The organism is Goodfellowiella coeruleoviolacea (assembly GCF_024171785.1).
Taxonomy (GTDB): Bacteria; Actinomycetota; Actinomycetes; order Mycobacteriales; family Pseudonocardiaceae; genus Goodfellowiella; species Goodfellowiella coeruleoviolacea.
On the sequence record NZ_JAMTCK010000007.1, the window covers coordinates 230,687 to 288,105 of the forward strand.

52 protein-coding genes (2 of these 52 running past the window's edge) are annotated in these 57,419 nt (G+C 72.4%); 23 read left to right on the forward strand and 29 right to left on the reverse strand.

Annotated elements, in window-relative coordinates; genetic code table 11:
• Nucleotides 1–208 carry the start of an EF-hand domain-containing protein gene (locus LX83_RS17005; RefSeq protein ID WP_253772429.1) on the reverse strand. 284 nt of this gene lie to the left of the window's left edge, so 208 of the gene's 492 nt are visible here — the first part of the coding sequence; it begins with the start codon at nt 206–208; the stop codon falls past the left edge of the window.
• 500 nt (nt 209–708) lie between these two features.
• On the opposite strand from LX83_RS17005, the gene LX83_RS17010 reads away from it, so the two are divergent.
• A complete protein-coding gene (locus LX83_RS17010; protein ID WP_308203992.1) occupies nt 709–2,622 on the forward strand; it encodes a rhamnogalacturonan lyase in 1,914 nt (637 codons plus the stop codon).
• A 69-nt stretch (nt 2,623–2,691) separates the two neighbouring features.
• Nucleotides 2,692–3,198, forward strand: coding sequence for a metallophosphoesterase family protein (locus LX83_RS17015; protein ID WP_253772431.1), 507 nt, complete (start codon nt 2,692–2,694; stop codon nt 3,196–3,198).
• A 109-nt stretch (nt 3,199–3,307) separates the two neighbouring features.
• On the opposite strand, the gene LX83_RS38425 is transcribed toward LX83_RS17015, so the two are convergent.
• Complete coding sequence (locus LX83_RS38425) at nt 3,308–5,887, reverse strand: alpha-L-rhamnosidase C-terminal domain-containing protein (RefSeq protein ID WP_253772433.1); 2,580 nt, start codon at nt 5,885–5,887, stop codon at nt 3,308–3,310.
• A gap of 162 nt (nt 5,888–6,049) precedes the next feature.
• On the opposite strand from LX83_RS38425, the gene LX83_RS17025 reads away from it, so the two are divergent.
• Nucleotides 6,050–7,456 (forward strand): 6-phospho-beta-glucosidase, encoded by a 1,407-nt coding sequence (locus LX83_RS17025; protein WP_253772435.1) that lies wholly within the window; start codon nt 6,050–6,052, stop codon nt 7,454–7,456.
• A 201-nt stretch (nt 7,457–7,657) separates the two neighbouring features.
• Nucleotides 7,658–8,092: a DUF4440 domain-containing protein gene (locus LX83_RS17030; protein WP_253772437.1), complete on the forward strand. Its 435-nt coding sequence runs from the start codon at nt 7,658–7,660 to the stop codon at nt 8,090–8,092.
• 48 nt (nt 8,093–8,140) lie between these two features.
• Here LX83_RS17030 and LX83_RS17035 read toward each other — a convergent pair whose 3' ends face one another.
• The 3 genes from LX83_RS17035 to LX83_RS17045 all read right to left on the reverse strand — a co-directional run bounded on the left by LX83_RS17035 (nt 8,141) and on the right by LX83_RS17045 (nt 11,071).
• On the reverse strand, nt 8,141–9,577 hold the full coding sequence (locus LX83_RS17035) for a pectate lyase family protein (RefSeq protein WP_253772439.1): 1,437 nt from the start codon (nt 9,575–9,577) through the stop codon (nt 8,141–8,143).
• A 191-nt stretch (nt 9,578–9,768) separates the two neighbouring features.
• Nucleotides 9,769–10,242, reverse strand: coding sequence for an ATP-binding protein (locus LX83_RS17040; RefSeq protein WP_253772441.1), 474 nt, complete (start codon nt 10,240–10,242; stop codon nt 9,769–9,771).
• 475 nt (nt 10,243–10,717) lie between these two features.
• Nucleotides 10,718–11,071, reverse strand: coding sequence for an STAS domain-containing protein (locus LX83_RS17045; protein WP_253772443.1), 354 nt, complete (start codon nt 11,069–11,071; stop codon nt 10,718–10,720).
• Nucleotides 11,072–11,312: 241 nt separating this feature from the next.
• On the opposite strand from LX83_RS17045, the gene LX83_RS17050 reads away from it, so the two are divergent.
• The 6 genes from LX83_RS17050 to LX83_RS17075 all read left to right on the forward strand — a co-directional run bounded on the left by LX83_RS17050 (nt 11,313) and on the right by LX83_RS17075 (nt 16,041).
• Nucleotides 11,313–12,179, forward strand: a complete 867-nt coding sequence (locus LX83_RS17050; protein ID WP_253772445.1) for an STAS domain-containing protein — start codon at nt 11,313–11,315, stop codon at nt 12,177–12,179.
• Between the two features lie 7 nt (nt 12,180–12,186).
• Nucleotides 12,187–12,576 carry an STAS domain-containing protein gene (locus tag LX83_RS17055; RefSeq protein ID WP_253772447.1) on the forward strand — a complete coding sequence of 130 codons (390 nt, stop codon included), beginning with the start codon at nt 12,187–12,189 and terminating at the stop codon, nt 12,574–12,576.
• The gene (locus LX83_RS17060; protein ID WP_253772449.1) at nt 12,576–13,001 is read left to right on the forward strand and encodes an anti-sigma regulatory factor; all 426 of its coding nucleotides are present in this window, start codon (nt 12,576–12,578) and stop codon (nt 12,999–13,001) included. Before LX83_RS17055 ends, LX83_RS17060 begins: the two co-directional genes overlap by 1 nt.
• Nucleotides 12,998–14,077, forward strand: coding sequence for a SpoIIE family protein phosphatase (locus LX83_RS17065; protein ID WP_253772451.1), 1,080 nt, complete (start codon nt 12,998–13,000; stop codon nt 14,075–14,077). Before LX83_RS17060 ends, LX83_RS17065 begins: the two co-directional genes overlap by 4 nt.
• On the forward strand, nt 14,074–15,564 hold the full coding sequence (locus LX83_RS17070) for a PP2C family protein-serine/threonine phosphatase (RefSeq protein WP_253772453.1): 1,491 nt from the start codon (nt 14,074–14,076) through the stop codon (nt 15,562–15,564). The genes LX83_RS17065 and LX83_RS17070 overlap by 4 nt, the downstream gene beginning before the upstream one ends.
• 171 nt (nt 15,565–15,735) lie before the next feature.
• Nucleotides 15,736–16,041, forward strand: a complete 306-nt coding sequence (locus LX83_RS17075) for a WhiB family transcriptional regulator (RefSeq protein ID WP_253772455.1) — start codon at nt 15,736–15,738, stop codon at nt 16,039–16,041.
• A 39-nt stretch (nt 16,042–16,080) separates the two neighbouring features.
• On the opposite strand, the gene LX83_RS17080 is transcribed toward LX83_RS17075, so the two are convergent.
• Entirely contained in the window at nt 16,081–16,863 is a 783-nt protein-coding gene (locus tag LX83_RS17080) for a SigB/SigF/SigG family RNA polymerase sigma factor (protein WP_253772457.1), read from the reverse strand.
• Entirely contained in the window at nt 16,860–17,267 is a 408-nt protein-coding gene (locus LX83_RS17085) for an ATP-binding protein (protein WP_253772459.1), read from the reverse strand. The genes LX83_RS17080 and LX83_RS17085 overlap by 4 nt, the downstream gene beginning before the upstream one ends.
• A 534-nt stretch (nt 17,268–17,801) precedes the next feature.
• Between LX83_RS17085 and LX83_RS17090 the strand changes: the two genes are divergently transcribed.
• Both LX83_RS17090 and LX83_RS17095 read left to right on the forward strand, forming a co-directional pair.
• The gene (locus LX83_RS17090; RefSeq protein WP_253772461.1) at nt 17,802–20,711 is read left to right on the forward strand and encodes a glycoside hydrolase family 3 protein; all 2,910 of its coding nucleotides are present in this window, start codon (nt 17,802–17,804) and stop codon (nt 20,709–20,711) included.
• A 249-nt stretch (nt 20,712–20,960) separates the two neighbouring features.
• On the forward strand, nt 20,961–22,172 hold the full coding sequence (locus tag LX83_RS17095; protein ID WP_253772463.1) for a L,D-transpeptidase: 1,212 nt from the start codon (nt 20,961–20,963) through the stop codon (nt 22,170–22,172).
• A 65-nt stretch (nt 22,173–22,237) separates the two neighbouring features.
• On the opposite strand, the gene LX83_RS17100 is transcribed toward LX83_RS17095, so the two are convergent.
• Together LX83_RS17100 and LX83_RS17105 are read right to left on the reverse strand one after the other, a co-directional pair.
• Entirely contained in the window at nt 22,238–22,915 is a 678-nt protein-coding gene (locus LX83_RS17100; RefSeq protein ID WP_253772465.1) for a Uma2 family endonuclease, read from the reverse strand.
• Nucleotides 22,912–23,049, reverse strand: a complete 138-nt coding sequence (locus LX83_RS17105; RefSeq protein WP_253772467.1) for a hypothetical protein — start codon at nt 23,047–23,049, stop codon at nt 22,912–22,914. Before LX83_RS17105 ends, LX83_RS17100 begins: the two co-directional genes overlap by 4 nt.
• Nucleotides 23,050–23,488: 439 nt before the next feature.
• On the opposite strand from LX83_RS17105, the gene LX83_RS17110 reads away from it, so the two are divergent.
• Nucleotides 23,489–24,190, forward strand: a complete 702-nt coding sequence (locus LX83_RS17110) for a glycoside hydrolase family 12 protein (protein WP_253772470.1) — start codon at nt 23,489–23,491, stop codon at nt 24,188–24,190.
• Nucleotides 24,191–24,411: 221 nt separating this feature from the next.
• Here LX83_RS17110 and LX83_RS17120 read toward each other — a convergent pair whose 3' ends face one another.
• Nucleotides 24,412–25,404 carry a phytoene/squalene synthase family protein gene (locus LX83_RS17120; protein WP_253772472.1) on the reverse strand — a complete coding sequence of 331 codons (993 nt, stop codon included), beginning with the start codon at nt 25,402–25,404 and terminating at the stop codon, nt 24,412–24,414.
• Between the two features lie 255 nt (nt 25,405–25,659).
• On the opposite strand from LX83_RS17120, the gene LX83_RS17125 reads away from it, so the two are divergent.
• On the forward strand, nt 25,660–25,905 hold the full coding sequence (locus LX83_RS17125; protein ID WP_253772474.1) for a hypothetical protein: 246 nt from the start codon (nt 25,660–25,662) through the stop codon (nt 25,903–25,905).
• A 185-nt stretch (nt 25,906–26,090) separates the two neighbouring features.
• Here the strand turns inward: LX83_RS17125 and LX83_RS17130 are convergent, their stop codons facing one another.
• Nucleotides 26,091–26,441, reverse strand: a complete 351-nt coding sequence (locus tag LX83_RS17130) for a winged helix-turn-helix transcriptional regulator (RefSeq protein ID WP_253772476.1) — start codon at nt 26,439–26,441, stop codon at nt 26,091–26,093.
• A gap of 96 nt (nt 26,442–26,537) precedes the next feature.
• Between LX83_RS17130 and LX83_RS17135 the strand changes: the two genes are divergently transcribed.
• The gene (locus tag LX83_RS17135) at nt 26,538–27,422 is read left to right on the forward strand and encodes an NAD(P)-dependent oxidoreductase (protein ID WP_253772478.1); all 885 of its coding nucleotides are present in this window, start codon (nt 26,538–26,540) and stop codon (nt 27,420–27,422) included.
• 12 nt (nt 27,423–27,434) lie between these two features.
• Here LX83_RS17135 and LX83_RS17140 read toward each other — a convergent pair whose 3' ends face one another.
• The 5 genes from LX83_RS17140 to LX83_RS17160 form a co-directional block, all read right to left on the reverse strand.
• The gene (locus LX83_RS17140; RefSeq protein ID WP_253772480.1) at nt 27,435–28,442 is read right to left on the reverse strand and encodes a bile acid:sodium symporter family protein; all 1,008 of its coding nucleotides are present in this window, start codon (nt 28,440–28,442) and stop codon (nt 27,435–27,437) included.
• A 234-nt stretch (nt 28,443–28,676) separates the two neighbouring features.
• The gene (locus tag LX83_RS17145; protein WP_253772482.1) at nt 28,677–29,537 is read right to left on the reverse strand and encodes an isocitrate lyase/PEP mutase family protein; all 861 of its coding nucleotides are present in this window, start codon (nt 29,535–29,537) and stop codon (nt 28,677–28,679) included.
• 387 nt (nt 29,538–29,924) lie between these two features.
• Entirely contained in the window at nt 29,925–30,719 is a 795-nt protein-coding gene (locus LX83_RS17150; RefSeq protein WP_253772484.1) for an Fpg/Nei family DNA glycosylase, read from the reverse strand.
• 72 nt (nt 30,720–30,791) lie between these two features.
• A complete protein-coding gene (locus LX83_RS17155; protein ID WP_253772486.1) occupies nt 30,792–33,293 on the reverse strand; it encodes a DEAD/DEAH box helicase in 2,502 nt (833 codons plus the stop codon).
• An 88-nt stretch (nt 33,294–33,381) separates the two neighbouring features.
• Nucleotides 33,382–34,413, reverse strand: a complete 1,032-nt coding sequence (locus tag LX83_RS17160) for a LacI family DNA-binding transcriptional regulator (protein ID WP_253772489.1) — start codon at nt 34,411–34,413, stop codon at nt 33,382–33,384.
• A gap of 134 nt (nt 34,414–34,547) precedes the next feature.
• On the opposite strand from LX83_RS17160, the gene LX83_RS17165 reads away from it, so the two are divergent.
• Entirely contained in the window at nt 34,548–34,775 is a 228-nt protein-coding gene (locus LX83_RS17165) for a hypothetical protein (protein ID WP_253772491.1), read from the forward strand.
• Between the two features lie 275 nt (nt 34,776–35,050).
• Here LX83_RS17165 and LX83_RS17170 read toward each other — a convergent pair whose 3' ends face one another.
• Nucleotides 35,051–35,230 (reverse strand): hypothetical protein, encoded by a 180-nt coding sequence (locus tag LX83_RS17170; RefSeq protein WP_253772493.1) that lies wholly within the window; start codon nt 35,228–35,230, stop codon nt 35,051–35,053.
• 502 nt (nt 35,231–35,732) lie between these two features.
• On the opposite strand from LX83_RS17170, the gene LX83_RS17175 reads away from it, so the two are divergent.
• From LX83_RS17175 to LX83_RS17195, 5 genes are all read left to right on the forward strand, one after another.
• Nucleotides 35,733–36,314 (forward strand): RICIN domain-containing protein, encoded by a 582-nt coding sequence (locus LX83_RS17175; protein ID WP_253772495.1) that lies wholly within the window; start codon nt 35,733–35,735, stop codon nt 36,312–36,314.
• Nucleotides 36,315–36,700: 386 nt separating this feature from the next.
• Nucleotides 36,701–37,093, forward strand: coding sequence for a GntR family transcriptional regulator (locus LX83_RS17180; RefSeq protein ID WP_253772497.1), 393 nt, complete (start codon nt 36,701–36,703; stop codon nt 37,091–37,093).
• A 62-nt stretch (nt 37,094–37,155) separates the two neighbouring features.
• Entirely contained in the window at nt 37,156–38,025 is an 870-nt protein-coding gene (locus LX83_RS17185; protein WP_253772499.1) for an ABC transporter ATP-binding protein, read from the forward strand.
• Nucleotides 38,026–38,125: 100 nt separating this feature from the next.
• Nucleotides 38,126–38,443, forward strand: a complete 318-nt coding sequence (locus tag LX83_RS17190) for a hypothetical protein (protein WP_253772501.1) — start codon at nt 38,126–38,128, stop codon at nt 38,441–38,443.
• Nucleotides 38,444–38,543: 100 nt separating this feature from the next.
• Nucleotides 38,544–39,608, forward strand: a complete 1,065-nt coding sequence (locus tag LX83_RS17195) for a hypothetical protein (RefSeq protein ID WP_253772504.1) — start codon at nt 38,544–38,546, stop codon at nt 39,606–39,608.
• A gap of 115 nt (nt 39,609–39,723) precedes the next feature.
• Here LX83_RS17195 and LX83_RS17200 read toward each other — a convergent pair whose 3' ends face one another.
• From LX83_RS17200 to LX83_RS17225, 6 genes are all read right to left on the reverse strand, one after another.
• The gene (locus LX83_RS17200; RefSeq protein WP_253772506.1) at nt 39,724–40,002 is read right to left on the reverse strand and encodes a helix-turn-helix domain-containing protein; all 279 of its coding nucleotides are present in this window, start codon (nt 40,000–40,002) and stop codon (nt 39,724–39,726) included.
• Nucleotides 40,003–40,408: 406 nt separating this feature from the next.
• Nucleotides 40,409–40,807 (reverse strand): allophanate hydrolase-related protein, encoded by a 399-nt coding sequence (locus LX83_RS17205; protein ID WP_253772508.1) that lies wholly within the window; start codon nt 40,805–40,807, stop codon nt 40,409–40,411.
• An 87-nt stretch (nt 40,808–40,894) separates the two neighbouring features.
• Nucleotides 40,895–43,249 (reverse strand): xanthine dehydrogenase subunit D, encoded by a 2,355-nt coding sequence (gene pucD / locus LX83_RS17210; protein ID WP_253772509.1) that lies wholly within the window; start codon nt 43,247–43,249, stop codon nt 40,895–40,897.
• Nucleotides 43,246–44,613, reverse strand: a complete 1,368-nt coding sequence (locus LX83_RS17215; protein WP_253772511.1) for an 8-oxoguanine deaminase — start codon at nt 44,611–44,613, stop codon at nt 43,246–43,248. The genes pucD and LX83_RS17215 overlap by 4 nt, the downstream gene beginning before the upstream one ends.
• Nucleotides 44,610–45,116 (reverse strand): (2Fe-2S)-binding protein, encoded by a 507-nt coding sequence (locus LX83_RS17220; RefSeq protein WP_253772513.1) that lies wholly within the window; start codon nt 45,114–45,116, stop codon nt 44,610–44,612. Before LX83_RS17220 ends, LX83_RS17215 begins: the two co-directional genes overlap by 4 nt.
• 2 nt (nt 45,117–45,118) lie before the next feature.
• Complete coding sequence (locus tag LX83_RS17225) at nt 45,119–46,000, reverse strand: FAD binding domain-containing protein (RefSeq protein WP_253772515.1); 882 nt, start codon at nt 45,998–46,000, stop codon at nt 45,119–45,121.
• Between the two features lie 523 nt (nt 46,001–46,523).
• On the opposite strand from LX83_RS17225, the gene LX83_RS17230 reads away from it, so the two are divergent.
• Complete coding sequence (locus LX83_RS17230; protein ID WP_253772517.1) at nt 46,524–48,077, forward strand: PucR family transcriptional regulator; 1,554 nt, start codon at nt 46,524–46,526, stop codon at nt 48,075–48,077.
• On the opposite strand, the gene LX83_RS17235 is transcribed toward LX83_RS17230, so the two are convergent.
• The 6 genes from LX83_RS17235 to LX83_RS17260 form a co-directional block, all read right to left on the reverse strand.
• Nucleotides 48,074–49,288: a YncE family protein gene (locus tag LX83_RS17235; protein WP_253772519.1), complete on the reverse strand. Its 1,215-nt coding sequence runs from the start codon at nt 49,286–49,288 to the stop codon at nt 48,074–48,076. The genes LX83_RS17230 and LX83_RS17235 overlap by 4 nt on opposite strands.
• 150 nt (nt 49,289–49,438) lie before the next feature.
• Entirely contained in the window at nt 49,439–50,575 is a 1,137-nt protein-coding gene (locus LX83_RS17240) for a hypothetical protein (protein ID WP_253772521.1), read from the reverse strand.
• 316 nt (nt 50,576–50,891) lie between these two features.
• Nucleotides 50,892–51,755 carry a 3-hydroxybutyryl-CoA dehydrogenase gene (locus LX83_RS17245; RefSeq protein WP_308203993.1) on the reverse strand — a complete coding sequence of 288 codons (864 nt, stop codon included), beginning with the start codon at nt 51,753–51,755 and terminating at the stop codon, nt 50,892–50,894.
• 77 nt (nt 51,756–51,832) lie between these two features.
• Nucleotides 51,833–54,034, reverse strand: a complete 2,202-nt coding sequence (locus LX83_RS17250; protein ID WP_253772524.1) for a TOMM precursor leader peptide-binding protein — start codon at nt 54,032–54,034, stop codon at nt 51,833–51,835.
• Nucleotides 54,027–56,132: a hypothetical protein gene (locus LX83_RS17255; RefSeq protein WP_253772526.1), complete on the reverse strand. Its 2,106-nt coding sequence runs from the start codon at nt 56,130–56,132 to the stop codon at nt 54,027–54,029. Before LX83_RS17255 ends, LX83_RS17250 begins: the two co-directional genes overlap by 8 nt.
• Before the next feature lie 6 nt (nt 56,133–56,138).
• Nucleotides 56,139–56,330, reverse strand: a complete 192-nt coding sequence (locus tag LX83_RS17260; RefSeq protein ID WP_253772528.1) for a hypothetical protein — start codon at nt 56,328–56,330, stop codon at nt 56,139–56,141.
• 506 nt (nt 56,331–56,836) lie between these two features.
• Here LX83_RS17260 and LX83_RS17265 point away from each other — a divergent pair.
• Nucleotides 56,837–57,419, forward strand: the 5' end (the start) of a protein-coding gene (locus LX83_RS17265; RefSeq protein ID WP_301328363.1) for a 3-hydroxyacyl-CoA dehydrogenase. The gene runs 1,061 nt beyond the window's last position; 583 of the gene's 1,644 nt are visible here — the first part of the coding sequence; its start codon is at nt 56,837–56,839; the stop codon falls past the right edge of the window.

The following is a 57,419-nucleotide window of genomic DNA, read 5'->3' on the forward strand; positions in this document are numbered from 1 at the left end:
CGTCGGCGTGCTGCTGGATGGCCTGCCAGATCCGCTCCAGCCGCTGGCGCACCTCCTCGCCGCGGGCGGACTGCGCCGCCACGGCGAACTCGGTGCAGATGCGCTGTGCCAGTGCCGTGAAGTCGGCCTCGACAAGCACGTTGTCGTTGTTGCTGTCCAGCTGGTTGAACAGCTTCTCGTACCCCAGCCGAAACGTCCCTCGGGCCATCGCGCCTCTCCAGTTCCTGGTGAAGATCCCCTGGTGAAGATCGCCCGGTGCAGATCCCCTGGCGAAGATCACTGTGCTCCGCGGCCCATCACAGCAGACCCGGGGAAGGCCAGGCCAACACCGCAACCCGAACGGCCCACAAACTCACCCGTACGACCACATTCGTGTTCCTTGGCGACGCGGAGTGCGGACGGTCCGGCCGCTGGGTGGGGTTCGGGCCGGGACTGACTCGGCAAACGGGTGAACGTCAACGCGGCGCGGTCACTGGTGGTGATGGGCGGGGCCGGTGTGCTCGCGGTGGTCCGGCGGGCCGGTCGGCTGCCGCGCGCTGCGCCGGGTGGACCTTGACGCTGCGTCACCGCCGTTGTTTGAATCGTGCTGCCGCGTCCACCGCGTCCGGCGCCGACCGCGGCCCCGGACGGGTGTTGGGCGAAGAGAGCGCGCTTCCGAGAAGGACCAGTGTCCGCCAGCGTTGCTCACCGCCCGAAGGAGCCCGGTCAGTGACAGACGACAAGACCCGCCCGCGCCCGCCCGTCGCACCGCGACGGCCGCTCCGCAGCACCGCGATCCTCACCCTCACCGCCTCGGTGCTGGCCGCCAGCGCCGTCGGCGTGACCTCGGCGTCGGCCCAGCCCGACCAGGTCCGGGCCGGTGGCGCCACCGCGGGGGCGACCGCGGCCCTCGGCCCGCGCCAGGTGGAGAACCTCGACCGCGGCCTGATCAGCAACCGCGTCGGCGACGCCAACTTCCTCAGCTGGCGGCTGCTGGCCAGCGACCCCGACGGCGTCACGTTCACCGTGTACCGGGACGGCGTCCGGGTGACCGCCGAGCCGGTCGGCGTGACCAACTTCCTCGACCGCGGCGCGCCGGCCGGCGCCACCTACACGGTGCGCGCGGTCACCGGCGGCGTCGAGGCGCTGGCGTCCGCGGCGGCCGTGCCCTTCGCCAGCTACCGGGACGTGCCGCTGCAGGTGCCGTCCGCCGGCAGCGGCTACACCTACTCGGCCAACGACGCCAGCGTCGGCGACCTGGACGGCGACGGCCAGTACGAGTTCGTGGTGAAGTGGGACCCGTCCAACGCCAAGGACAACTCCCAGTCCGGGGTCACCGGCAACGTGTACGTGGACGCCTACAAGCTGAACGGCACCCGGCTCTGGCGCATCGACCTGGGCCGCAACATCCGGGCCGGCGCGCACTACACCCAGTTCCAGGTCTACGACTACGACGGCGACGGCCAGGCCGAGGTCGCCATGAAGACCGCGGACGCCACGGTCGACGGCACCGGCAAGGTCATCGGCAACGCCAGCGCCGACCACCGCAACAGCAGCGGCTACATCCTCAGCGGCCCCGAGTACCTGACCATGTTCAACGGCCGGACCGGCGCCGCGATGTCCACAGTGGACTACGTGCCGGCCAGGGGCACCGTGGCCAACTGGGGGGACAGCTACGGCAACCGGGTGGACCGGTTCCTGGCCGCCACCGCCTACCTGGACGGGTCGCGGCCCAGCCTGATCGAGGCCCGCGGCTACTACACCCGGTCGGTGATCTCGGCGTGGGACTTCCGCAACGGCACGCTGACCCGCCGGTGGACCTTTGACAGCAACAGCTCCACCAACGGCAAGGCCTGGGAGGGGCAGGGCAACCACAACCTGTCCGTGGCCGACGTGGACGACGACGGCAGGGACGAGATCGTCTACGGCGCCATGGCCGTGGACGACAACGGCTACGGCCTGTGGAACACCGGCATGGGCCACGGCGACGCCATGCACGTCGGCGACCTCATCCCCAGCCGGCCCGGGCTGGAGGAGTTCAAGGTGGACGAGGACGCCAGCAAGCCCGGGTCCTGGATGGCCGACGCGCGCACCGGCCAGATCCTCTGGCGGACCGACTCGGGCGGGGACAACGGCCGGGGCGTGTCCGGCGACATCTACGCGGGCAGCGCCGGTGCCGAGTCCTGGTCGGCCCGGGACGGCAGCCTGCGCAACACCTCGGGCGCGGCCATCGGCCGCAAGCCCTCGTCCATCAACTTCCTGGTCTGGTGGGACGGGGACGCCGTGCGCGAGCTGCTCGACGACACCCACATCGACAAGTACGGCACCAGCGGCGACACCCGGCTGCTGACCGGGTCGGGGGTGGCGTCCAACAACGGCACCAAGGCCACGCCCGCGCTGTCCGCCGACATCCTCGGCGACTGGCGGGAGGAGGTGGTGTGGCGCACCTCCAACAGCTCGGCGCTGCGCATCTACAGCACCACCGACGCCACCAGCATCAGCCTGCCCAGCCTGATGCAGGACCCGCAGTACCGGGTGGCGGTCGCCTGGCAGAACACCGCCTACAACCAGCCGCCGCACCCGAGCTACTTCATCGGGGCCGGTATGGCCGCGGTGGCCCGCCCCAACGTGTACGTGCGCTGAGGCCGCGCCGCCCGGGTGTGCCCGCGCCCGTCGCTGGCGCACCCGGGGCGGTGTGGTGACACTGGCGCCATGCGCCTGCTGCTGATCGCCGACACGCACGTGCCGAACCGGGCCAGGGACCTGCCCGCGCCGGTGTGGGCCGAGATCGACCGGGCCGACGTGGTGATCCACGCCGGCGACTGGGTGGCGGTCGACCTGCTCGACGCGATCGAGGCCCGGTGCGACCGGCTGGTCGGTGTGGTGGGCAACAACGACGGGCCGGACCTGGCCGCCCGGCTGCCCGAGGTGGCCAGGGTGGAGCTGGGCGGGGTGCGGTTCGCGGTGGTGCACGAGACCGGGCCGGCCAAGGGCCGGGAACAGCGCTGCGCCAGCCGGTTCCCGGACGTGGACGTGCTGGTGTTCGGGCACAGCCACATCCCCTGGGACAGCGTCGCCGAGACCGGGCTGCGCCTGCTCAACCCCGGCTCGCCCACCGACCGCCGACGCCAGCCGGCCTGCACCTACCTGACCGCCGTGGCCAGCGGTGGCCAGCTGGACCAGGTCACCCTGCACCGGCTGCCGCCCCGGCGGCCCTGAGGCGGGCGGGGACTGACCGGGTGGGGAACTGTCCGGGTGGGGACTGACCGGGCGGGGGACTCTCCTGGCGGGGACTGACCGGTGGGGGACTGTCCGGGTGGGGGACTGGTCAACCCAGTTCGAACCGGTGCACGCCGGGCCCGGCCACGCCCAGCCGCAGCGACCGGCCGGCCGGCTCCGGGAAGACCACCTCGCCGTTCCACCGGGCCACCGCACCCGGCTCGATCGGCCCGAGGGACACCGCGCCGGTGGTGCCCGGCGGGCTCTCCACCTCCACGGCCAGCCGGCGCGCCTGCCTGGCCCAGCGCACCCGCACCGGGCCGTGCGGGGTGGGCACCTCACCCCGGGCCCAGCTCAGGTCACCGAACTGGGGGCACACCAGCCACCGCTGGTAGCCGGGGGCCAGCGCGCGCACCCCCAGCACGTACCGGGACAGCGCGAACGTGGGGCCGGACGCCCACGGGTGGGCCAGGCTGGTGTTGCCGCCGCCACCGTGGTTGATGCCCGGCGTGGCCAGGCCACCGTCCCGCCACAGCACCTCCCACACGGTCATGCCGGGATCGCCGGTCACCATCGGCCCCCAGCCCGACCGGATCAGCCGCAGCGCCTCGGTGGTGCGGCCCTGGTCGGCCAGTGCCCACACCAGCACGCCGTTCATCATCGGACCGATCGTGGGGAACTGGCCGTCCGGCACCGGATCGCCGATCGAACGCGTCCCACCTGGACTGTCCAATCTGGACAGCAGGGTGTCCAGCGCCCGGTCGCCCCGGTCACCGGAGAGCAGCCCGTAGTGCACCGCGCTGGCGTTCGCGTCCAGCACGGTGTGGCCGCGCTGCTCGGCGCTGAGTTCGTACAGCCCGCTGTCCGGGTCGAACAGCAGCGCGTCCAGCGCGGTGGTGACCGCCTCGGCCGCCTCGGTCCACTGGCTGGCCAGCGCGTGCTGGCCCAGTTCGTCGGCCAGCTCGGCGGCACAGCGCAGCGCGTGCGCGTACACCACGTTCTCGTAGCTGGGCGTGCCGCACACCAGGGCGTAGCGCCAGCCCATGCCGTCGCGCTCGTCGGTGCGCAGCAGCCCGTCCGGGCCGGTGCGGCTCTCGTTCCAGGCCAGCTCGGCGCAGATCATCGGCCAGCACTCGGCCACGAACCCCAGATCCGCCGTGTGCCACCAGTAGTCGTGCAGGTTGAGCACCGTGTACAGGGAGTAGGAGGCCGACGGGTAGCGCACGGTCTCGGTGGTCCTCGGCGACAGCCTGGTGCGCGGTGTCGCCGCCGGGTTGGCGTTGGCCGGGACGTAGCCGCTGGCCAGCTGGTGGCTGCCGAGCAGCCGGATGGACTCCCGCACGTGCGCGATGGCCTCGCTGCTGACCAGCAGGGTCCGCCCGGCCACCATGTTGTCGCCCTGCCACACCAGGCGGTCGCGCTTCTGGCCGTCGGTGATCAGCGGCAGCCGGACCGTGCCGGGCGGGTCGAAGGCGGCCAGCTCCTCGGGCGCGGCCAGCGGCATGTTCGCCAGCACCACCGCCGGCGGCCCCGGCTGGGTGACGGTCAGCGCGCGGAACGCCGCGGCGTCGCCCGGCCGGGCGCAGAACCCGACGGTGCCCGCGGCCACCGCGCGCCGCTCGGCCGGGGACAGGTCGAGCGTGGCCAGGTCCACGCTGACCGGCTGGCCGCCGGCCACCGACACGGTGAGCACCGTGCCGCACACCAGGGTGCGGATCTCCTGCCACTGGCCGGGGCACAGCTGCTCGGGCAGGCGCAGCCGGGTCAGCTCCCGGCAGGCGTCGACGTCCACATCGAACTGGATCTCCACGGTCAGCCAGGAGCGGCCGGCGTGCGTGGCCACGCCCAGCAGCAGGCCGGTGCCCGGGCCGCGGCCGCGCACCACCCAGTTCAGCCGGCCCGACTCGACCCTGGCGTGGAACCGGACGTCCACGTCGGTCCAGTGCTCGCCGGTGCGCAGCAGGCCGATCGGGCTGGCGTTGTAGTCGGTCCAGGTGTCGCGCACGTCCAGGGCGCCGTCCAGCACCGCCCAGTAGCCGGCCTGCTCGCCCGGCTCGACCATGTTCAGGTGCAGCGTGTGCACCCCGGCGTACCAGATCCTGTTGAGCAGCTCGTCCGAGCAGAGGAAGTGGCCGGCGTAGGTGTCCGGTGTGCCCAGGTACGGGGTGTACCACACGCCCAGGGCGGCGATGGCCACCTCGTCGCCCGGGGTCTCCACGGACAGCATCTGGTAGCGGAACCCGCCCTGCAGGAAGCGCTGCCGCACCAGGCCGGGACCGCTGACCCGGTAGCGCTCCACCCGTGCCGGGTTGCCGGCCACCCGGGGCTCGGGCACGGTCAGGTCGCCGTCCGGCCCCAGGTAGCGCAGGGACTCGCTGTAGCCGGCGCGCAGCATGGCCTGGCTCGGCCGATCGCCGGCGGCGAAGGAGAACCAGGGGTAGCCGCTCACCTCGACGCCGAAGTCGACCACGGCCCTGGCCGGCTGGTCGGCGGCGGCGCAGCGCAGCACCAGCGGACCGGTTCCGGTGACCACGTCCGCGCACCCGCTCACCTGTCCGGCCGCCACCGTGACCCGCCGGGGCCGCACGTCCCGGTCGCGCGGGGCGGGAACCAGGGCGTGCCAGCGGTCGTCCCACGGGCAGACCGCCAACGGGTCGGTGGTGTGCTGATCCCCAGTCGGTGTGCTCACCGTGTTCTCCTCTGAGCGGCGTGCCCGGAGGAGACCACCTGGCCACGCGTTTTCGCTGACGTCAAGAGAACCCCAGGAATTCGGCCGCCGCCATCGGAAACGGCGAGCACCACCCACAGGGCCCACAGCGTTTTCCGGTCCGCCCGTGGGAGAGTGGGTGACATGAAGCTGACGATCCTCGGCGGTGGCGGTTTTCGGGTTCCCCTGGTCTACCGGGCGCTGCTGGATCGGAACAGGTCCGGTGTGGACGGTGGCGCCGCTGGGGCCGGCCTGGGCGTGCACGAGGTGGTGCTGCACGACATCGACGAGGACCGGATGGCCGCGATCGGGCGGGTGCTCGCCCAACTGGCCGACGGCCGGCCCGACGCGCCCCGGGTGCGCGCCACCACGGACCTGGCCGAGGCGGTGCGCGGGGCCGACTTCGTGTTCTCCGCGATCCGGGTGGGCGGGCTGCGCGGCCGGACCGTGGACGAACGGGTCGCGCTGGCCCAGGGCGTGCTGGGCCAGGAGACCGTGGGCCCCGGCGGCATCTGCTACGCGCTGCGCACCCTGCCGGTCGCGCTCCAGGTGGCGCGCACCGTGCTGGAACAGGCGCCGGACGCGTGGGTCATCAACTTCACCAACCCGGTCGGCGTGGTCACCGAGGCGATGAGCCGGGTGCTCGGCGACCGGGTGATCGGCATCTGCGACTCGCCCCTGGGGCTGTGCCGCCGGGTGGCCAGGGCGCTGGGCGTGGACCCGGAACTGGTGTGGTTCGACTACTTCGGGCTCAACCACCTCGGCTGGCTGCGCGGCGCCCACGTGGGCGGACGCGACCGGCTGCCCGAGCTGTTCACCGACCCGGCCGCGCTGGCCTCCTTCGAGGAGGGCGAGATGTTCGGGCCGTGGCTGTCCTCACTGGGCATGGTCCCCAACGAGTACCTGTACTACTTCTACCGGACCACCGACGCGGTCAACGCGATCAGCACCGCGCCCAACACCCGCGGCGAGTTCCTGCTGGACCAGCAGTCCCGCTTCTACCGGGCGGTGGCCGAGGACCCGGACAACGCCCTGCCGCTGTGGATCCGCTACCGGCAGGAGCGCGAGGTGAGCTACCTGCGCGACGAGCTGGCCGCCGCCGGCGTTGGCGAGCGCAACGCCGCCGACGTCACCGGCGGCGGCTACGAGGGCGTGGCCCTGGACCTGATGGCGGCGATCGCCCACAACGAGCGCAGCGTGCACGTGCTCAACGTGCGCAACCGCTCGGCCCTGCCCGACCTGGACACCGAGGCCGTGGTCGAGGTGCCCTGCCTGGTGGGCGCCAACGGCGCGGTGCCCGTGGCGGTGGGCGCGGTCCCCGAGCACGCGGCCGGCCTGATGCGCACGGTCAAGGCGGTGGAGCGGGCCACCATCGAGGCCGCCACCACGGGCTCGCGCGACGCCGCGCTGCGGGCGATCGCGCTGCACCCGGTGGTGAACTCGTTCCAACTGGCCGAGCGCATCCTGGACGGCTACCTCGCCCACTTCCCCGAACTGGCCCTGCTCGCCCCCCAAACCCCGCGAGTCGACTTTGCAAACCCCGCGAGTTGACACGTCAGGCAGGGCCGTTCGGGTGATCGAACCCACACCGGGACCGCGGCGCCCGGGCTGGTGTTGACGTCGACGACAGGGCCTACCGTGCCCACCACACCCCGGGTCGGCGCCACGCCGACCCCCGCCACCGGGCGCGGTGCCGGCCGCGTCACCCAGCGCGGTGGGCACCGGGTGGGCACCAGGAGAGGACACCGCAGCATGACCAGCACACTGGCCGGTCCGGCCGACCGGGACGCCCTGCTCGACACGGACCGCCGGTTCTTCGCCGCGCTCACCGCCGCCGACCACGACCAGCTCGACCGGATCCTCGCCGAGGACTTCCTGATCGTCGCGGTGGACAGCGGCGCGGTCGCCACCCGTGCGGACCTGCTCGCCCTGGTGCGGTCGGGTGAGGTGGCCTTCCCCGAGGTGCGCTCCTTCCCCGAGGAGGCGGTCGTGCGCCGGGTCGGCGAGGTCGGCGTGGTGGTGGGCCGGACCGCGATGGAGTTCACCGGACCCGCCGGCGCCGCGTTCCACGCGGGCAGCCGCTACACCCACGTCTTCACCCGGTCGGCGGACGACACCGCCTCGGGCTGGCGGCTGCTGTCCGCGCAGGGCACCCAGATCAGGACCGGCGACCAGCCGCAGCCGTAGCCGGGGCCGCAGTCGTAGCAGGGGCCGGGGCCGGGGCCGTTGCCCGCCTCACCGGCCGGGCGGGACCACCCGGAGCCGGCCCGCGCCGGCGTTGGCCAGCACCGCGACCCGGACGGCCAGCGCCGACTGCAGCGGCGTGTACCGGTAGACGCCGGCCGGCGTCCAGCCCACGTCGGTGGTGAACTCGTGGGTGGCCCACTCGGGCGGTGGGGTGCCGTTCGCGGCGGCGTCGGCCAGCGCCGCCGCCCTGGCCGCGGCGAACTTGTCCCTGGCGACGCCGGTCACGTCCGCTGGCCGGCCGTTGAACCAGGACCCGAGGTCCACGAACTGGTAGCCGTGGAAGTTGGCCACGGTGATGTCCGCCGACGCGCCCCGGCCGACGTAGTCGAACGCGTTGTACTCGGACACCAGCTTGGCTTCCACGCCCACGCCGAGGAAGTAGCTCTCCCCGCCCAGGGCCTGGCTGCGCATGGGGTAGTCGGCGTCGTCGACCGCGCCGACGAAGTAGTTGTTGTAACTGTGCACCTGGCCGAACCGGACGCGCGGACTGCGCTGCGCGGTGTTGGCGAACAGGTTGTCGTGCAGGGTGATCCGCAGGTGCCCGCGGTCGCGGTCGCCCTTGCCGTCGCCGGAGCCGATCAGGATCGTCTTCTCGTGGTCCACGAACCGGTTGTGCGACACGGTGACGTAGTCGGTGGCGTCCTCCATGTCGAGCAGGCCGTCGTGCCGCTCCACCGGTCTGCCGTGCGGCCCGGTGGGCGCGGCGGAGTTGGGGAACCGGCCGTCGGTGAACGTGCAGTGGTCGATCCAGACGTTGCGCCCGGTCACGATGGACAGCGCGTCGAACCGGGCGTTCCACGCGCCGTCGCCGTCGCCAGGGTCCCAGCTGGGGAAGTGGTCGACCGGCGCTTCCAGGTGGAGATTGCGGACGATGATGTTCGTGCCGGTGTTGATCGTGAGGTACACGCCGTGCAGTGCCGCGCCGGCCAGGCCGACCAGGGTGGTGTTGCTCGGCACGGTCAGCTGGATCTGCTGCTTCTGGTTGGTCGACCCGGTGGTGCGCAGCGTGCGCATCTGCTTGCACCACGGGTGGTTGGCGTCGCTCCACGCGGCGAAGTCCGGGCCGAAGCAGGCCAGGTACCGGTCCAGGTTCCAGCCGGGCGCGTAGTCCTGCTCGCCGAGCAGCCGCCCGTCGTCGGCCTGGTTGCCCTCGATGGTGCCCCGCACGTGGATCAGCTTGGGCGCGGTGGGGTCGCCGTGGTTGGCCAGCGCGGCCTTGAGTTCGGCGCGCGAACCCACCACGTAGGTGTTCTCCGGCGGCGCGCCCAGTCCGCCGGTGGTGCCGGTGCCGGCGCTGGCCCAGCCGGTGGGCCCGGCCGGACCGCCGACGAACGGGGTGTCGGGGACCGCCAGGGCTGCTGGCGCGGCCGCCAGAGCGGTGACCGCGGCGAGTCCGGTGGCCAGCAGTGCACTCCAACGGCCCACGGGTCCCTCCGGCGCCGGCCTGGCCGGCAGCGGTGCCGGCACTGGTTCGGAAAGCGCTTTCCGCGCTGTCGTCGAAGCTAAGCGGGCTGTCCTCGCCTGTCAAGCGAGACGCCTGGCCGACAGCGGACGCACCGGTGCCGCGCGCGGGGCGGGGCGGTGCCGACAGCCGCGGTGGTGACCGCCGCGGCGCCTCAGCCCTCGACCGGCCAGACCAGCCGCGCCCACACGGTCTTGCCGCCCGAGGCGGACCCGGACACCCCCCAGTCGTCGGCGAGCGCGTCGACGATCACCAGCCCCCGCCCGTGCGGTTCGGTGCTGGGCGCCCGCCGCAGCTCGGGCAGGGTGGGGTTGGTGTCGGCCACGGTGACCAGGGCGGCGCCCGGCCAGGTGGTGATCTCCACGTCGAACGGCACCGTGCCGTGGATCAGGGCGTTGGCGACCAGCTCGGTGATCACCAGCCGGGCGTTCTCCAGTGCGGGCGCGGGCACCGACAGGCCGGCGAGCACCTCGGTCAGCACCTGCCTGGCGCGGCTCGCCGCGTCAGCCTCGGAGCCGAAGGTGAGGTGCGTGGTGGTGGCGTCCGCCGGAGACGCGGGAGCGAGCCTGGTGCTACCCGGTGCGCTGGGTCGGGCCTCGTCCCGGCGCGGCTTCTGCGGGCGCGACATGCTCCCAGCGTCGTCCTCGCCCGCGGCTATCTCGCGGAACACGTTCCGACGTCCCCCTTTGATCTGCGCGATGTCACCAGCTTGAGCCGATACAGGCAATACCGGAAGAGGATGGTCGGAAGGGGCTGGATACGTGGCCGCAACGACACCTCGGCCCTCGGACCACCTGCTGTCACGCCCTGCACCGCGGCATCCTCCTGTTCACCGGTCGAGATCCTGGTTCGCTCGCGTCGAACCTGGGTATGGCCGACCGCGAGCCCCGTCCGAGCGGGCCAGCGGTGAATACCCGGCGCTGCCGCGAACCAAACCGGTGCCGCCGATGGAGTGAAACACCGCCGGCATCCGGTTGGTGCGGAGCCGGTCTGGACAAGAGGACTGGACAACAGCAGCGGTGCGCAGGAGGAGCGGTGGACAGGGGACGTGACACTGGTTCGCGGGCCGGGCTTCCCGCGCGGGGGAACGCCCGGCCCCCGGCTCAGGCGCTCTCGTCGGTGAGCTGGAACAGCGGGAGGAGACCGGTGATGTCCAACACCCGGCGCGCGTGCCGGCTGACGTTGGTCAACGTCATGGTGCCGCCGCGCTCGGTGATGGTGGTGTGCGCGCGGATGAGTGAACTCAGGCACGCCGAGTCGAAGAAGGTCAGATCGGTGAAGTCGACCACCAGGCTGGTGGCACCCTCGTCCAGCAGCCGCTGCACCACCTCGTCGATCTGGGACGCGGTGCCGTGGTCGATCTCCCCGTGCAGGGCGAGCAGGCCCTCGGTGCCGTCCACCCGTCCCACCGCGACCGACGGCGCCTCCAGCGCCTCCGTGCGTTCCTCGTTGGTCATGTCGATATCACTCCGATTCCGTGGTTCGGCGTCGTCCATCCAACCACTGTCCGCGAACATCCGCCCAAGTCCGAGCCGGCTCAGCGGTGGTGCCAGGCGCGCAGCCCCGACCAGCGGGACCGCCCCTGGGTGTCCTATGTTTGCTGAAAGACAAGCAAATCCGAGTCGAGGGTGCGGCACACGCGCCCACGGTCTGAAGCGACGGTAGTCACGGCCCTGACCGGTTTGGAGTGGTTGGAACATGATCATCGCGGCACACGGCGAAGCCGGTGCGCGGCTGCGGGATTTCCTCGACCGTCGTCGGGACGACATTATCGGATCCTGGGTGGAGACCGGGTTCTTCGGTGAGGCCGCCGGCGACGCCGCGGCCGACGTCCGCGCCGACTGTGAGAACGTCCTCACCGCGTTGTCCCACGTGGTGGAAACCGGGAACCTGCACGACCCGGCCGCCGAGCCCTTCCAGGAGATCCGCGCGCTGCTCGGCGGGCTGGCCGCGCAGCAGGCCAGGCAGGGCAACACCGCGGCGCAGATCACCGCCAACCTGACCTGGCTCAAGGAGCCGGTGCTCAGACTGTGGCTGGACGAACAGCCCGAGGGCCAGCAGCGCACCGAGGACGTGCTCGCGCTGAGCGCGGCCCTGGACACGCTGCGCCTGGTGGTGATGGAGACCGCGGTCACCGAGGGCGCCGACATCATCGCCCACCAGCAGCAGCAACTGGCCGAGATGTCCACCCCGATCATCAAGCTGTGGAAGGGCGTGCTCGCGGTGCCGCTCATCGGCACCCTGGACAGCATGCGCAGCCAGGCCGCCACCGAGAGCCTGCTGCAGGCGATCGTGGACCAGCAGGCCCAGGTCGCGATCCTGGACATCACCGGGGTGCCCGCGGTCGACACCATGGTCGCCCAGCACCTGCTCAAGACCGCCATGGCCGCGCGGCTGATGGGGGCGGAGTGCATCATCAGCGGTATCCGGCCGCAGATCGCCCAGACCATGGTGCAGTTGGGCATCGACCTCGGCGAGGTCGCCACCAGAGCGAGCCTGTCCGACGCGCTCGCCTACGCGCTGAACCGGGTCGGGCTCTCGGTCACACCGGCACAGAGGGGTTGAGCACCGGATGCATCAGGTCGGTGAGGTGCCCGTCCTGGACCTGGGCGGGGTGCTGCTGGTCAGCATCCAGGTGGAGTTGCTCGACGACACCGTGCTCGCCCTGCAGCAGGACCTGACCGAGCGGGTGGCCGAGACCGGCGCCCGCGGGGTGATCATCGACATCTCCTCGGTCGATATCGTGGACTCCTTCCTGGCCAGGGCGCTGCGCGACATCGCGGCGGCCACCGAGGTACTGGCCGCGCGCACCGTGCTGGTCGGGATGCGGCCGGCGGTGGCGATCACGCTGGTGGAGCTGGGGCTGACGCTGCCGGGGATGACCACCGCGCTGTCGGTCGAGCGCGGCCTGGAACTGCTGGACACCAGACTGGACGAGAACTACCCGACGAGGCAGGGCTGATGACCACGACCGCGGCTTCCCGGGTCGTGCAGGTGTCCTCGGAGATGGACATCGTGCGGGTGCGTCAGGCTGCCCGCGAAGCAGCGGTCGAGGCTGGCTTCAGCCTGGTGGAGCAGACCAAGCTGGTCACCGCGGCCAGCGAACTGGCCCGCAACACCCTGGTGCACGGGGGCGGCGGTCAGGTCAGCACGGAGCTGACCGTCCAGCAGGGTCGCACGGTCATCCGGATGGTCTTCACCGACTCCGGGCCCGGCATCGCCGACGTGGACCAGGCGCTCGCCGACGGGTTCAGCACCAGGGGCGGCATGGGCCTCGGCCTCGGTGGGGCCAAACGTTTGGTCGACCACTTCGCCATCGAGACCGGGCCGGACCGGGGCACGGTGGTCACCATCAGCTCGGCCGCGCGGCGAGGACGGCGCCGGTGAGACGCGACGACGTCGTGGTGCGCGAACCCAGCCACGTCAGCCGCGCCCGGGTGCTGGCGGCCACCGCCGCGCGCTCGGCCGGGCTGTCCGGCCGCGTGGTCGACCTGGTCGAGCTGGGTACCACCGAACTGGCCAGCAACCTGCTCAAGTACGGCGTGGACGGGCTGCTCGCGGTCCAGGCCGGCCCCGGCCACCTGGACGTGCTGGCCGTGGACCGGGGGCCGGGCATCCGCCGGGTCGCCGACAGCATGCGGGACGGCTACTCCACCGGCGGGACGCTGGGCGCCGGGCTGGGCGCGGTCCGCCGGGCCGCCGACGCCTTCGACGTCTACTCCGCCCAGGGCCGGGGCACCGCGGTGCTGGCCAGGTGGGGCCACAACACCGCGCTGGGCCCCCGGATGAGCCTGGGCACCGCGGTGTTCACCGCGCCGGGCGAGACCGCCTGCGGCGACCGGTGGACCGCGTTCCGGCACGAGCACCTGGTGACCGCGGTGGTCTGCGACGGACTCGGGCACGGGCCGGCCGCGGCCGACGCGGCCGATCGGGCCGTGGCCGAGGCCACCGCCCACGGCGACAACCCGATGCGGCCCGTCTACCTGCTGCGGGCCATGCACCAGCGGCTGGCCGGCAGCAGGGGCGCCACCGTGGGCGTGGCCCAGGTCGACCTGAGGGCCTCGATCCTGCGCTTCGCGGGTATCGGAAATGTGGCGGCGCGGCTGTACCCTCGAACCGGCGACACCCCGGTCCGGCTGGTGTCCACCCCGGGCATCGTGGGTTCCGCCGGCTCGGTCGCCAACGCCGTGGAGACCGTGCGTCCGTGGTCGGAACGAAGCTGGCTGGTCATGCACACAGACGGCGTCACGGAACGCTGGAACACCCGCGACTGGAGTGGGATCTTCCAGCACGACCCGGCCGTGGTCGCGGCCTGGGTGCTCGGCCAGCACGCCCGCTGGCGTGACGACGCGTGCGTGCTGGCGATCGCCGGCAGCCACCCAGCCGGCAGCCACCCCACTGGCAGTCACCCAGCTGGCAGTCACCCCACCGGCGGCACCCCAGGCGGAAGCAGGACGCCGTGAAGGTCTTCCACCGGTCCATCCGCAACGCCGAGGACGCGGAGAGCGCCAGGCGCGAACTGGTGCGGTTGACGCTCGCCCTGCCCATGACCGAGACCACCAGGGCCAGGCTGATCGCGCAGGCCGCCGCGCACCTGCGGTCCCTGGCCCGCAGCGGCGGCGAGCTGTCGGTCCGGCTGGACGGCGACCCGCCCACGCTGGACATCTCCGAGGTGGAGCGGCAACCCAGCGAACTGCTCGACGACGAACTGCTGGCCCCGCTGCTGGAGACCATCGAGCGGCAGCGCGAGGAACTGCGCTGGCACCAGACCGAGCTGGCGCAGACCAACGCCGGCCTGCTGGCCCTGCACGCCGAACTGGAGGAACAGCGCCAGCAGGTGTCCTTCCTGGACGCGGTGACCCGCACCACCTCGGCCTCGCTGGACCGCGCCGAGGTGCTGGACGCGTTCGCCGAGGTGCTGCGCGACCGGGGCTTCGCCGCCCGCAGCGCGGTGTGGCTGCCCACCCCGCAGGGCGGCGGGCTGCACTGCCCGACCCGGCCGGGGGAGAGCCCCGCCGAGGACGTGCGGCAGGTGTTCGTCGGCCGCTCGTCGCGGCGGCGCGGGGACCACCAGCTGCTGGTGCCGCTGGTGGCCGGCCCGCAGGTGCTCGGTGTGCTCGAACTGGGCCGCGACCACGAGCCGTTCAGCGACGACGAGGTGGCGCTGGCCCAGCGGGTGGCCGAGCGGGCCGCGGTGGGGCTGCGCAACGTCCGCGAGTACGAGCGGGAGCGCGAACTCGCCGAGACCCTGCAACAGGCCATGCTGCCGCCCCGGCTGGTCCGCCCCGACCTGGAGATGTGCGCGCGCTACCTGCCGGCCAGCCGGGGTGTGCACGTGGGCGGCGACTGGTTCGACGCGTTCACCCGCACCGACGGCCGGGTGGTGCTCACCGTCGGCGACGTCACCGGCCACGGCGTGGACGCGGCCGTGGTCATGGGCAAGCTGCAGAACACGCTGCGCGCCTACGCCATGGAGGGCCACGGCCCGGCCGACGCCCTGCGCCTGGTGCACGAGCTGCTGCGGCGCTGGGACACCCCGCTGTTCGCCACCGCGGTGACCGTGGAGATCGACCCGGCCGCGCAGGTGCTGCGCTGGGCCAGCGCCGGCCACCTGCCGGTGCTGCTGCGCGAACCCGACGGCCAGGTGCGGGCCCTGCAGGGCGCGCACGCCCCGCTGCTGGGCGTGCCCATGGACATCCCGGCCTTCGAGCACCAGGTCGACCTGGCGCCCGCGACCACGCTGCTGCTCTACACCGACGGCCTGGTCGAACGCCGCAGCAGCGACATCGACTCGGGCGTGCGGCGGCTGGCCGAGGCGTTCTGCCAGGCGCTCGGCCAGGACGCGGAAACCACGGCCCAGCGGCTGCTCGACGCCATGCTCGGCGCCGGCAGCCACGAGGACGACGTCTGCCTGCTGCTCTGCCACTGGATCGGCGAGCGCGACCAGTAGCACCCGGCGCCCCGGCGTGGCGCACGGCACATCGATCAAATCCCCCTCGCCCGGGTTTGGCTCCCCGCCACGGGTGGTACCAGCCCCGCAGGACCGCTGGCGGCCCGGTCAGCCCGGGTCAGGGCAGAGCCGCCGCGTTGGCCGCAGATCGAGGTCGAGAAGAGGGAACAGATGAGCAACGTACGCCGACTGCCCACCCCGTGCACGGAGGAGTGGGACTGGCAGCTGCGGGGTCTGTGCCGAGGCATGAACAGCGCGCTGTTCTTCCACCCCGACAACGCCAGGGGCAACGACCGCAAGCTGCGTGAGGAACGCGCCAAGGCCATCTGCCACGCCTGCCCGGTGCTCGCCCAGTGCCGCCAGCACGCGCTCCAGGTCGAGGAGCCCTACGGGGTGTGGGGCGGGCTCGGCGAACAGGAGCGGCGCGAACTGATCACCCGGCAGCGCCGCCAGCTGCGCATGCCCAGGACCGCCTGAGACCCGTCCCGGCCAGCGCGTTCGGCGGCGCCGCGCGCCTCAACCGTCGGTGATCTGGTCGCGCAGGCGCGCCAGGGTCCGGCTCAGGATGCGTGAGATCTGCATCTGCGACACCCCCACCCGGCTGGCGATCTGGCTCTGCGACATCCCGTGGAAGAACCGCAGCACGACCACGGTGCGCTCGCGTTCCGGCAGCGTGCGCAGCAGCGGCTGCACGGTCTGGCGCAGGTCCACCTGTTCGAGTTCGGGATCCTCCTCGCCCATGGTGGAGCCCAGCGTCTGGGTGGCGTCCTCGTGCAGCAGCTTGTCCAACGAACCACTGCGGTAGGCGTAGGCCGCGCGCAGGCCCTCGCGCACCTGCTCCACCGGCAGGTCGAGGTGGCTGGCCAGCTCGCCCGGGGTGGGCGAGCGCTGCAGGGTGGGGGTGAGTTCGGCGATGGCGGCCTGGATGGCGGCGTAGGTCTCCTTGGTGCGCCGGGGCACCCGCAGCGACCACGCCGAGTCCCGGAAGTGCCTGCGGATCTCGCCGGTGATGGTGGGCACGGCGAAGCCGACGAAGTCCACGCCCCGGTCCGGGTCGAACCGGTCGATCGCGCCGATCAGCCCCACCGTGGCGACCTGCACCAGGTCGTCCAGTGCCTCTCCCCGGTTGGCGAACCGGCGGGCCAGTGTCCTGGCCAGCGGCAGGTACGCGGTGACCAGCTCCGCGCGCAGCTGCGCCCGCCGGGGGTCGTCCTCGGCGAGGCCGGCCAGTTCCGCGAACCGCGGGGCCAGTTCCTCGAAGGTGGGCGCGCTGCCGGTGTGGTCCTCGGTGACGCTCACTCTGTGGCCGCCGATACGGGCTTCTTGGTCAGCTCGATGCTGGCCAGGAAACCAGCGGAGTGACCGGCGGCCTCGGTGACGTTGGTGGTCACCGAGTCGGCCAGGGTGGTCAGCACGTGCCAGGTGAAGGTGTCCTGCGCGATCACCGGGCGCTCGCTGCACGGCACCTCGACGTGCACCCTGATCTCGTCGGTCCGCACGTGGAACAGGCAGCGCAGCACGGCCTTGGGCTCGGCCAGCCGCAGCAGGATGGCGCACGCCTCGTCCACGGCGATGCGGAAGTCCGAGATCGAGTCGAGGTCGAAATCCCGGCCCATCGCGAGGTCCGCGGCGACGTTGCGCAGCACGATGAGGTATTCGGGGGCTGCCTCGACGCGCATTTCAACGGTGCTGGGTCGGTCCATTGACGGAATCCCTACTCGGTCAGCGGTGACCCGGTTGGGGCGGGTCCGGTGGGGCGGCGGTGCCGCCTGCTGCACTCTACCGACCGCGCCACCGGTACCGGGTCCCCCTTTGCCCGTTCCCCCTTCGACAGATTCGACAACACAGCGTCCCGGCCCGTGCGCACAACGTGGTGATGGTCACCGCGGAACGCGTCAGCGCGGGTTGTCATTTCCTTTTTCCTGTACCGATCGGTGGTATTGCCGCCGTTCGGTCCATTGACCGGGGTGGTGTCCTCCTGCACCATTCCAGCGCACTTCTCCACCATCTCGACAACCGGTTTTCCGCACAGTCGAAGCGCTTCGACTAATCACGTCCGGAGGTGGTCCGTCATGCGCGGTGTGGTGTCCCGCACGGCGATTTCGCGCAGCGGGGTTTCGCGCAGCGGGGTTTCGCCCAGGGGGATCTCGCCCAGGGGGATCTCACGCGGTGGCACGTTCCCGGGAAGCGGGCGGGGCGGGCCGCCCCGGCGGGCCCGCCGGTGGTGGCGGGCGCTGGTGGCCGCCCTGGTCGGGCTGGCGCTGATCGCCCCGCCCGCCGCCGCCGAAGGCGCCGCCGGTTACCCGTTCCGCGACCCGGCGCTGCCCCTGGCCGCGCGCGTCAGCGACCTGATCGGCCGGCTCACCACCGCGGAGAAGGTCTCCCTGCTGCACCAGTACCAGCCGGCCATCCCCCGCCTGGGCATCGGCGCGTTCCGCACCGGCACCGAGGCACTGCACGGCGTGGCCTGGCTCGGCCCGGCCACGGTGTTCCCCCAGGCCGTCGGGCTGGGCAGCACCTGGGACCCGGACCTGCTCAAGCAGGTCGGCGCCGTGGTCGGCCGCGAGGCGCGGGGCTACCACGTGCAGAACCCCGGCTACAACGGGCTGAACCTGTGGGCACCGGTGGTGAACCTGCTGCGCGATCCCCGCTGGGGGCGCAACGAGGAGGGCTACGCCGAGGACCCGCTGCTGACCGGCGCGCTGGCCACCGCCTACGGCCACGGCATCCAGGGCGACGACCCCCGCTACCTGCAGGCGGCGCCCACGCTCAAGCACTACCTGGCCTACAACAACGAGGTCCGCCGGGACACCACCTCCTCGTCGGTGCCCCCGCGCATCCTGCACGACTACGACGAGGTGCCGTTCCGCGCCGCCATCTCGGCCGACGCCGCCACCGGCGTGATGCCCTCCTACAACCTGGTCAACGGCCGGCCCAACCACGTCAACCCGGACCTGAACCAGGCCCTGCGCAGCTGGACCGAACAGGACCTGCTGGTGGTCAGCGACGCGGGCGCGCCGGAGAACCTGGTCAAGTCCGAGCACTACTACGACACCCAGGCCGAGGCCAACGCCGCCGCCATCAAGGCCGGCCTGGACAGCTTCACCGTCAACGACCAGAACTCCGCGCCCACGGTCGAGGCCGTGACCAGCGCACTGGACCAGGGGCTGCTCACCGTGGCCGACATCGACCGGGCGGTGCGGCACATCCTGAGCATCCGGTTCCGGCTCGGCGAGTTCGACCCGGCAGGGCACAACCCGTACGCCGCCATCACCCCGGACGTGATCAACGCGCCCGAACACCAGAAGCTGGCCAGGCGGGCCGCGGCCGAGCAGGTCGTGCTGTTGCGCAACGACCGCGACACCCTGCCGCTGTCCGCCGCCACCGACCGCAGGGTCGCGGTGGTCGGCCCGCTGGCGGACACCCTCTACGAGGACTGGTACAGCGGCACCATGCCCTACCGGGTGACGCCGGTGCAGGGCATCAGGGAACGGCTCGGCGCGGGTGGCACGGTGACCGCCAGCGAGGGCGTGGACCGGATCGCGCTCAAGGAGGCCGGCACCGGCCGGTACGTGACCGCCTCCAGCGCGGCGGGCGGCGCGGCGCTCACCGTGTCGGGCACCGAGTCCGGGCCGCAGCAGGCCATGGACGTGTTCGACTGGGGCCAGGACACCGTGACGCTGCGCACGGTGGCCAACGGCAAGTTCCTGTCGCTGGGCGACGGCAAGACCGTGGTCAACAACGCGGCCCAGCCCACCGGCTGGTTCGTCCAGCAGCAGTTCAGCCTCGTCCGCCAGGCCGACGGCAGCTACCTGCTCGGCTACGCCGGCAACGACGCGTTCAACCACGGGTTCGCCGTGGTGGGCGCGGACGGTCGGCTGACCATCGGCGCGACCACGCCCGAGGCCGCCACCCGGTTCACCCTGGAGACCGTCAGCAGCGGGGTGGCCAGCGCGGTGGCCGCGGCCAGGGGAGCGGACGCCGCGGTCGTGGTGGTCGGCAGCATGCCGTTCATCAACGGCCGGGAGGACGACGACCGGCAGACCACGGCGCTGCCCGCCGGCCAGCGGGCGATCATCGACGCGGTGCGCGCCGCCAACCCCAACACGGTCGTGGTGCTGGAGAGCAGCTACCCGTACTCCGGCGACTGGGACACGGGCGACGTCCCGGCGCTGCTGTGGACCAGCCACGCCGGCCAGGAGACCGGGCACGCCCTGGCCGACGTGCTGTTCGGCGACCACAACCCGAGCGGCCGGCTGACCCAGACCTGGTACCGCTCCGACGCCGACCTGCCCGACATCCTCGACTACGACATCGCCAAGTCCGGGCACACCTACCAGTACTTCACCGGTGACCCGCTCTACCCGTTCGGCCACGGCCTGAGCTACACCAGCTTCCGCTACGGCGAGCTGCGGCTGAGCCGGTCGTCGGTGGGCGCGGACGGCCAGGTGGAGGCCAGCGTCACGGTCACCAACACCGGCCGCCGGGCCGGCACCGAGGTGGTGCAGCTGTACACGCACGCGACCGACTCGCGCACCACCCAGCCGCTCAAGAAGCTCGCCGGCTTCCAGCGGGTCCAGCTGGAGCCCGGCCGGTCGACCACGGTCCGGTTCCGGCTGGCAGCGGCCGACCTGGCGTTCTGGGACGTCACCCGGAGCCGGTCGGTGGTGGAGAAGGGCGACTACGAGGTGATGGTGGGCAGCTCGGCCGAGGCCATCGCCAGCACGCGGACGCTGCACGTCAACGGCGAGGTCATCCCGCCGAGGGACCTGGGCCGGCCGACGCGGGCGGAGAACTTCGACGACTACCAGGGCACCACCCTGGTGGACGAGAGCAAGGTCAGCGGCACGGCGGTGGCCGCCGAGGCCGGTTCCTGGATCGCCTTCCACGACGTCAACCTGGGCCGGGGCGCGCGGACCCTCACCGCGTCGCTGGCCAGGGCCGCCGCCGGCAGCGCCGGACTGACCGTGCGGCTGGACGACCCGGTGCGCGGCCGGGTGGTGGGCAGGGCCACCGTGGCCAGCACCGGCGACCGCTACCGGTACACCACGGTGACCGCGGCGCTGTCCGGCGCCAGCGGCCGGCACGACGTGTACCTCGTTTTCGACGCACCGGCCACGATCGCCACATTCCGGCTGACTGGCTGACAACAGCGAGAAAATTGGCAAATCCGACGTTCTGCGTTTTCCCGGCGCTGGCCCGGTGGTGTCCGCACCGCCGGGCCAGCGCTTTCCGCGAGCCGCGATTCGCCCGCTCGGGGAAAGAGAGAGAATGTGCTGAGTCGTTGTTGACGCTGCGGAAGCAACCCGGGGATGTCCCGGCGAGTCCTTTCTTCCGCGGAGTGAGCTGAAGCCGGTTTGGGTCACGCTCTGGGCACGGACAGTGAAGAGAGACACATGGCAAGCGGACGTAGGACGCGGCGCGGACGCGCCGTCGCGGGCAGCCTGAGCGCGCTGGTCGCCCTCACCCTGCTGATCAGCGGGTGCAGCTCGACCGACTCCGGACAGGCCGGCGGTGGCCAGCAGGCCGGCACGTCCTCGGCGGCGGCCCAGGCGCAGGTCACCATCACCCCGGGAGCCGACACGGAAGTCACCCCGAAGACGCCGATCGTGGTCAAGGCCGCCAACGGCACGCTGAGCACGGTCACGGTCACCAGCCCCAAAGGCAACCAGGTCAAGGGCGAACTGTCCGCCGACAAGACCACCTGGACCTCGGCCGAGCCGCTCGGCTATGACAGCACCTACCAGGTCGCGGCCGACGCCGCCGGCAGCGACGGCAAGACCGTGCACCAGACCGGCTCGGTGCGCACCGTCGCCCCCAAGGCGCAGGCGTTCCCCGCGCTGATCCCCGCGCCCAACAGCCAGCCCGACTTCGGCGTCGGCCAGCCGATCGTGGTCCAGTTCGACCAGGACATCACCGACAAGGCGGCGGCGGAGAAGGCCCTGGAGGTCACCGCAACGCCCCAACAGGAGGGCTCCTGGTACTGGATCTCCAAGAAGGAGGTGCACTACCGGCCCAGGGAGTACTGGCAGCCGGGCACCACGATCACGCTGAAGGCCAACGTCTACGGCGTGGACCTGGGCGGTGGCGTGTACGGCAAGACCGACCGCGAGGTCACCTACAAGATCCACGACTCCTGGATCGCCAAGGCCGACGGCGACACCAACCAGATGCAGATCTTCCACAGTGGACAGTTGGTCAAGACCATGCCGATCAGCATGGGCAAGGACGAGACGCCCACCCACCTGGGGCCGCACGTGATCTCGTTCAAGTCGGAGAAGTACACGATGGACTCGTGCACCTACGGCGTCTGCCCGCCCGACCCCAAGGCCTACCGCTCCGAGGAGAACTGGTCGCTGCGCATCTCCAACGACGGCGAGTTCGTGCACGAGAACCCGAACAGCGTCGGCGCTCAGGGCCGCAGCAACGTCTCGCACGGCTGCATCAATCTCAACGCGGAGAACGCCAAGTGGTTCTACCAGAACCTGGGGCTGGGCGACGTGGTCGAGGTGACCAACTCCGGCGGCCAGAAACTGCCCGTCTGGGACCTCTACGGCGACTGGGAACTCAGCTGGGACCAGTGGCAGCAGGGCAGCGCCCTGAAGTGAGACACACCGCCACCCACTGAGGCGGGCGGGGGCCGAGTCCACACCGGACCCGGCCCCCGTTGGCGTTACCGGCCGGGTTTGCCCTTGCCGAACAGTCGCGCGTACAGCTTGTCCACGTCCAGGGTGATGGGGACGGGCGCCGCCGCGATCGTGGCCGGCTCGCCCGGGCCGACCGCGACCCGCTCCACATAGGTGCCGTCAACCAGTTCGAAGCACACCACGGTGGGCGGCTGCCCCTTCTCGGGCTCCACCCGCCAGTAGTACGGCACCCCGGCGTCAGCGTACGCGGCCGGCTTGACCATGCGATCCTGCTTGCGCGTGCTGGGCGAGACGATCTCCACCGCCAACACCAGATCGCTGACCGGAACGGCCACCGCCCCGTCCGGTGGGTTCCGAATCACCGCGATGTCCGGGACGAAACCAAATGTGGGTGCCACCCGCACGCCGATGCCGGTGACGGCACACAGTTCCCGCCGCCCCTGCTGCCACAGCGTCTCGTCGATCAGGTTGCACAGGCGGTCGCCAAAGCGCTGGTGCGCCACGGCGGGGGCTGGGGTCACGCTGAAAGCTCCATCGATCAGTTCGACCCGGAGTCCGTTCGGATCCGGGTCGAGGTCTGCCCACTCGTCCACGGTGTACCGGTCCGGATGCCGCCACGTGGCGCTCGTCATGGCGTCCGCCTCCCTACCTGGGTCTTTCGCCAGTATGGCACCGGGGTGCCGCGCCAGGGCCAGATCGCTCACCACAGCGCGGCCCAGCCGAGTCGGCCCGGGTCGGGCACGGTGCGCGGAGCCAGCCCGAGCGCGATCACCCGGCCAGCCGCCGACCTGCGTTTCTCCCGCCACGACAGCCACCCGCCGATGTTCTCGTCAGGCATCGATTACCCCCTGTTGATCTCGGGTGTTCCGGGCGCACGACCGCGGTCGTGGGTTCACGATTCGCACGGTATCCAGTGCGGGAATGGGAAAGTGGCTCTCGATCGGGTGAATCTCGGTTCTTTCTTGGTAATGCGACAAACTCTGCGTGGCCTTGTTGTTGGTCGCGCAAATCCGCGCACGCGCAACACCGCGGAATTCCGCGTAGTGCATTGTCATGGCCGCCGGTGGGGCACCCTTTTGTCGCATTGTGTTCGACTGGTTCGACTCGTAGCGTGCATAGCCAGACAGCGGGCTGAGAATCCTGCCGACCGGTCGCCGAGCGCTGGCTCGGCGCCGCGGGGCCCGTCGTCCCGTCGCTGGACACGCCCGGGCGGGCCGCGTTCCACCGATTCCCACGGATCTGGCGGGTTCGGGCGTGCCGCACGGAAAGGAACTCCGATGAGTCGGAAGCTGCGGGCCGTGGTGACCGGCCTGGCCGCGCTGCTGCTGGTCGGCGTCTGCGGGCTGCCGGCCAGCGCGGGCACGAGCGCGGTGTGGTCGTCCACGGACAAGTGGGGAACCTGGTCCAACGGCGGCTACACCGTGCGCAACGACGTGTGGGGCAGTGGTGCTGGCCCGCAGACGATCTGGGCCAACTCCTACAGCAACTGGGGGGTGTGGGCGAACCACCCGAACACCGGTGGCGTCAAGGCGTACCCGCACTCGGCCAAGGCGGTCAACAAGAAGATCAGCGCGCTGGGCAGCGCGAGCAGCAGCTTCAACGTCACCGTGCCCGGCGCCGGTGCCTATGCCACCGCCTACGACCTGTGGCTGGAGAACAACGCCTACGAGATCATGTTGTGGGTCAACAAGTACGGCCCGGTCGGGCCGCTGGGGTCCAGGCAGACCACGCTGTCGGTGGGTGGCCACACCTGGGACGTCTACCGCGGCTCCAACGGCGCCAACCAGGTCTTCTCGTTCGTGCGCACCAGCAACACCAACTCCGGCACGGTGGACATCAAGGCGGTGCTGAACTGGCTGCGCGGCCAGGGCTGGTTCGGTGACGTGACCCTGGGCGAGGTCCAGTTCGGTTTCGAGATCACCTCGTCCAACGGTGGCCTGGACTTCGCCAGCAACAGCTACTCGGTCACCGCGTACTGACCGGCGCCGGGCGATTCGGCACGCGGGCGGCGCGCGCCACCACGGTGTCGCCGCGCAGGGCCACCCAGGTCCACTCCGGACGGTATTCGCCCTGGGCGGTCATGGCGGCGTAGCTGTCGCCGAACGCGGCGAAGCCGACCAGGCCGGGATCGGGCAGGGTGTCGAACAGGTGTTGCTCGCCCGCGCGCAGCGCCTCTCCTCGGCGAGGGCGTGCCGGAACGCTAGCAACCCGGCGGCAGCGCCCGCCACGGCTTTTTCCCGCCGGCGGACAGCCGGGCGGTCGAGCGCGCGGCCAGGGTGCTGACCAGGGCCGGGGTGGCCACGGCCAGGCGGCGGGTGGCCGGGACGGCGGCCCGGCTGGCGAACACGTTGTAGCCGGCGCGGGTGATGTGGTCGAGGATCTCGCCGTAGAGGGTGAACGCCGTGGCCACGCACGGCCGGGCCACCGGGTCGAGCATGGCGATGCCCGGTTCGGCGAACCGGTACAGCGCGCGGGCGCGGGCCACCTGGTCGGCCAGGGCACGGCGCACCGGCTGGTCCACCCGGCGGGTGCGCCGGCACCACAGCAGCCGGTCGCGGTCCACCCCGAACGCGGCCAGTTCGTCGGCGGGCAGGTAGATCCGGCCCAGGTCGAGGTCCTCGGCGATGTCGCGGATGAAGTTGGTCAGCTGGAACGCGTTGCCCAGGGCGGCGGCGTGCGGGGCGGCTTCCCGCTGACTGGTCACGGTGCCCAGCACCGGCAGCACCTGGAGCCCGATCACCTCGGCCGAGCCGCGGATGTAGGTGTTCAGCGCGGCGCGGGTGGGGTAGTCGGTGACGGTCAGGTCCATCCGCATGGCCGTGAGGAAGTCGGTGAAGTGGCCGGGGTCGATCCGGTAGCGGCGCGCGGTGTGCACCACGGCCGCGAACAGCGGGTGCGCGCTGCGCCCCTCGGCCAGTCCCCGCCGCAGTTCGTCGCCGATCTGGTCCAGGCGGGCCGCGCGGGCGGCGGCGGTGGCGGGGTCGGGCACACCGGGCGCGGTGTCCACGATGTCGTCGACCCAGCGGGCGAACCCGTAGAGCGCGTGCACGGCCGGGCGCCGGTCGACCGTGAGCAGCCGGGTGGCCAGGAAGTAGGTGCGGCCGTGGCGGGCGTGCAACTGGCGGCAGCGCTGGTAGGACCGCCGCAGCAGGGGATCCCACACCTCTGCCGCGTCAAGCTCCCGCCGGGTCATGCCGCGATCTCCTCGCTCCACCGTGCCGTGCCGAACGGCTCGTCCCGACGACGACCGCACAAACCGCGACGAGCCTAGGAAGCCACGCCAATCCGGTGCAACTTCCCGCGCCCGAGTGTGGCCGGCGCAACCGTGCCCGATCTGGCGGGGAAAATCCGGCGCCGTCCCGGTCTCGGGCAGGGTTCCGGCGATCACCGTGGCTACGCTTTTCCGTTGGTGTCAGGCGGACACCGGGGCAGACGAGGGGAACGGGTGATGGGTGTTCTTGGCAGGATCGCGACGACCGCGGCGGCGACCGGGCTGGCGGTCACCACCGGTGCCGGCGCCGCCGTCGCCGAGTCCGATGCGGACGGTGCCGCGTGCGGGTGCGCCACCGCGCCCCGGTACAGCCTGATCTACATCGACAACACCGAGCGGGACAGCATCCTGGAGATCGACCGGACGCTGAACTGGAACACGGGCGCGGGCAGCGCCGGCAGTGACAACGAGGGCGGCGACTGAACCGACCCGACTGGGCCGACCCGACTGAGCCGACCCGACTCGGCCGGACCGTCCCAGCCGGACTGACCGAGCCGGACTAAGCGAGCCGGACTGACCGGATTGACCGAGCCGGCTGACCGGGCCCGGGCGGACCGGGACCCGGGCCCGGCGCGCTGGTCCGCGGTCCGCGGTCCGCGCGGGGGCGGCTAGGACGCGGCCCGGGGATACGCCCTGCCGAGGACGTGCTGCCGTCCCCAGGCGCCCAGTGGCGCGAGGGCGTCGTTGAGTGAGACACCGAGCGCGGTCAGTGAGTACTCCACGCGCGGCGGCACCTCGTCGTAGGCCTCGCGGTGCACGATGCCGTCGTCCTCCAGCTCCCGCAGGTGGGAGGCGAGCACCTTCTCGGTCACCCCGGGCAGCTCCCGGCGCAGTTCGCCGAAGCGGCACGGCCGCTCGTTGAGCGCCCAGAGGATCAGCACCTTCCACTTGCCGCCGATCACGTCCATCGCCGCGTCGATCCCGCAGACGTACGACCCCGCCCTGGGCACGCTCGCCATGGCTCATCCCTCCTGCCTGCTCGCTTACCCGGGGGTAAGCACCCACTTCGAAGTGCGTACTTGATCACTTCCGGGCTCGGCACAAGCCTAGTTGGCATGGCAGTCAACTCCGCTGAACCACGTTCGCTCGCCCTGCTCGGGCTCGGTGCCATGGGCACCGCGCTGGCCCACGCCTGGCTCGCCGCCGGCTACCAGCTCACCGTGTGGAACCGCACCGCCGCCAGGGCCGAACCGCTCGCCGCCGAGGGCGCGCGGGTGGCGGCCACCGCCGCCGAGGCCGTGGCCTCGGCCGACCTGGTGGTGCTGTGCCTGCTCGACGACGCCTCGGTCGGGGACACCCTGGCCGACGCCGACCTGTCCGGAAAGGACCTGGTCAACCTCACCACCGGCACACCGGACGAGGGCCGGGCCCGCGCCGAGTGGGCGCGGGCGCGCGGCGCCCGGTTCCTGGACGCCGGCATCATGGCGGTGCCGCCGATGATCGGCGTGCCCGGCTCCGGCGGTTACGTGTTCTACAGCGGCTCCCGCGAGGTGTTCGAGGCGCACCGGGACACCCTGGCGGTGCCGGCCGGCACCACCTACGTGGGCGAGGACCCCGGCTACGCCGCCCTGCACGACGTGGCGCTGCTGAGCGGCATGTACGGGATGTTCGCCGGCATCACGCACGCGTTCGCGTTGATCCGCAAGGAGAAGGACATCGACCCCAGGGACTTCGCCCCGCTGCTGGCCAACTGGCTGGTCGCGATGACCATCGGCGTGCACGGCACGGCCGAACAGCTGCACAGCGGCGACTACACCCAGGGCGTGGTGTCCAACCTCGCCATGCAGGTCGCGGGCACGTCAACGCTGCTGGCCACGGCGGAGCAGCAGGGGGTCAGCCCTGAGCTGCTGACCCCCTTCATGGACCTGATGCGCCGCCGGCTCGACCAGGGGCACGGTGACGAGGGCACCACGGGCGTGGTCGACCTGCTGCTGCGCTGACCGGCTGACCGGTCAGTGGTGCAGTTCCGGCTGGCGCTCCGGCGCCGCGGTCGCCGCGTAGCGGCGGGCCAGCCAGGCGCACACCATCAGCTGCATCTGGTGGAACAGCATCAACGGCAGCACGATGAGGCCGACGCTCTGCCCGGCGAACAGCACCGTGGCCATGGGCAGCCCGCTGGCCAGGCTCTTCTTCGAGCCGCAGAACACGATGGCGATCCGGTCCTCCCGGGAGAAGCCCAGCCAGCGGCCGCCCAGCCCGGTGGCGGCCATCACCGCGGCCAGCAGCACGGCGTTGACCAACAGCAGCAACAGCAGGCGGCCGACGGACAGCTGGTGCCAGATGCCGGCCACCATGCCCTCGCTGAACGCGGCGTAGACGGTGAGCACGATGACGCCCCGGTCCAGCAGGCCGAGGACCTTCTTGTGCCGCTGCACCCAGTCGATGATCCACCGGCGGACCAGCTGGCCGAGCAGGAACGGGACCAGCAACTGCACCAGGATGTCCACAACGGACCCGAGGGAGAAGCCGCCCCCGCTGGTCGACAGCAGCAGCGCGACCAGCAACGGGGTGAGCAGCACCCCGACGAGGTTGGAGAACGAGGCGGCGCAGATGGCCGCCGCCACGTTTCCCTTGGCCAGTGAGGTGAACGCGATCGAGGACTGCACCGTGGACGGCAGCGCGCACAGGAACACCAGGCCCACGTAGAGCGGTTCGGTCAGCACACCGGCCGGGACCAGCACCCCGCTGGCCAGGCCGAGCAGTGGGAACAGCACGAACGTGGCGACCAGGATCACCAGGTGCAGCCGCCAGTGCCGCAGCCCCTCCAGGGCGGCCTGCGGGGACAGCCGCGCGCCGTAGAGGAAGAACAGCAGGCCGATGGCGACCTTGGTGACGTAGCCGAGCCCGACCGCGGCGCCGCCGCTGGCGGGCAGCAGCGTGGCCACGCCGATGGCGGCGAACAGCACGAGGATGTAGGGATCAACGCGGAAGCGGGCCAGCGTCGCCGAGATGGAAGGCATCCAGCACCTTTCTCACGAGCGTGACAATCGGTTCGCGGTCGGATGCGTCCCGCTGTCGGGGCCGGCCGACCAACGCCCTCCGGCCGGTCCCACCCGGGTGAGTTCGGTCATCGGCGCTGGTCAACCCGGCCGAGCGTACCCCAGGTGGTCGGTCTGGTCCGTCGTGTGTGGACGAGACGATGACCACCTGGGACACTCGCCGACCCGACAGTCCGGGCCCGTGCGGGGGTGTGCTCAGACCCGCACCGGCTGCCGCCGCGGGTGGTGCCGGCTGATGTTCTTCTCCAGCAGGGCCAGCGACTCGGCCACGCCCACGGCGCCGGGCGTCACCTCGGGCAGCCGCCCGTTGTTCAGCTTGAGCGACATCAGTGCCGAGTCGATCGCGCTCTGCGCGGCGAACAGGCACGGGGTGCTGTAGATGGCCACGTTCACGCCCAGTTCCTCAAGCTCCGGAAGGGACAGTCGGGGCGACTTCCCGCCGGCGATCTGGTTGAACAGCAGCGGTTTGTCGCCGATCACCCGGCGGACCTTGTGGATCCAGTCCACGCTGCGCACCCCGTCGACCAGCACCACGTCGGCGTCGGTGCTGGCCAGTGCCTCGGCCCGGCGCAGGATCTCGCTCTCCTCGGTGGCGTCGGTGCGGGCCACCACGACCAGGTCGCGGCGGGTCTGCAACACCAGGTCGAGTTTTTCCAGGTACTCGGGCAGCGGCAGGATCTGCTTGCCGTCGACGTGGCCGCACCGCCTCGGCCGCTTCTGGTCCTCCAGGATCACGCCGGACGCGCCGATCTGCTCCAGGTGCTCGACCACGTGGCAGGCGACCTCGGGGTCCACGTAGCCGTCGTCGATGTCGACCAGGAGGTGGTGCTCGGGAAAGGCCAGCCGCAGGCGCTGGACGAAGTTCACCATGTCCGGCCAGGCGATGAAGCCGATGTCGGGCAGGCCGTAGTACGAGGCGGCGAAGCCGAAGCCCGACACGAACATCCCGTTGTAGTGCTTGGCCGCGAGCGACGCGGAGAACATGTCGAAGACCCCGATCAGCGGGGTGATCTCCGCGGCGAGGACGTCCTCCCGCAGCGCGTTGCCATAGCTCACAGTTCTCTCCTTGAACCTTGAGTGGTGTCTCGTATGTCTGCCTGCGAGGGGTGTGCCGGCACGCGGGCACCGCCGGGACAGGACGGGGAGTTGGCGCGATACCACGCTGTACCGCCGACACGAACAAAACAGACATAACGCGCTAACGGGATAAAACGTATACGCGTCAACGGATCGTGCCAAGTACCGAATAGGGTGCTCGACGCGGTGATCTCGACTACTGTGCGTGATACTCGGTCGAGATGGCGGTGTTGATCAGGCTACCCCGGAAGTGGCAAATGTTATTGCTGCGTAAAGGATTGTGCTGGTTCCTCGGGAGTGGCGCGGCAGGTCCTGAGTGGACGGCGCAATCTTACCCACCGTAGCTGGATCGATGGGGCCAAACCGCTACTCCGGTTGACACACCGGGCACCACACCGTGGTGCGACCGGCGAGCCGGGTGCGCGCCAGCGGCCCACCACAGCGCGGGCACGCGCCGGTGGGATCGTCGCGGCGGCCGGTCAGCCAGCCCGGCCGGTCCGGCACCCGCCCGGCCGGCACCGCCCTGGCCAGCACCGCGCGCATCTCCCGGTGCAGCCGCCCGAGCCGGGCCCGGTCCAGCGCACCCGTGCCGGTGGCCGGGTGCACCCCGGCGCGCCACAGGATCTCGTCGGCGAGCAGGTTGCCCAGCCCGGCGACCACCGCCTGGTCGGTGAGCACCGCCTTGACCGCGGCGCGCCGCCGGGCCGCCAGCCGGTCGACGAACTCGTCGACGTCCACCGCCGCCGCGTCCGGACCCAGCTCGGCGAGCACCCGGTCCACCTCGTCGTCGGTGTGCGCCAGCCGCAGCCCCTGCAGCTTGCGCATGTCCCGGTAGCGCAGCTCACCGCCGTCGGTGCGCACCAGCACCCGGTCGTGGCGGTGCACCGGCTGGTCCTCCTCGGCCCAGTGCAGGCTGCCGGTCATGCCGAAGTGCAGCAGCAGGGTCGGCCCGTCGGTGTGCGCCAGCAGCCACTTGCCGTGCCGGGCCGGCTCGGTGAACCGGCGGTCGCGCAGCGCCCGGTCCAGGCCGGCCGGGCTCACCCCGTGCAGCACCCCGCTGTCGGTCACCCGGACCTGCCGCACCCGCCGGCCCACCGCGTGCTCGGCCAGCACCCGGCGGTAGCCCTCGACATCCGGCAGTTCCGGCACAGCCCGTCCCATCGACCCCGTGCGTGTCGTCCACAGTGGTCCCCGGGTACCCCCGCGGGGCCCGGCCAACCCGGCCGGGCCCGGTCAGAGCTGGTTGACGTCGGTGATCCGGATGACCGCGGTGCCCGCCTCGTCCGAGGCGGGCAGGTCGACCTCGGCGCTGATGCCCCAGTCGTGGTCACCGGCCGGGTCGTCGAAGATCTGCCGCACGGTCCACCGCTCCGGCTGTGGGTCGATGATGAGCAGGCCGGGGCCGCGTGCGTCCGGGCCGGTGCCGATCTCGTCGTGGACGTCGAAATAGGACTCCAGCGCCTGCTCCCACTGCTCGGCGTCCCACCCGGACTCGGCGTCCAGCTCGCCCAGCTCGTCGTAGCGGCGCTGGGCGGCCAGCTTCACCCGGTGGAACAGGGCGTTGCGGACCAGCACCCGGAACGCCCGGATGTTGCTGGTGACCGCGGGCGGGCGCTCGTCGATCGGGGCGGCGGCCGTCTCCTCGCCCGGGTTGCGCAGCCGCTCCCACTCGTCGAGCAGGCTGGAGTCGACCTGGCGGACCAGCTCGCCCAGCCACTCGATCACATCGTTGAGTTCCTCGGTCTTGGCGTCCTCGGGCACGGTCTGCCGCAGCGCCTTGTACGCGTCGGCCAGGTACCGCAGCACCAGCCCCTCGGACCGGGCCAGCCCGTAGAAGCCCACGTACTCCACGAACGTCATGGCCCGCTCGTACATGTCGCGGACCACCGACTTGGGCGCCAGCTGGTAGTCGGCCACCCAGGGGTGGCCGCGCCGGTAGGTGGTGTACGCGGCCTCCAGCAGCTCGGCCAGCGGCTTGGGGTGGGTGACCGACTCCAGCAGGTCCATCCGCTGGTCGTACTCGATGCCCTCGGCCTTCATCGCGGCCACGGCCTCGCCGCGCGCCTTGAACTGCTGGGCGGACAGCACCTGCTTGGGGTCGTCCAGCGTGGCCTCGATCACCGAGAGCACGTCCAGCGCGTAACTGGGCGACTCCTTGTCCAGCAGCTCGATCGCGGCCAGCGCGAACGGGGACAGCGGCTGGTTGAGCGCGAAGTCGAACTGGAGGTCGACGGTGATGCGCACCCGCCGGCCCTCCTCGTCGGGCTCGTCCAGCCGCTCGACCACCCCGGCGGCCAGCAGCGCCCGGTAGATGGCGATGGCCCGGCGGATCAGCCTGAGCTGGGACTTGCGGTCCTCGTGGTTGTCGGTGAGCAGGTGGCGCATGCCCTCGAACGCGTCGCCCGGCCGGTTGATCACGTTCAGCAGCATCGAGTGGCTGACCTGGAAACTGGAGGTCAACGGCTCGGGCTCGGCCGCGATCAGCCGCTCGTAGGTGGGCTCGCCCCAGGACACGAACCCCTCGGGCGGCTTCTTGCGCACCACCTTGCGCCGCTTCTTGGGGTCGTCACCGGCCTTGGCCAGCGCCCGCTCGTTCTCGACCACGTGCTCGGGCGCCTGCACCACCACGTTGCCCACGGTGTCGTAGCCGGCCCGCCCGGCCCGCCCGGCGATCTGGTGGAACTCCCGGGCCTTGAGGTGCCGGGTGCGCACACCGTCGTACTTGCTCAGCGCGGTGAACACCACCGTGCGGATCGGCACGTTGATGCCAACGCCCAGGGTGTCGGTACCGCAGATGACCTTGAGCAGCCCGGCCTGCGCGAGCAGTTCGACCAGCCGCCGGTACTTGGGCAGCATGCCGGCGTGGTGCACGCCGATGCCGTGCCGGACCAGCCGGGACAGGGTCTTGCCGAACCCGGCGGTGAACCGGAAGTTGCCGATCAGCTCGGCGATGGCGTCCTTCTCGGCCCGGGTGCACACGTTGATGCTCATCAGCGCCTGGGCCCGCTCCAGGGCCGCGGCCTGGGTGAAGTGCACCGCGTAGATCGGGGCCCCGTGCGTGGACAGCAGTTCCTCGATGGTCTCGTGCAGCGGCGTGGTCACGTACCGGAACATCAGCGGCACCGGCCGGTCGGCCGACTTCACCACCGCGGTCGACCGCCCGGTGCGCCGGGTCAGGTCCTTCTCGAAGAAGCTGACATCGCCCAGGGTCGCCGACATCAGCACGAACTGGGTTCTCGGCAGCTCCAGCAGCGGCACCTGCCACGCCCAGCCCCGGTCCGGGTCGGCGTAGAAGTGGAACTCGTCCATGATCACCTGGCCGACGTCGGCGTCGGCGCCGTCGCGCAGCGCGATGTTGGCCAGGATCTCGGCGGTGCAGCAGATGATCGGGGCCGACTCGTTGACGCTGGCGTCACCGGTCATCATGCCCACGTTCTCGGCACCGAAGATCGCGCACAGCGCGAAGAACTTCTCCGACACCAGCGCCTTGATCGGCGCGGTGTAGAAGCTGCGCTGGCCCAGGGCCAGCGCGGTGAAGTGGGCGCCGGTGGCGACCAGGCTCTTGCCCGAGCCGGTGGGTGTGTTGAGGATGACATTCGAGCCGGAGACGATCTCGATCAGCGCCTCCTGCTGGGCAGGGTAGAGCGTCAGGCCCTGGTCGGCGGCCCAGGCGGTGAAGGCGTCGAAGAGACCGTCCGGGTCAGGACTGGTCGGCACGTGGTCGGTGAGCGTCATGGCACCCTGATCGTGCCTGCTCGATGGGTGTTTAGTCCACCCGGACGACTGACCGGGCCCGGCCGGCCGGCGCGGCCGCCCGACCGGCTCAGGCCGACTCGCGGATGATCAGCTCGGTGGGCAGCACCGTCCGCACCGTCCGGGTGCTCTCGGACCGGCCGGTGGCGATCTGTTCGAGCAGGGCCCGCACCAGCTCCCGGCCCATCAGGCTGACCGGCTGGTGCACCGAGGTCAGCGGCGGCTCGGTGTGCGCGGCGGCCTCGGAGTTGTCAAAGCCGATCACGGCCACGTCGTCGGGCACCCGCCGGCCCGCGGCCCGCAGCGCGCGCAGCGCCCCGATGGCCATCGGGTCACTGGCCGCGAACACCGCGTCCAGGTGGGGGTCGCGCTCCAACAGGGTGGCCATCGCGTGCTCACCGCTGGCCAGGCTGAAGTCGCCGGCGGCGACCAGGTCGCGGGGCACCGAGCGCCGGTTGCGCAGTGCCGCGCGGTAACCGGTGAGCCGGTCCACACTGGCCGCCAGGTCGGGCGGACCGCAGATCGCCGCGATCCGGCGCCGCCCCTGCGCGTAGAGGTGGTTGGTGGCGGCCTGGGCACCACCCACGTTGTCGCAGTCGACAAAGGAGATCGGCGAGTCGGCGGACAGCGGGCGCCCGGCCATCATCACCGGCGCGCCGAACTCGACCAGGCGGCGCGGCAGCGGGTCGTCCCCGTGCACCGACACCAGCAGCACGCCGTCCACGTGACCATTTCGGACGTACTGCTCGATCTGGTCGTGCTCCTTGGTGGTCCAGGCCATCACCAGCACCAGCTGCAGGCCCGATCCGGCCAGTTCCTGGCTGACCCCGCGCAGCAGACCGGCGAAGAACGGCTCGGAGAACACCCGCGACTCGGGTTCGGACACCACCAGCGCGATCGAGTCGGCGCGACGGGTGACCAGGCTGCGGGCGGCCAGGTTGGGCACGTAGCCCAGCCGCGCGATGGCGTCCAGCACCGCGGTCTTGGCGCTCTGGCTGACATGCTCCGAGCCGTTGACCACCCGTGAGGCGGTGCCCCGGGACACCCCGGCGGCAGCGGCTACCTCTTCCAGTGTTGGCCGAGGGCGGCCGGCGTCCGACACGAATCGATCATACGGCGAGGACGGGGCCGGGTTGTCGAACACCGCACGTTTTGGTGAACCCCGAGTTCACCGGTCCGGGTTTCATCCACCGCGCAGTGGGCAGCCCTGAGTGGCGAGAGAGAAGGGAGAGTTTCGTGGCGCAGCCGGAGAGCCCCGTCAAGGACAAGAACTACGATCTGGTCAACGTGGTGTCGGACTCCCTCAAGTACGCCTGGCAGATGGAGACCTACATCAAGGACGCCGAGCGGCAGGGCGACGAGGAACTCGTCACCTGGTTCCGCAAGATCCAGGAGAACAACAAGAAAGCGGGCGAGCAGGGCAAGCGCCTGCTGTTGCAGCGGCTGAAGTCCGAGGAGGGCTGAGTCGGGCCGTCCGCAACGGATCCTGCTGACCGAATTCCGCTGGCTGGATCCTGCTGGCCGAAGCCGTACCGGCTGAAGTCGTGCTGACTGAAGTCGTGCCGGCTGAAGTCGTGCCGGCTGAAGTCGTGCCGACTCACGTCGTACCGGCTGGACCAGGATCGCGAACTCCACCGAGGGTGGCGTTTCCCATCACGCGGGGAACGCCACCCTTCGTCGCGTTCAGTGGCGCGTTTCCCGGTGGTGTCGCGGCGGTCCGGCGTGGTGCGGGTACCGGGTCAGCGTCGCGCGGGCGAGGCCGCCGGGTGGGGCGCGAGGGCCACCCCGACCAGCGCGTAGGCCGCGACCATGGCCAGCAGCACGCCGGCGCCGGCCTGCGGGATCAGACACAGGGCCACCGCGGTCAGCAGGAACAGGGTGCCCGCGGTGAGCAGTGCGGCACGTGCCTTGGTGGACATGGCGGCTCTCTCCGGTCTCCGGTCGTTGCGGTCGAACGAACTGGTGGTCCCCGGCGGATGTCGCCGCGACGCGGTCCGGCGTTACCGGTCGGGGTGGGGAAAGTGGTGCCAAAAGATCGGTAACGTCCGTGCGCTGCCCGGCGATCTGATCATCGGGTGCTGATGGAACGAGGGGGCAGCTTGTTCGTTGGGCCATTTTCCGCCATGCGCGTTTTCCGGATGGCGATGTCGGACGAGGCTTTGCCTGGCCGGGCGCGCAGCGTTCGGCCGGCCGTGCCGTGCGCGTCGGCCCGGGGCACCGGCATCGAGCCATGAGCGAACCCATTCGCGGCTGACCGGCTGACTCGCGAATTTATTCGGCTGCGCGGCCGCAGCGGTCACCGGCATGATTCCGGTGACGTTCCCCGCACATTCGTGCGGCGACCTTCCCCGCTGGTTTTCGCGTTCGATCCAGCGGGTGTCGATTTGTGATTCGAACCGCTTCGAAACAAAGGAAAACGTGATGAGGAAACTGGTACGGGCGGCCCTGCTGTCCGTCACGGCGGCCCTGTTCGGTGCGCTCGCCCTGGCCGGACCGGCCCAGGCCGAGCAGGAGGCCAAGGTTCCCGGCAAGCTGGTCAACCTCGGCGCCAAGCTCAAGAGCGGCGAGCTGTCCGCGAGCGCGGTGCTCGGGCCGTTCGTGTTCAGCAACATCGCCAGCGGCGGGTGCCTGGACCAGGACTACAGCGACGGCACCCCGCACACCGCGGTCACCGCGTGGACCTGCAACGGCGGCGCCAACCAGCAGTGGAACCTGGACGTCCGGGAGAGCGACTACTCGGTCGTGCTGACCAACGCCGCCAGCGGCCACTGCCTGGACCAGGACTTCACCGACGGCGTCCCGCACACCAACCTGCTCGCCTGGCCGTGCAACGGCAACGACAACCAGCGGTGGTGGCTGTACGAGGACGCGGACGGCTCGATCTTCGTGGTGAACTTCGCCACCGAGTACGTGCTCGACCAGGACTACACCGACGGCGTCCCGCACAACCGGGTCACGGTGTGGCCCTACAACGGCGGCCTGAACCAGCGCTGGTGGTTCTGAGTTTCCCCGACCCACTGATCCGGTCGGCCCAGCGGCGCCCGGCGCCACCCCGGTCTGACCGCTGACAAGTCCCCATCCCGGCCCCGTCGGAACCTCTCCGGCGGGGCCGTTGTCATGCCGTCGTCGCCTGCGGTTCTCGATCGTTCACGGGGTAGTCCCCCGCCCACCCGGGGGCGACCCCAGGTCCAGCCTATCGGCGCCACCCAATGGAGCCCAGGGCTTCGGCCGGGCCTGTGGACAACTCCTGTCCCTGTGGACAAGTCGGTGCCGCGAGTGGAAGCAACGCCAAGGTCGCCCCGTGATCGCACCCCGCCCGGCGTCCGAGCGGCCGTCCGGTGCTAAGTTCTCTAGTGTCTTAGTTAACTAGCACAATTTCGGGAGGCGGCGTGGTCGAACTCCGGGTTGACCGGGCCAGCGGCCTCCCGGCCTACCGGCAGCTCATGCAACAGGTGCGGGAGGCCCTGCGGCTGGGCTGGCTGCGGCCGGGGGACCGGCTGCCGACCGTGCGCGAGGTCGTGGCCACCAGCGGGGTGAACGCCAACACGGTGCTGAAGGCGTACCGCGAACTGGAGCTGGCCGGGCTGGTCGAGGCGCGGCAGGGCTCGGGCACGTTCGTCAAGGCGTCGCCGGGGGCTGGACCGCGCCAGGCCATGACCGAACTGCGGGAGCAACTGGAGAAGTGGGTGTCCGGCGCGCACGCGGCCGGGCTGGACAACGAGGACATCCAGGCGCTGCTGAGCGCGGTCCTCGCCGACAACAACAGGGGAAGCAGCCAGTGAACCTCAAGCTCGCCGCTGGGTCTGACCCAGCCACGACGGACGGCCGGGACACGGTGTTAACCGTGACCGGGCTCGGCAAGCGCTACCGGGGTGGACGCGACAACACCTGGGCGCTGCGCGACTGCTCCTTCACCCTGCCGGCGGGCAGTGTGACCGCGCTGGTGGGCATGAACGGGGCCGGCAAGACCACCCTGCTGAGCATCCTCGCCGGGTTGCTCACCCCGACCGCCGGACACCTCACCCTGCCCAGCACCGGGCAGGGCGGCGCCGACGGAGCGCGGATCGCTTTTGTCGCCCAGGAGAAACCGCTCTACCGGTACTTCAGCGTCGCCGACATGCTCCAGGTCGGCGCCCGGCTCAACCGCGTGTGGGACCAGGAGCGCGCGCTGCGCTGGCTGCGCCGCTTCGACATTCCGCTCGACCGGGCCTGCGGCCGGCTCTCCGGCGGCCAGCAGGCCCAGGTCAACTTCGCCATCGCCCTGGGCTCCCGGCCTTCCGTGCTGCTGCTCGACGAGCCAGTGTCCACTCTGGACCCGCTGGCCCGCAGCGAGGTCACGGCCGAACTGCTCACCGAGGCCGCCGACACCGGCATGACCGTGCTGCTGTCCACGCACGTGGTCGGCGAACTCGTCGGCGTGGCCGACCACCTGCTCCTGCTCGCCAAGGGCCGGCTGCTGGCCGCCGGCGAGATCGACACCCTGCTGGAGAACCACCTGCACTACGTGGGCCCGCGCGCGGACGTCCCGCCCGGGCCCGGACAGGTGGTGTGGGCCAGCCACACCGACAACCAGTCCGTGTTCCTGGTCCGGCTCCCGGAGACCGGGCCGGTGCCTCCGGTGGACGCGCCGTGGACGACCCGCCCGGTGACGCTGGAGGAGTTCGTCCTCGCCCAGCTGAAGAAGGTGCGCACAGCCGGCGAGGGCGAGGCATGAGCAGCGCCACGCTGGCCACCACCGAATCCGGTGCCCTCCGGCGCGGCGGCGCCCGGTTCGTGGACCTGGTCTGGCTGACCTGGCGCCAGCACCGGCCGCCGTGCTGTCGGTCGTGGTGCCCGCGCTGGCCGGCGTGGTCGCTGATCCGTGGCAGGCGGGAACCGGGGATCTGTTCGTGGCCGGGGGTTTCCAGGACGCGGTCGGCACCGTGTCGACCATGCCGGTGGACTGTGCCGGCAACACCGTGGACCGCGCGTCCTGCCTTGCCGATCACGGCATCGTCGCCCACGTCACCGACTACCAGCCGATCGGCCGGCTGGCCGTGTTCCACCTGATCGAGTTGGGCATCTACCTGGTGCTGACCGCGGTCCTGGCGCTCGTGGCCTGGCACCGGGTCCGCCGGGGCAACACCGTCTGATGTGGACAGTCGAGAGCGACCTGGCGATGTCAGTCCGCCACGCGGCGCACCAGTGCTGCCGAGCCTGGTCCTCCGGCGCGCAGAACAGGAGAGTTGTGTCATGAACGTCAGGGTCGGCGCCCGACGTGGCGCGCCCGTCGGTGACAAGCCCGGACCGGCCGCCGAACTCCGGTCCGGCGCGCACTTCGCGGATCTGGCCTGGCTGGCCTGGCGGCAGCACCGGGTGGTGATCACCACGACCGTGCTGGTCGTCGCGGCGGTGGTGGTCGCCGCGCTGGCACTGGCTACGCAGGCCAACGACCTGGCCGCTCGCTGCGACCAGAACGGGTGCCCGCCGGACTTCGTCGACCAGCGCAAGGCACTGGTCACCCACGCGAGAAGGCTGCTGCTGTACGGGCTTCCGGTGTTGTCCGGGATCGTCGCGGTGTTCTGGGGTGCCCCCCTGGTGTCGCGGGAGTACGAGCAGCGCACGCACCTGCTGGTGTGGCTCCAGGACGTCTCACCTCGGCGGTGGCTGGTGAGCAAGGTGGCGTCGCTGGGTGCGCTCGTGGTGCTGCTCTACGCCGTGTACGGGGTGGCCACCAGCAGTCTGGTCCGGGGACTGAAGGCGATCCGGGAAACCGCTGTCGGCGGTGGCGACGCGATCGAGCTGGTGCTCCAACCGTTCAGCACCACGTTCGAGGCCGCACCGTCGCTCCAGGTCGCCTACGCGCTGTTCGGGTTCGCGCTGGGCGTCGCTGCCGGGGCGGTGGCGCGCCGCACCCTGGTGGCGGTGGCGATCACCCTGGTCGGGTTCGCCGCCGTCCGGTACGTCATCGCCGAGTACCCCCGCGTGCACTTCCTGCCGCCGCTGCGGCGCACCAGGCTGCTGGACGCTCCGGTGGACACACCGCCGGGTGGCTTCTCCGCCAACGTGATCATGGGTGGCGGACACCTCGACGCCGCGGGCAACGAGATCCCGACACCCGCCGCGTGCTTCGACGACACTGGGGCAATAGCCTCCGAGTGCCTGCGCCAGCACGGGGTGGTCAGCGCCTTCTACGACTACCAGCCGGTGGCCAGGGAGGGCACGTTCCAGTTGATCGAGCTGGGCATCTACCTCGTGCTGACAGCGGTGCTGGCGGTCGTGGCCTGGCGTCGTCTCCGGTCGGCCACCGCGTTCTGACCGACCGGTCGCGGCCAGCGGGCCGGCGCCAGGAAGACCTCCGGCGCCGGCCCGCTCGTTGTGCCGGATGGGCTCGGCCGCCGCGGCCGCGGCTCACCCACGCACCGGACCCGCCCTATGCCGACAGCGGGTCGGCGTCCCAGCAGCCGGTGGTGGCCGCCACCTCGGTGCTGAGCGCGTCCAGGGAGATGCCCACCGCGTTGGCCACGGCGAGCACGGTGAAGAAGGCCGGTGTGGGAATCCGGCCGCGCTCGATCTTGCGCAGGGTCTCCGGGGAGATGCCGGCGGCTGAGGCGACCTCCACCATGCTGCGGGCACCCCTGGCCCTGCGCAGTGCCTCGCCGAGGCGTTCGCCGCGTTCCCGGTCCGACTGGCTCAACGGCACCCGTACCATGTCATCGATAGTAATACCGGTATACCTATTGGGTGCGGGTGTGCGCCGGGAACCGCCGTGACCGAGTCGACGTCGCCCGCCGAACCGGGCGCCGTGCGGCCGACCGCGGCGATGCCCCACCACCTGGACCGCACGCGCACCGCGCTGCTGCTTGCGTGCGGCCCGCGTGCCCCGATTTCGTGCGAGCCCCGGGTCAGTCCCCCGCCCACCCGGGGGCGACCCCAGGTTCAGCCTATCCACCCCACCCAGCGAATCCCAGGCCGCCGACACCGGCTGTGGACAACTCGACCGCCCTGTGGATCGCCGGTTGCGCGGATCACGGGACGCGTGCTAGCCGCGCCGGGTGTGGGGCCGGGCCGGGCCCGCCGGACATCTCCCGCGATCCGGCCGACCGGGTGCGCCCGGGTCAGCCCGGGCCGCCGGACGCGTCCCGGCGGGCCAGGTAGGCCCGCCAGTCGCCGATGTCGGTGATGTCGATCAGCTCCGGGCTGGCCACGTACTCCCGGCGCAGCACCGTGGCCAGACAGGGCGTGCCGTCGGCGAGTTCGACGACGCCCAGTTCCAACTCGGGCGGTTCGGCCGGCAGCAGGTGCTCGCCCAGCACCGCGAGGGAGATGTCGTAGACCTCGCCGACCACGCTGCCGCCACCCGTCGGCACCTCGTGCATGGCCGGGAACCGGTCGCCCACCGAGAAGTACCGGTACTTCGGCGCGCTGCTGGCCACCCGCACCAGGGGAGTGCCGCGCAACTGGTGGTGCAGCGGCCCGCCGCGCATGCCGCCGCCGTTCAGGAAGATCAGTGCCATTGTGCCGCTCCCACAACCGTCGGGGCCGCCGGTTGTGCTGGCCGGCCCAGCCAACGACGACCACATTCCACAGTGGACTGTCCGGGTTCAGGTGCCGGTGATGTGCTCCGGGCGAACCGGCACCCGGGTGAGCGCCAGACCGGTGGCCGCGCGGATGGCCGCGACGATCGCCGGGGTGGACGAGATCGTCGGCGGCTCGCCCACCCCGCGCAACCCGTACGGCGCGTGCTCGTCGGCCAGTTCGAGCACGTCGATGCGCATCGGTGGCATGTCGAGCACGGTGGGGATCAGGTAGTCGGTGAACGACGGGTTGCGGATGCGGCCCGCGCTGATCTGGATCTCCTCCATGACGGCCAGCCCGAGCCCCTGGGCGGAGCCGCCCTGGATCTGGCCGAGCACGGCCTGCGGGTTCATGGCCCGGCCCACGTCCTGGGCGCAGGCCAGCTCCACCACCCGCACCAGGCCCAGTTCCGTGTCCACGTCCACCACGGCCCGGTGCGCGGCGAACCCGTACTGCACGTGCGCGTTGCCCTGCCCGGTCACCGGGTCGACCGCCTCGGTGGCCCGGTGCCGCCACTCCGCGGTCCGCTCGACCGCGTCCGCACCGAGCAGCGCGGCCAGGTCCACGGCCGCACCATCGCGTGTGGACAGCACGGCACCGCCGGCCAGCACCAGGTCGGTCGCGGTGGCGCCGAGTTCGGCCGCGGCCATGGCCAGCAGCCGGTCCCGCACGGCGTGGCTGGCCGCGCGCACCGCCCCGCCGGTCATGTAGGTCTGCCGGGACGCCGACGTGGAACCGGCGTCGCCGATGCTGGTGTCCATCGGCAGGACGCTCACCCGGCGCACGCCCAACTCGGTGCGCACGATCTGCTGCAGCACCGTCACCAGGCCCTGGCCGACCTCGCAGGCGGCGGTGTGCACGGTCGCGGCCACCTCGCCGCCGACCGCCTCGACGCGCACCCGCGCGGTGGAGAAGTCGTCAAACCCCTCGGAGAAGCAGATGTTCTTGATGCCCACCCCATAACCGACACCGCGCACCACGCCCTCGCCGTGGGTCGTGTTGGCCACGCCGCCGGGCAGCTGGCGGAGGTCCACCTCGGCGGGGTCCACCGGTGGCGGCAGGGGTTTGGCCGCGACCCGGCGCAGCAGTTCCGCCACGGGCGCGGCCGAGTCGACCACCTGGCCGGTGGGCAGGGTGCTGCCCCGGCGCATGGCGTTGCGCAGGCGGATCTCCACCGGACCCACCCCGACCGCCTCGGCGAGCCGGTCCATCTGGGACTCGTAGGCGAACGCCGCCTGCACCGCGCCGAAGCCCCGCATCGCCCCGCACGGCGGGTTGTTGGTGTAGACGCCCCAGCAGTCCACGGCCACGTTGGGCACCTCGTAGGGGCCCACGCCCAGGGTGGCCGCGTTGGCGACCACGGCGGGCGTGCTGGACGCGTACGCCCCACCGTCCAGGAAGATCTCGGCCCGCACGTAGACCAGCCGGCCGTCCCGGTCGGCGCCGTGCTCGTAGCGCAGGGTGGCCGGATGCCGGTGCACGTGGCCGTAGAACGACTCCTGCCGGTTGTAGACCATCTTCACCGGCCGGCCCGTGTACAGGGCCAGCAGGCACGCGTGCACCTGCATGGACAGGTCCTCGCGGCCACCGAACGCGCCGCCCACCCCGGACAGGGTCAGCCGCACCCGGTCCACCGGCAGGCCCAGGGCGATCGCCACCTGGCGCTGGTCCACGTGCAGCCACTGGGTCGCCACGTACAGGTCGACCCCGCCGTCCGGCGCGGGCACGGCCAGCCCGGACTCCGGGCCGAGGAACGCCTGGTCCTGCATGCCGACCCGGTAGGTGCCGCGCACCACCACCGGTGCGGTCGCGTCCGGGTCACCGCGCCGGATCGGTTGGTGGCGCACGATGTTGCCGCCCGGGTGCAGGAGCGGGGCGGCGCCGGCCACCACCGCCTCGGCGTCCACGACCGGGTCGAGCACCTGGTAGTCCACGGCGATGCGGCGCATGGCGCGGCGCGCGGTCTCCGGGTGGTCGGCGGCCACCAGCGCCACGGGCTCGCCCTGGTAGCGCACCACGTCCTCGGCCAGCACCGGCTGGTCGGGACGTTCCAGGCCGTACCGGTTGGTGCCGGGCACGTCGGTGTGGGTGAGCACCGCGCGCACCCCGGGCACGGTCAACGCGTCGGTGATGTCGATCGACCGGATCAGCGCGTGCGGGTGGGGGCTGCGCAGGGTCACCCCCCAGACCATGTCCTCGTGCCACAGGTCGGAGGCGAAGGCGAACTCGCCGCGGACCTTGAGGGCGGCGTCCGGCCGATGTGGACTGCTGCCGACACCGCCGGGCACCGACGTGGTCAGCTCGGTGGGCACCCGGGCGGGTGCCGACAGCGCGGTGTCGCGGGTGCGGGACGGGTTCGACGGGTTCGACGGGTTCGTCATCGGGCCACCTCCGCCAGTTGGGTGCTGGCCACGCGCAACGCCTCGGCCAGTGTGGACTCGTCCGCGGTGCGCAGCCGGCCGTCGCTGACCACCGTGCGCCCGCCGACCAGCAGCAGCGCCAGCGGTGGTGGCGTGCCCAGCACCAGCGCGGCCACCGGGTCGGCGATGCCGGTGTGCGCCAGGCCGTCCAGCCGCCACACCGCGATGTCGGCGAGCTTTCCCGGCTCCAGCGAACCGATCTCGGCCTGCCGACCCAGACAGCGGGCGCCGCCCGCGGTGGCCAGCCACAGCGCCTCGCGCGCGGTCAGCGCCCGGGGCCCACCGCGTTGGCGCGCCAGCAGCAGGGCCTGGCGCAGTTCCTCGGCCAGGCCACCGGACTCGTTGGAGGCGGCGCCGTCCACGCCGAGTCCCACCGCGACACCCGCATCGAGCAGGTCCCGCACCGGCGCGGTGCCCGCGCCCAGCCGACCGTTCGACGTGGGGCAGTGCGCGGCGCCGGTGCCGGACGCGGCCAGCGCGGCCACGTCCCGGGCGGACAGGTGCACGGTGTGCGCCAGCCACACGTCCTCGCCCAGCCAGCCGAGGCGCCGCGCGAGGTCCACGGGCCTGGCGCCGAACTCGGCCAGGCACCGCTGTTCCTCGTCCAGGGTCTCGGCCAGGTGGGTGTGCAGGCGCACGCCGTGCCGCCGGGCGAGGTCGGCCGCGCCAGCCATCAGCTCCGGGCTCGCGCTGAACGGGGAGCACGGTCCCACGGCGACGCGCACCAGCGCGTCGGGCGCGGGGTCGTGGTGCTCGCGGATGGCCTGTTCGGTGGCCAGCAGTGCCGCCTCGGTGTCCTCGACGATCTCGTCCGGCGGCAGGCCGCCGCGCGAGCGGCCCCGGTCCATGCTGCCGCGCACCGCGTGCAGCCGGACGCCGATCCGCTGGGCGGCGCTGACCACCGCCGCCAACTGGTCGCCGCCGTCGGTGGGGAACACGTAGTGGTGGTCGGCGGCGGTGGTGCAGCCGGTGGTGGCCAGCCGGGCCAGGCCGGCCGAGGCGGCGGCGTGGGTGATGTCCGCGTCGATGTGCCGCCACACCGGGTACAGCTCGACCAGCCACTCGAACAGGGTGCTGTCCGCGGCGAGGCCCCGGCTCGCCCACTGGTAGAGGTGGTGGTGGGTGTTGACCAGGCCGGGCGTGACCAGGCACCCGGACACGTCGACCCGGGTGTGCCCGGCGGGCAGCTCGCCGGCCCGGCCGGCGCCGACGCGGACGATCCGGCCGCCGGCCACCACCACGTGGCCCACGGCGTGCTCGGTGCCGGCACCGTCCACAGTGGCCACGGCGCCGCCGTCGAGCACCACGTGCTCTCGCTGGCTCATCGGGATTCCCCCTCGGCGGCCTCGCCCGGCCGTCCACCGGGATTCCTCCTGCTGGCCGCCAGCCGGACCGCCTCAAGGATCTTCTCGTAACCGGTGCAGCGGCACAGGTTGCCCGCCAGCGCCTCGCGGATCTCCGGATCGGTCGGCCGGTCCACCCGGTTCAGCAGGTCGTGCGCGGCCACCACCAGACCCGGCGTGCAGAAGCCGCACTGCACCGCGCCGGTCTCCACGAACGCCTGCTGCACCGGGTCCAGCTCGGCGCCGTCGGCCAGGCCCTCCACGGTGCGCACCTGGCGGCCCTGCGCCTGGCCAGCCGCCACCAGGCAGGCGCACACCAGCACACCGTCCAGGTACACCGTGCACGAGCCGCACTCGCCCTGCTCGCAGGCGTTCTTGGCGCCGGGCAGCCCCAACCGCTCGCGCAGCAGGTACAGCAGGCTCTCGCCGGGCCACACGTCGTCGGCCTGGCACTGTTCACCGTTGACGGTCACGTTCACCCGCACGATCACTCACCCCCGTGCCCGGCGCGCAGGTAGTCCTGCCACGCCCAGTCCAGTGTGCGCCTGGCCAGCACGGCCAGGGCGTGCCTGCGGTAGGCGGCGCTGCCCCGCACGTCGTCGATGGGTTCCGCCGCCTGGGCAACCAGTTCACCGAACCGCGTGACCACCGAACCGGGCAGCGGGCGCGGCGCGGACCACTGCCCGGTGTCACCCAGTTCCGCACTGAGGAACGCCTCCGCGGCCAGCGCCCGGCGCGGGGTCGGCGCGGCCGAACCCAGTGCGGCGCCGACCCGGCCCTGTTCGGGGTGCAGGGCGAGGGCGACCGAGCACACCGCGATGACCATGGCGTTGCGCGTGCCCACCTTGGCGAACTGCTGCGGCGCCGAGGTGATCGGCAGGTGCACCGCGGCGATCAACTCGTCGGCGGCCAGCGCATTGCGTTTCACCCCAAGGTAGAACTCGCTGGCCGGGATCATCCGCGTGCCGCGCACCGAGACCGCCTCGACCACGGCGTCGGTGGCCAGCAGCACCGGGTGGGTGTCACCGGCGGGTGAGGCCGCGCCCAGGTTTCCGCCGACACTGCCCCGGTTGCGGATCTGCGGGGACCCGACCGTGCGTGCGGCCATGGCCAGACCGGGCAGTCTGGTGCCCAGTTCGTCGATGATCCGGGTGTAGGACACGGTCGCGCCGAGCCGGATGTGTTCCCCCGCAACGGTCCACTCGGACAGCTCGGCCACCCGGTTGAGGTCCAGCAGGGCGCTGGGCCGGCGCTGGTCGAAGTTCAGCTCCACCATCACGTCGGTGCCGCCGGCGATGGGCACCGCTTCTGGTTGTCTCGCCTTGGCCGCCAGCGCTTCAGCCAGGCTGGTCGGACTCAGAAAGTCCATAGTGGACTCCTTGTCGCGTCGGGTGGTTGGCCCCCGGTGCTCCGGTGGTCAACACAGGACGGAAGAAAAACAAAGCCATCGGCGGTACCGAAAACGGCTCGGAGGGTGTGAAATGGACGGCACGCATGACGACCGCGCCGGGCGGCACCGCTCGGCCCCGCCGCCCGGACGACCGGCGGTTGGTTCGGCGACCCACCGGCCTCGGTCATCAGCACACCCCCTCACGCCTGCGGGACCGGGCGACCCGACACCCGGCCCCGCCTGGAACGACCTGACCCGGTTCGGCCCTGCTCGCTCGCCCTGAATCGTTCGGCACCGCCCGCGCACCTCCCCGGTCCAGCGCGTCAGGACCACGGTCTCGCCGATTCAGTAGACAGAGCCGCCAGGGAACCGAGCTAGGGCACGAAAGCATGAATCCGGGACACCAACCCGCCCGGTTTTCGTGGCTTTCGACAACCCCATATCGCGACGTCGCCAGCTGACCCGGTGCGGGCCGGCTGGCCAGAAGGCCGTGGAGGCCGTGATGTTGTTGGTTCGCACCCTGTTGGACATGCCCGAACTGCGGCTGGCCCTGCGGGCCGGCCGAGATCTGGTGGACCGTCCCGTCACCCGGATCTACGGGACGGAACTACTCGACCCCCGCCGCTACCTGTCCGGCGGTGAACTCGTTGTCACCGGCCTGCTCTGGCGGGAAACCCCCGAGGACAGCGACGCGTTCGTGGCCGCGCTGGTGGCCGGCGGCGCCGCCGCGCTGGCCGCCAGCGAGACCGAGGCACGCGCCCTGCCGGACGATCTGGTGCGGGCCTGTGAGCGCCACCGGGTCCCGCTGCTGGAGGTGCCGGTGGACCTGTCCTTCGCCGCCATCACCGACCGCGTGGTGGCGGAACTGGCCGCCGCGCGGGTGGACGCCGCCGGCCACGTGCTCGGCCGGCACCGGCGCCTGCTGTCGGTGATCACCCGGGGCGACGGGTTGGCCGCGCTGGTCAAGGCCGGCGCCACCGAACTGGGCGCGGAGTGCTGGGTGCTCTCCACCGCGGGTGGCGTGGTGGCCGGCGACGGCGCCGAGCTGACCCCGGTCCAGCAGCGCTTCCTGGTGCGCGAGTTCCTCGGCAGCGACCGGCTGCCCAAGACCGTGCGCCCTCCCGGGATGCGCCGGGTGTGCCTGCTGCCGGTGAGCGAGCGCAGCGGCCACCGGGTGGTCAGCTGGCTGCTGGCGGTGGCCAGCCCCGAGGACGGGGCCGGCACGGTCCGCGCCGAACTGGCCGCGGAACTGGCCAGCCTGGTCGGCCTGGAACGGGCCAGGGTGGTGCAGACCAGGCGGGCGGAGAGCCGCACAGCCGGGTCACTGCTGCGCCTGGTGCTCACCAGCGCGGCCAGCCCGGCCGAGGTGGCGGCCCGCGCCGGCGCGGTCGGCCTGGACACCGACGGCCCGCTGCGCGTGCTGGCCGCCACCGCCAGCGGCGGACCCGCCGGCCTGGCCGAGGACGTGGTCACCGAACTGCTGGCGCAGGCGCGGATCCCCGCGGTCACCGGCACACTGGGCAGCCAGACCCTGGCGCTGCTGCCGGCCGGCGAGTGGACCCCGGCCGCCGCCGACCTGGTGCGGGCCGGCCTCGCCGGGCTGGCGCCGGGCCTGGGCACCACCAGGCTGGTGCTGGGCATCAGCTCACCCGCGCCGCTGACCCGGCTGCGCGGCGCCGTGGAGGAGGCCAGCCACGCCCGGCTGCTGGGCGGCCAGCGCGCCCAGCAGATCTGCCTGGTCAGCGGGGAGGAGATCGGGCTGCACCAGTTCCTGCTGTCCGCGCTGCCCGAGGACCTGCGGGCCGCGCTGCGCCGCCGCGTGCTCGGGCCGGCACTGGACTACGACGCCCAGCACCACTCCGATTTGGTCGGCACCCTGCGGATGTTCCTGGACTGCGACGCGTCGTGGACGGTGACCGCGGCCAAGCTGCACGTGCACGTCAACACCCTGCGCTACCGGCTGCGGCGGCTGGAGGAACTGCTGCACGTGAACCTGTCGGACTTCCGCCAACGCGTCGACCTGTTCCTCGCGCTGTTCGCGGAAACCCCGTCCTAGCGGGTGATCCCGTTGTGCCCCAACGAATAGCGCCCCGGCTGCGGCCACACGGTCAGCCCGTGTGGCCCCCGGCCGACCGGAAACCGGCGCAGCAGCGTGCCGGTGCTGATCGAGAACACGTAGATCTCGTCGCGGTCCTGACTGGTCAGCCAGAGCTGGCTGCCGTCGGCGGTGACCGCGCCCGCGTCCGGGCCGCCCCCGTCGGGGATGCGCCAGGTGTCCAGCACGTCCGCGGTGTAGGCGTCCAGCACGCTCACGCTGCCCGCGTCGTGGTTGCTGACGAACATCCGGCTGGCCGACCGCTCCAGGGACACCCCGTGCGCGCCCGCACCCGTGGGCACGAACCGCAGCACCCGCTCGGCCCGGCCGTCGAGCACCCACAGTCCGCCCGCGGCCGAGTCGGCGAGGTAGAACGCCTTGCCGTCCGGGGAAAGCGCGATCTCGCGCAGGGCCACCGGGCCGGCGGTCGCGGGCAGGTCCAGCGTGCGCAGCAGTTCGTGGGTGGCCACGTCCACCACGGCGAGGCGGCCGGCCGAGGCGCAGGTGAACACCACCCGCTGACCGTCCACGCTGAACGCGCCGTGGCTGATGCCGGTGCACGCCGGAATCCGCGTGCGGCCCTGCAACTGCCAGGTCCTGGGGTCGTAGAACAGCAACGTGTCCAGCCGTCGCGCCACCGAGATCGCCGAGCGGCCGTCCGGGGTGAAGTACATGTCGTACGGGGCCAGCACGTCGATCGGGCGGCCCGTGGTGGCCGTGGCCGCCGCGAAGGGCAGCGCCTGGCCGCCGGACTCGTTGAGCGCGTACAGGGTGCGCAGGTCGTAGCCGGGCACCACGTGCCGCACCGCGCCGCCGAGCCGGTGCCTGGCCACCACCGCGAAGCTGGTCGGGTCGATCAGCCACACCTCACCGGAATCCCCGTGCGGCACGTACACCACGGGCCGGTCCCTGGCCACCGACGGCGCGAGCATGTTCGGTCCGGCCGCGTGGTAGACGTTGGCGGCGTTGGTGACCGCCGGCATCCCGGGCAGGATGTCCACGAGCGACCGGGTGCGCGGCGCGGCCGGTGCGGCCGCGGCGGGGGCACCCTCGGCGGCGGAACCGCCCGTGTTCGCGGCCGACTCCTCGCCCGGCGTGCACGCGGGCAGCAGCGTGCCCACGGGCAGCAGCACCAGGCTGAGCGCGGCGGCGAACACGGGCGGCAGACGCATCAGCTCCGACTCCCCATCCCTGGTGCGTGCCGGCGGTTTGCCGCACGGGCACGCGGGACTTCCAGAGACTGCAACGATAGGAGCGCTGGCGCCGACGGCAACCCGACGGACGGGCGGGGGCCGGACGTTCATCCGACTACCCGCGTGATTTCACCGGTTCGAGCGCTGTGCACACGGGACGGCCGGCTCGGCCGGGGGAGCCTGGTCGGGAATGGGGCACTGGCGCGCCCGCGCCTCGTCCACCCGGTCGAACTCCCACACGTCGCTGCTGATCCGCGACTCGTGGTCGAAACCGGCCCAGCGCCCGGTCATCCGCTGGCCCCGCCGGTCGACCACCAACTGCAGCACGCCGTGGTTGACCACGCTCGGCCGACCCTCCACCGGTGCCCGGCGCAGCTGCCAGGTGCCGGTGGCGATCTGGCCGGACAGCTCCAGCTCCACCCGCAGGCTGGACCCGGCCGTCGCTGTGGCCACGCTCTCGCCGGTCAACCGCCGGCCCTCCTGGCGGATCGCCACGTAGTGTTCGTCCACACGGGCCGCGGTGCCCGCCGGGTCGGCGGGGTGGACGTGGCGGCTGTGCCAGATCCCGGTGAAGCCGGGCAGTCCCTCGCCGGGCTTGCCCACCGAGGGCGCGGCACCGCCCAGATCGCCCCGGGACTCCGGCGTCGGCCGGTCGCTGGCCGCGGCCGCCAGGGACAGGCCGGCGCTCACCTTGAGCAGCACGGCCATCCGGCCGCCCGGGTCGGCCGTGGTCTTGGCCCACGCGCTGGCCAGCGTGGCGATCTCGTTGACGTCGAGCCGTTCCAGCCGGTCGATCCAGGTGTGCGCCTCGGTCCACGGCTGGCCGGCCGACAGCGGCGGCAGGTGGCCGGGCGCGTCCCCGCCCACGGCCAACTCCGCCAGCCGCTCACCCGGGCGCGGTGGCTGGTAGGCGGCGTCCGCCGAGCGGAAGTCCGCGCAGTCGCAGAGCAGGTCGGCCACGCCGCACTCGTAGAGTTCGGCCAGCCGGGCCAGCACGTCCAGGGACGGCGCGTGCCCGGTGCGGCTGGGCCACAGCTCCCAGTAGGAGAAGTTCTTGAATGTCTTGGGGTTCTGGGGCCAGCGCAGGTTCCACTGCTCCGCGGCCTCGCGCTGGCTCCAGCCGCGCACCAGGCGCAGCGCGACCCGGGCGTTCACCCGGTACCGGTCGCGGAAAACCGCGGCGATGTCAACCCATGTCCGACGTTGGGCGCGCAGTTCGTGTGAGAGTCTTCGTTGCTCCTGACGGATGCTACGAACTGCTGGCACGAGACCATTCCTTCCGGCGATGTCTTGGCCACTGACGGCAGTGCAACCGAGCTTGCCGGATAATTTCCGTCCAGGGTAGACACCCCCGAGCAGACCAAGATCAACACCGGTCCGGTGACACCGCTGCTGAACTGCTCGTTTTTCGATATCCAGGGTTGTGTGCGACGGGTAATTCTCACCCGATGGTGTGGTTGGACAGGGGTTTCCGCACCGGCTGTCGCAACAGAACGTTCCAGGCAACCCGGTTCTTGATCGGACTTCCGGGTGACGCCACGAGCGGCCGGCCCGGCCGCCGGAGCGGCCGGGGTGGGCGACATCAGCTGGCGTAGTCGTAGAAGCCGCGGCCGCTCTTCTTGCCGAGCAGCCCGGCGTCCACCATGCGCAGCAGCAGCGGCGGCGGGGAGTACAGCGGCTCCTTGAACTCCTCGTACATCGACTCGGCGATGGCCTTGGTGGTGTCCAGTCCGATGAGGTCGGCCAGCCGCAACGGCCCCATGGGGTGGGCGCAGCCAAGCACCATGCCGGTGTCGATGTCCGCCGCGGCGGCGAACCCGGACTCCAGCATCCGGATCGCCGACAGCAGGTAGGGGATCAGCAGCGCGTTCACCACGAACCCGGCCCGGTCCTTGGACCGGATGACCTCCTTGCCCAGCACCGCGGTGACGAACTGCTCGGCCTGCTGGTAGGCCTGGTCGCCGGTGAGCAGCGAGGGCACCAGCTCGACCAGTTTGAGCACGGGCACCGGGTTGAAGAAGTGGATGCCGATGACCTGCTCCGGCCGGCTGGTCGCCATGCCCAGCTTCATGATCGGGATCGACGAGGTGTTCGACGCGAGGATCGCGCCGCTGTCCCGGACGATCCGGTCCAGGCTGGCGAACACCTCGGTCTTGACCTGCTCCTGCTCGGCGACGGCCTCCACCACCAACTGCCGGTCGGCGAACTCGGTCAGCTCGGCGGTGAAGCGCAGCCGCTCCAGGGCGGCGTCCCGGTCGGCCGGGGACAGCTTGCCGCTGCGCACCCCCTTGCCCAGCGAGGCGGCGATCCGCCCCTTGGCCAGCTCGGCCGCGTCCTGGTCCACCTCGGCGACCAGCACGTCCAGCCCGGCCCGCGCGCACACTTCGGCGATGCCCGAGCCCATCAGACCGGACCCGACCACGCCGACACGTTGAATCTCGTTCACCCGCTGATCGTCGCAAACCCCACCGGGCCGCGAGCGCGGTTGTCCACCCGCCGGCTCCGGCCCGGCCGGACGGGCGATCAGCCGAACGGGTAGGGGTGCGGGTGCGGGTTGATCTCCCCGGCGCTCCCGGCGCGGTCGGGGTGACCGAGCAGGCGGGGCACGGTGTGCAGCCGGGGCAGCCCGAGCAGCTGCCGGGCGGGGTGCCCGAAGGTCAGCGGCACGGTGCCGGGCACCAGCACCCGCACCCCGGTCAGCCCGGCCGCGCGCAGCTCGTCGCCGGTCTGGTCCACCACGATCACGTCCAGCCCGCTGGCCAGGTAGCGGCCGACCAGCTCGACCAGGTCGTGCGCGATGTCGGAGTGGGCCGGCCACGGCCGGCGCTGGCCCGGCCGGGCCGGGGGGCGGGCCGGCCCCTGCCACAGGAAGTCCAGCCGGCGCAGCGCGTCCGGGTGGCCGTAGAGCAGCCGGTGGTCCTCGGCGGTGCGCACCAGCTCGGGGGCGTCGAGCAGGGCCGCCGCGGCCCGGTGGTCGTGCCGCTGGATCGAACCGGGCAGGGCCGCGCTCAGCTCGCGCACGGCGCGCAGCAGGGCCCGCTCGGGCACCGGGTGGGCACCGGCCGCGCACAGCGCCGCCAGCTGGCTCCTGGACCGGGCCCTGGGCGCGCTCCCGCCGGCCGCGGCCTCGTCCCGCACGGCCAGCACCCAGCAGCTGGGCACGCCCTGCTCCAGGGTCGTGTCGAAGGCGTGCACCCGGTAGCCGAACTCGTGCCGCACCTGTTCGGCCAGCAGCGTGATCCGGCGGTCGCTGACCGCGTCCAGCGCCAGCTGGGGCACGGCCAGCCGCGCGTACCAGGTCAGCAGGAAGGCGTCCCGCTCGGCCACGGTCAGCAGCCCGCGCAGCACCGCCTCGGCCAGGCAGGCGCCCACGGCGCAGCCCACCGCCTCCGGCCCGCCCTGGGCGCCCGTGTCGGGGTACACGCACCCCTCCGGGACCAGCACCGGCTCGCCCCGGCCGAAGGAGTACCCCCACACCCAGGTGGTCGGCTGCGGGGCGGCCGTCGGCGGGCCGACCGGCGCGGCCAGGTCGGCCGGTTCGGCGTCGGGGTCGGCGTCGGCCAGCATGGCCAGCGCGGGCACGAGGTCCAGCACGGCGGTCTCACCGACGTCGACGGCCCGGTCCGCGCCGGCCCGGCCGGCCACCGGTGTCCGGTGCAGCAGGGCGAGGGTGGTCGGGTCGACCGCGTGGTCGGCGATCTCCCGGTAGCTGGCGTACACCTGGGCGCGCCGTCCGCGCGGCCGCGCGCCGGTCAGCCGCTCCAGGGCCCGCAGCAGCGCGGCCAGCCGGGCCGAGCGGAAGTCCCCGGCGGTGCCGTGGCCGAGCAGCCCGCCGCGCCCGTCACCGGCCCGGGGGACGCGGGCCGTGGCGCCGGCCGCGGTCGGGGTCAGCCAGGTGTCCACCCCGGCGACCACCCCGGTCAGCGGGTCCACACAGGTGCGCTGCACCCGGGCGGCCAGCTCGGCCGCTGGCGTGGTGTGGAAGGCCTCCGGGCTGGTCTTGCGCGCCGGCGCGAGCACCACCCTGGCCTGCTCCGGGCCGTCCGGCACGGGCTGGGCGCAGTCGCCGCACAGCGGGTGCGCCACCACCCGGTGCCGGCTGACCAGGCCGGTCTCCGTGGCCAGCCGCAGCAGCGCGGCGCGGGTGCGGGCGGTGCGCGGCGCGGTCAGCAGCCGGGACATCTCGTCGGTGACCAGCGCGGCCACGATCCGCGCGGCGAACGGGTTGACCGCGGCCGGGAAGCGCACCGCCGGGGTGTCGCCGAACCGCGCGCACAGCGCCTGGTGACCGTCCACATCGGCGTGGTTGTCCCGGTGCCGCAGCTCCGCGCAGTTCGGACAGCCGGCCGTGCCGGGCACGGCCGCCGGGCCGATCAGCACCGCACCGCCGCCGACGCGCAGCGGCAGCCAGGGCAGCCCGTGCCGGGCCGCCCACCGGCGGGCCTGTTCGCGCTGCGGCCCGCCGGCGAACCCGGTGACCACCACCAGGGCGTGGCAGCGGATCGGGATGTGGTCGGGTTCGCTGGCGCAGATCCAGGTCACCGCGTCGCCGTGCGGCGGGCGCGGCGCACCGGTGTCGGTGGCGCGGTGCGGGCGCGCCGGGGTCATCTCGCGCAGCGCGGCGGACAGCCAGTCCGCCCCGGTCAACGCGATCACCGGCCGCTCGACCGACCCGTTCGGACTGGCCGCCGGGTGCGGGTCGGGACGCGACAGCAGGTCAGTCATGCAGCAGCACCACCTGAACGAGATACGGCAGCAGCCGCGTCGCCTGGGGGTCGTGGTCCAGCGGCACGGCCACCGGGGTCCACCCGTCCGCGCACAGCGCCGTGGCCATCCGGGACCAGTCGGGCAGGCCGGGGTCGACCGGCAGGCAGCTGGCCGGCGCACCGCCCTCGCCCGCCGAGGTGAGCCAGGCCACCGGAACCGTGGCCGGCGCGCAGTCCGGTTGTCCCTCCACAGTGGACTGCCAGGCCAGCAGGGCCTGGCGCAGCGCGTCCGAGCGCGCCTGGGCCGAAGTGGGTGCCGCGGCGACCACGGCGTGCCGGCCGATCCGCAGCGCACAGGCCGGCACGCCGAGCACGCCGGTGAGATCGCGGGCCGACACCGGCTCGCCCAGCGCCTCCAGCAGCCGGGGCGGCGGGCCGACAGCGGTGCCGCACAAGGGGAACAGGGTCGGGTCCAGCGGCGGCCCCTCGGCCGCGCCGGCCGCGGCCAGCCGGTGCACCAGCAGGTCGACGCAGTGCTGGCGCAGCCCGTCGACCAGGGCGTCGGACCAGCTGAGTCCGGCCGCCGCGCCGGTGGGCGGGCGGTAGGGCACGCGGCAGCCGGTGAGCACCGGGAACGCCAGGCGCGCCGGCACCGCGCGCACCGCACCGGTGACCAGGTCCAGCCCCCAGACCACCGGTCCGTCCACGGTGGGGGTCAACCGGCGCCGGTCCACGCTGAGCGAGCCGTAGCCGGCGAAGGCGGCCAGCACCGCGGCCAGCCGCGCGCTGTCCCGCCCCACGCCGTGGCCGAACACGGCCGGCGCCGGAGCCCAGGCCGGCAGCAGGCCGAACGGGTCGGACAGGGTGGTCCGGCAGACCGCGAGCGGGAACTGGGTGAAGTCCTCCTCGTCGAGGTCGCCGAACAGCCCGGTGCGCGCGTCGACCGCGACCGCCGCCCTGGCCAGCAGTTGCTGCGGGGTCAGCGGCTGACCGCCGGCCAGCGCGGCGAACCGCTCCTGTGCCTGCGCCGCCTCAACGGGTTTCGCCGTGGTGGTCCCGGGATGGGGGAGCACGCGGTGCGCACTGGAGTCCACAGTAGACAGATCAACCCGGACCAGGGTCGGCGGCGCGGCTGGCCCGGCCGGGCGCGGCAGTTCCGGCAGCCCGGTGAGGTGGCGGAACTGCGCCAGGGCCAGGCGGTTGGCCAGCACCGAGGGCACCGGCCCGGTGAGCCGGTCACCCGGTTCGGGGTCGGACCCGCTCGGCGCGGCGGTGGCGGTGGCGGACAGTCCCATCCCGTCCAGCCGGCGCCAGCCGGACAGCGCCAGATCGGCCGGGCCCACCGGGCTGAACCAGGCCTCGGTGCGGGTCACCAGCAACTGCCCCAGCGGCGTCGACGCGCTCGCGCAGCACTCGGCCACCGCGATCAGCTCGCTCGCCTCGCCGACGCAGACCTGCAACACCAGGTCGGCGGCGGCGATCTCGTCGGCCAGCACGGAGTCGTCCTGGCCGGGATCGGACGGTTCGAAGTGGACGATCACCTGCTGCTGCGGGTCGTGCCGGCCGTGGTCGGCGGTCTGGCTGAGCAGGGCGGCGTCCGCCGCGGTGCCCGGCCGGACCCGCACGTGCCGCCAGCCGGAGTTGAGCCCGGCGCGCAACAGCGCCACCAGCACCGGGCCGCCGCCCAGCAGCAGCACCTTGGCCTGCCGGTAGCACTGGAACCGGTGTTCGGCGGAGTCGCGCGCGTACCGGATGAACGCGATCTGGTCGGCGTAGCAACGCTGTTCGTGCCGACTGAGCGTGTGCGCCCGGTCGGACCGGGCGTCGACCACGAACCCGTGCCGGTGCAGCAGCCGCACCAGCCGCTCCACCGTGTCCCGCTTGTCCGGGGTCAGCGGCGCGACGAGTTCGTCCAGCCGGTGCGCGCCGGTCAGGTAGGGCGCGAGCCGGTCCAGCCAGGCGAACGCCTGGGTGCCGGGGATCGTCACCGTGGCCCGGTCGCTGTGCAGGTAAACCCCGTGGGCGCAGGGCACGTAGCGGACGTCCTGCTTGAGTCGCGGGTACATCGGGGCCTCGGTCGCCGGTGTCGGGTCGGTGCGGCGCACTGTCGAGCGCACCGCGGCTCAGGTCGACTCGGGACGGTCCGGTGCCGACTCGGCCGGCCCGGCCGGCCCGGCCGGCGCCGGCACCGGGGGCGCGGCGGCCGGGTCCAGCACCGCCGGGCCCGCGCTCAGCGACTCGACGTCCTCGACGCGCAACTCGATGCTCGCGGTGTCCAGCGACTCGGTGTCGACCGCGAGGTCGTGGGGGGTCATAGCGCCTCCGTGGCGTGGGAGAGCAGGGTGGATCAGGTGCCCCAGTGCTGGCTGTCGGCGCGGCGCGGACGTGACCCTGGCGGGGATGCGGCCTCGGGTGGGCGTGTCCTACCGGCCCGACAAAGCTCGTGATCAGCTTGGCAACCACGGGAAGAAGCCTCAAGACGACTCACCCTGGCGGGAAGTTTGATGCCACTTCAGTTTGGACATGCCGGCCGCCCCGGTTCCGGTGGGTGACGTTCCCGCCGGCCCGGCCGCGACCGGCGATCGCGGTGCCGGGTGAACACCCCGGAGCGGCCGGGCGCTTCGGTGACCCCGGGTGGACCGGGCACGCCGGCCGCCGGCCGGCTACTGGCCAGTCACACCTGTCCGTGCGTCCCCCGGCCGCATGGCTCTGGTCAGGACCGGGCCGGCCACCGATCATGAGACCCGGGTTGCTCGGCGCGGAGACCAACCCGCGACGGGGCTGGCCGCGCCGAGCCGGACGCGGACCAGGGAGGAGCGCGATGGCAGAGTCCACCGGACAGCCGCCGGCCGGGCAGGACGGGACGGGCCAGGACGGCACGGGCCAGGACGGCACAGGCCGGGACTGGTCGGGCCGGATCGACCGGGTGCGGGTGGTCGGCGCCGGGGTGATGGGCCGGGGCATCGCCCAGCTCGTGGCCACCGCCGGCATCCACGTGGAACTCGCCGACGCGGTGCCGGCGGCCGTGGCCGACGCGGTCACCCAGGTCCACGCCGTGCTGGACCGGCTGGTGGCCAAGGGCCGGCTGACCGCCGACCGCGCCGAGCTGGCCAGGTCCCGGCTGCACCCGCTGGCCGATCCGCTGGCACCGGCCCCCGACTGCGACCTGGTGATCGAGGCGGTCCGCGAGGACCTGGACACCAAGCGCGCGCTGTTCGCCGGCCTGGAGCGGGTCTGCCCGGCGCGCACCGCGTTCGCGACCAACACCAGCTCGCTGTCGGTGACCGAGATCGCCTCGGCGCTGACCGACCCCGGCCGGCTGGTGGGCCTGCACTTCTTCAACCCGGTGCCGCTGATGCGCCTGGTCGAGGTGGTCGCCGGCGCCCGCACCGCGCCCGGCCTGC

Coding starts and splice junctions, on each gene's coding strand:
- LX83_RS17015 (WP_253772431.1), top strand. CDS start 2,692: ATGCGCCTGCTGCTGATCGCCGACACGCACGTGCCGAACCGGGCCAGG.
- LX83_RS17025 (WP_253772435.1), top strand. CDS start 6,050: ATGAAGCTGACGATCCTCGGCGGTGGCGGTTTTCGGGTTCCCCTGGTC.
- LX83_RS17030 (WP_253772437.1), top strand. CDS start 7,658: ATGACCAGCACACTGGCCGGTCCGGCCGACCGGGACGCCCTGCTCGAC.
- LX83_RS17040 (WP_253772441.1), bottom strand. CDS start 10,242: ATGTCGCGCCCGCAGAAGCCGCGCCGGGACGAGGCCCGACCCAGCGCA.
- LX83_RS17045 (WP_253772443.1), bottom strand. CDS start 11,071: ATGACCAACGAGGAACGCACGGAGGCGCTGGAGGCGCCGTCGGTCGCG.
- LX83_RS17050 (WP_253772445.1), top strand. CDS start 11,313: ATGATCATCGCGGCACACGGCGAAGCCGGTGCGCGGCTGCGGGATTTC.
- LX83_RS17055 (WP_253772447.1), top strand. CDS start 12,187: ATGCATCAGGTCGGTGAGGTGCCCGTCCTGGACCTGGGCGGGGTGCTG.
- LX83_RS17060 (WP_253772449.1), top strand. CDS start 12,576: ATGACCACGACCGCGGCTTCCCGGGTCGTGCAGGTGTCCTCGGAGATG.
- LX83_RS17075 (WP_253772455.1), top strand. CDS start 15,736: ATGAGCAACGTACGCCGACTGCCCACCCCGTGCACGGAGGAGTGGGAC.
- LX83_RS17085 (WP_253772459.1), bottom strand. CDS start 17,267: ATGGACCGACCCAGCACCGTTGAAATGCGCGTCGAGGCAGCCCCCGAA.
- LX83_RS17095 (WP_253772463.1), top strand. CDS start 20,961: ATGGCAAGCGGACGTAGGACGCGGCGCGGACGCGCCGTCGCGGGCAGC.
- LX83_RS17105 (WP_253772467.1), bottom strand. CDS start 23,049: ATGCCTGACGAGAACATCGGCGGGTGGCTGTCGTGGCGGGAGAAACGC.
- LX83_RS17110 (WP_253772470.1), top strand. CDS start 23,489: ATGAGTCGGAAGCTGCGGGCCGTGGTGACCGGCCTGGCCGCGCTGCTG.
- LX83_RS17120 (WP_253772472.1), bottom strand. CDS start 25,404: ATGACCCGGCGGGAGCTTGACGCGGCAGAGGTGTGGGATCCCCTGCTG.
- LX83_RS17125 (WP_253772474.1), top strand. CDS start 25,660: ATGGGTGTTCTTGGCAGGATCGCGACGACCGCGGCGGCGACCGGGCTG.
- LX83_RS17130 (WP_253772476.1), bottom strand. CDS start 26,441: ATGGCGAGCGTGCCCAGGGCGGGGTCGTACGTCTGCGGGATCGACGCG.
- LX83_RS17135 (WP_253772478.1), top strand. CDS start 26,538: ATGGCAGTCAACTCCGCTGAACCACGTTCGCTCGCCCTGCTCGGGCTC.
- LX83_RS17140 (WP_253772480.1), bottom strand. CDS start 28,442: ATGCCTTCCATCTCGGCGACGCTGGCCCGCTTCCGCGTTGATCCCTAC.
- LX83_RS17150 (WP_253772484.1), bottom strand. CDS start 30,719: ATGGGACGGGCTGTGCCGGAACTGCCGGATGTCGAGGGCTACCGCCGG.
- LX83_RS17155 (WP_253772486.1), bottom strand. CDS start 33,293: ATGACGCTCACCGACCACGTGCCGACCAGTCCTGACCCGGACGGTCTC.
- LX83_RS17170 (WP_253772493.1), bottom strand. CDS start 35,230: ATGTCCACCAAGGCACGTGCCGCACTGCTCACCGCGGGCACCCTGTTC.
- LX83_RS17175 (WP_253772495.1), top strand. CDS start 35,733: ATGAGGAAACTGGTACGGGCGGCCCTGCTGTCCGTCACGGCGGCCCTG.
- LX83_RS17195 (WP_253772504.1), top strand. CDS start 38,544: ATGAACGTCAGGGTCGGCGCCCGACGTGGCGCGCCCGTCGGTGACAAG.
- LX83_RS17200 (WP_253772506.1), bottom strand. CDS start 40,002: ATGGTACGGGTGCCGTTGAGCCAGTCGGACCGGGAACGCGGCGAACGC.
- LX83_RS17205 (WP_253772508.1), bottom strand. CDS start 40,807: ATGGCACTGATCTTCCTGAACGGCGGCGGCATGCGCGGCGGGCCGCTG.
- pucD (WP_253772509.1), bottom strand. CDS start 43,249: ATGACGAACCCGTCGAACCCGTCGAACCCGTCCCGCACCCGCGACACC.
- LX83_RS17215 (WP_253772511.1), bottom strand. CDS start 44,613: ATGAGCCAGCGAGAGCACGTGGTGCTCGACGGCGGCGCCGTGGCCACT.
- LX83_RS17225 (WP_253772515.1), bottom strand. CDS start 46,000: ATGGACTTTCTGAGTCCGACCAGCCTGGCTGAAGCGCTGGCGGCCAAG.
- LX83_RS17230 (WP_253772517.1), top strand. CDS start 46,524: ATGTTGTTGGTTCGCACCCTGTTGGACATGCCCGAACTGCGGCTGGCC.
- LX83_RS17235 (WP_253772519.1), bottom strand. CDS start 49,288: ATGCGTCTGCCGCCCGTGTTCGCCGCCGCGCTCAGCCTGGTGCTGCTG.
- LX83_RS17250 (WP_253772524.1), bottom strand. CDS start 54,034: ATGACTGACCTGCTGTCGCGTCCCGACCCGCACCCGGCGGCCAGTCCG.
- LX83_RS17260 (WP_253772528.1), bottom strand. CDS start 56,330: ATGACCCCCCACGACCTCGCGGTCGACACCGAGTCGCTGGACACCGCG.